The 56,384-nt window shown below is 71.4% G+C and carries 40 protein-coding genes (1 of these 40 only partly in view); 28 read left to right on the top strand and 12 right to left on the bottom strand.

The genetic code is table 11. The features are described 5' to 3' along the window. The 6 genes from ACFYOP_RS27605 to ACFYOP_RS27580 all read left to right on the top strand — a co-directional run. On the top strand, window positions 1–2,516 hold a 2,516-nt coding region (locus tag ACFYOP_RS27605), incomplete at its 5' end, for a condensation domain-containing protein (protein ID WP_356899622.1). Next, window positions 2,516–6,463, top strand: coding sequence for an amino acid adenylation domain-containing protein (locus ACFYOP_RS27600; protein ID WP_356899623.1), 3,948 nt, complete (start codon window positions 2,516–2,518; stop codon window positions 6,461–6,463). The genes ACFYOP_RS27605 and ACFYOP_RS27600, both read left to right, overlap by 1 nt. Window positions 6,464–6,520: 57 nt before the next feature. Beyond that, window positions 6,521–7,786 (top strand): cytochrome P450, encoded by a 1,266-nt coding sequence (locus tag ACFYOP_RS27595; RefSeq protein WP_356899624.1) that lies wholly within the window; start codon window positions 6,521–6,523, stop codon window positions 7,784–7,786. Window positions 7,787–7,837: 51 nt separating this feature from the next. After that, the gene (locus ACFYOP_RS27590; protein WP_356899625.1) at window positions 7,838–8,386 is read left to right on the top strand and encodes a DUF3995 domain-containing protein; all 549 of its coding nucleotides are present in this window, start codon (window positions 7,838–7,840) and stop codon (window positions 8,384–8,386) included. A gap of 49 nt (window positions 8,387–8,435) precedes the next feature. After that, window positions 8,436–9,398, top strand: coding sequence for an ATP-binding cassette domain-containing protein (locus tag ACFYOP_RS27585; protein WP_356899626.1), 963 nt, complete (start codon window positions 8,436–8,438; stop codon window positions 9,396–9,398). After that, entirely contained in the window at window positions 9,395–10,183 is a 789-nt protein-coding gene (locus ACFYOP_RS27580) for an ABC transporter permease (protein ID WP_356899627.1), read from the top strand. Before ACFYOP_RS27585 ends, ACFYOP_RS27580 begins: the two co-directional genes overlap by 4 nt. Before the next feature lie 60 nt (window positions 10,184–10,243). Here ACFYOP_RS27580 and ACFYOP_RS27575 read toward each other — a convergent pair whose 3' ends face one another. The 3 genes from ACFYOP_RS27575 to ACFYOP_RS27565 form a co-directional block, all read right to left on the bottom strand. Then, the gene (locus tag ACFYOP_RS27575) at window positions 10,244–12,364 is read right to left on the bottom strand and encodes an AarF/UbiB family protein (protein ID WP_356899628.1); all 2,121 of its coding nucleotides are present in this window, start codon (window positions 12,362–12,364) and stop codon (window positions 10,244–10,246) included. Window positions 12,365–12,497: 133 nt separating this feature from the next. Next, complete coding sequence (locus tag ACFYOP_RS27570; RefSeq protein WP_388453141.1) at window positions 12,498–14,657, bottom strand: MMPL family transporter; 2,160 nt, start codon at window positions 14,655–14,657, stop codon at window positions 12,498–12,500. 794 nt (window positions 14,658–15,451) lie between these two features. Then, window positions 15,452–16,171 carry a hypothetical protein gene (locus tag ACFYOP_RS27565; protein WP_356899671.1) on the bottom strand — a complete coding sequence of 240 codons (720 nt, stop codon included), beginning with the start codon at window positions 16,169–16,171 and terminating at the stop codon, window positions 15,452–15,454. A 263-nt stretch (window positions 16,172–16,434) separates the two neighbouring features. Between ACFYOP_RS27565 and ACFYOP_RS27560 the strand changes: the two genes are divergently transcribed. The 4 genes from ACFYOP_RS27560 to ACFYOP_RS27545 all read left to right on the top strand — a co-directional run bounded on the left by ACFYOP_RS27560 (window position 16,435) and on the right by ACFYOP_RS27545 (window position 22,381). Beyond that, window positions 16,435–17,463, top strand: coding sequence for a polyprenyl synthetase family protein (locus ACFYOP_RS27560; protein WP_356899670.1), 1,029 nt, complete (start codon window positions 16,435–16,437; stop codon window positions 17,461–17,463). Window positions 17,464–17,482: 19 nt separating this feature from the next. Next, a complete protein-coding gene (locus ACFYOP_RS27555; RefSeq protein ID WP_388453136.1) occupies window positions 17,483–19,030 on the top strand; it encodes an acyl-CoA carboxylase subunit beta in 1,548 nt (515 codons plus the stop codon). A 10-nt stretch (window positions 19,031–19,040) separates the two neighbouring features. After that, window positions 19,041–19,259, top strand: coding sequence for an acyl-CoA carboxylase subunit epsilon (locus tag ACFYOP_RS27550; protein WP_356899666.1), 219 nt, complete (start codon window positions 19,041–19,043; stop codon window positions 19,257–19,259). A gap of 134 nt (window positions 19,260–19,393) precedes the next feature. Then, complete coding sequence (locus ACFYOP_RS27545; RefSeq protein WP_356899665.1) at window positions 19,394–22,381, top strand: BTAD domain-containing putative transcriptional regulator; 2,988 nt, start codon at window positions 19,394–19,396, stop codon at window positions 22,379–22,381. Window positions 22,382–22,396: 15 nt separating this feature from the next. On the opposite strand, the gene ACFYOP_RS27540 is transcribed toward ACFYOP_RS27545, so the two are convergent. Further along, on the bottom strand, window positions 22,397–22,669 hold the full coding sequence (locus ACFYOP_RS27540; protein WP_356899664.1) for a hypothetical protein: 273 nt from the start codon (window positions 22,667–22,669) through the stop codon (window positions 22,397–22,399). A 241-nt stretch (window positions 22,670–22,910) separates the two neighbouring features. Here ACFYOP_RS27540 and ACFYOP_RS27535 point away from each other — a divergent pair, with 241 nt between their 5' ends. Further along, complete coding sequence (locus ACFYOP_RS27535) at window positions 22,911–24,752, top strand: BTAD domain-containing putative transcriptional regulator (protein WP_356899663.1); 1,842 nt, start codon at window positions 22,911–22,913, stop codon at window positions 24,750–24,752. Between the two features lie 104 nt (window positions 24,753–24,856). Here the strand turns inward: ACFYOP_RS27535 and ACFYOP_RS27530 are convergent, their stop codons facing one another. Then, window positions 24,857–25,096: a DUF6269 family protein gene (locus ACFYOP_RS27530; protein WP_356895795.1), complete on the bottom strand. Its 240-nt coding sequence runs from the start codon at window positions 25,094–25,096 to the stop codon at window positions 24,857–24,859. A gap of 168 nt (window positions 25,097–25,264) precedes the next feature. Between ACFYOP_RS27530 and ACFYOP_RS27525 the strand changes: the two genes are divergently transcribed. From ACFYOP_RS27525 to ACFYOP_RS27515, 3 genes are all read left to right on the top strand, one after another. After that, entirely contained in the window at window positions 25,265–26,842 is a 1,578-nt protein-coding gene (locus ACFYOP_RS27525; protein ID WP_356895797.1) for a tryptophan 7-halogenase, read from the top strand. Between the two features lie 91 nt (window positions 26,843–26,933). After that, window positions 26,934–28,436, top strand: coding sequence for a tRNA (N6-isopentenyl adenosine(37)-C2)-methylthiotransferase MiaB (miaB, locus tag ACFYOP_RS27520; RefSeq protein WP_356895799.1), 1,503 nt, complete (start codon window positions 26,934–26,936; stop codon window positions 28,434–28,436). A gap of 88 nt (window positions 28,437–28,524) precedes the next feature. Then, the gene (locus ACFYOP_RS27515; RefSeq protein ID WP_356895801.1) at window positions 28,525–29,232 is read left to right on the top strand and encodes a class III extradiol dioxygenase subunit B-like domain-containing protein; all 708 of its coding nucleotides are present in this window, start codon (window positions 28,525–28,527) and stop codon (window positions 29,230–29,232) included. Between the two features lie 78 nt (window positions 29,233–29,310). On the opposite strand, the gene ACFYOP_RS27510 is transcribed toward ACFYOP_RS27515, so the two are convergent. Together ACFYOP_RS27510 and ACFYOP_RS27505 are read right to left on the bottom strand one after the other, a co-directional pair. Then, window positions 29,311–29,562, bottom strand: a complete 252-nt coding sequence (locus ACFYOP_RS27510; protein WP_356895803.1) for an antitoxin — start codon at window positions 29,560–29,562, stop codon at window positions 29,311–29,313. A 73-nt stretch (window positions 29,563–29,635) separates the two neighbouring features. Beyond that, on the bottom strand, window positions 29,636–29,818 hold the full coding sequence (locus tag ACFYOP_RS27505) for a gliding motility protein (RefSeq protein WP_356895805.1): 183 nt from the start codon (window positions 29,816–29,818) through the stop codon (window positions 29,636–29,638). Window positions 29,819–30,052: 234 nt separating this feature from the next. Here ACFYOP_RS27505 and miaA point away from each other — a divergent pair, with 234 nt between their 5' ends. The 6 genes from miaA to hflX all read left to right on the top strand — a co-directional run bounded on the left by miaA (window position 30,053) and on the right by hflX (window position 37,992). Then, a complete protein-coding gene (gene miaA / locus ACFYOP_RS27500; RefSeq protein WP_356895807.1) occupies window positions 30,053–30,991 on the top strand; it encodes a tRNA (adenosine(37)-N6)-dimethylallyltransferase MiaA in 939 nt (312 codons plus the stop codon). A 106-nt stretch (window positions 30,992–31,097) separates the two neighbouring features. Continuing rightward, a complete protein-coding gene (locus tag ACFYOP_RS27495; protein ID WP_356896005.1) occupies window positions 31,098–31,541 on the top strand; it encodes a hypothetical protein in 444 nt (147 codons plus the stop codon). A gap of 62 nt (window positions 31,542–31,603) precedes the next feature. Next, window positions 31,604–32,518 carry a diaminopimelate epimerase gene (gene dapF, locus ACFYOP_RS27490; protein ID WP_356895809.1) on the top strand — a complete coding sequence of 305 codons (915 nt, stop codon included), beginning with the start codon at window positions 31,604–31,606 and terminating at the stop codon, window positions 32,516–32,518. A gap of 139 nt (window positions 32,519–32,657) precedes the next feature. Then, a complete protein-coding gene (locus ACFYOP_RS27485; protein WP_356895811.1) occupies window positions 32,658–34,757 on the top strand; it encodes an HD domain-containing protein in 2,100 nt (699 codons plus the stop codon). A 77-nt stretch (window positions 34,758–34,834) separates the two neighbouring features. Then, complete coding sequence (locus ACFYOP_RS27480) at window positions 34,835–36,319, top strand: M1 family metallopeptidase (RefSeq protein WP_356895813.1); 1,485 nt, start codon at window positions 34,835–34,837, stop codon at window positions 36,317–36,319. A gap of 182 nt (window positions 36,320–36,501) precedes the next feature. Beyond that, window positions 36,502–37,992 carry a GTPase HflX gene (gene hflX / locus ACFYOP_RS27475; protein WP_356895815.1) on the top strand — a complete coding sequence of 497 codons (1,491 nt, stop codon included), beginning with the start codon at window positions 36,502–36,504 and terminating at the stop codon, window positions 37,990–37,992. Between the two features lie 138 nt (window positions 37,993–38,130). Here hflX and ACFYOP_RS27470 read toward each other — a convergent pair whose 3' ends face one another. Next, a complete protein-coding gene (locus ACFYOP_RS27470; protein WP_356895817.1) occupies window positions 38,131–39,300 on the bottom strand; it encodes a hypothetical protein in 1,170 nt (389 codons plus the stop codon). A gap of 290 nt (window positions 39,301–39,590) precedes the next feature. Next, entirely contained in the window at window positions 39,591–40,766 is a 1,176-nt protein-coding gene (locus ACFYOP_RS27465; protein ID WP_356895819.1) for a hypothetical protein, read from the bottom strand. Window positions 40,767–41,219: 453 nt separating this feature from the next. On the opposite strand from ACFYOP_RS27465, the gene ACFYOP_RS27460 reads away from it, so the two are divergent. The 5 genes from ACFYOP_RS27460 to ACFYOP_RS27440 are packed head-to-tail and all read left to right on the top strand — an operon-like array spanning window position 41,220 to window position 49,721. Next, the gene (locus tag ACFYOP_RS27460; protein ID WP_356895821.1) at window positions 41,220–42,596 is read left to right on the top strand and encodes a diaminobutyrate--2-oxoglutarate transaminase family protein; all 1,377 of its coding nucleotides are present in this window, start codon (window positions 41,220–41,222) and stop codon (window positions 42,594–42,596) included. 29 nt (window positions 42,597–42,625) lie between these two features. Continuing rightward, on the top strand, window positions 42,626–44,827 hold the full coding sequence (locus tag ACFYOP_RS27455; protein WP_356895823.1) for an IucA/IucC family protein: 2,202 nt from the start codon (window positions 42,626–42,628) through the stop codon (window positions 44,825–44,827). 42 nt (window positions 44,828–44,869) lie between these two features. Continuing rightward, window positions 44,870–45,739 carry a GNAT family N-acetyltransferase gene (locus ACFYOP_RS27450; RefSeq protein ID WP_388453121.1) on the top strand — a complete coding sequence of 290 codons (870 nt, stop codon included), beginning with the start codon at window positions 44,870–44,872 and terminating at the stop codon, window positions 45,737–45,739. A 59-nt stretch (window positions 45,740–45,798) separates the two neighbouring features. Then, window positions 45,799–47,697 carry an IucA/IucC family siderophore biosynthesis protein gene (locus ACFYOP_RS27445; protein ID WP_356895825.1) on the top strand — a complete coding sequence of 633 codons (1,899 nt, stop codon included), beginning with the start codon at window positions 45,799–45,801 and terminating at the stop codon, window positions 47,695–47,697. A gap of 53 nt (window positions 47,698–47,750) precedes the next feature. Then, on the top strand, window positions 47,751–49,721 hold the full coding sequence (locus ACFYOP_RS27440; RefSeq protein ID WP_356895827.1) for an ATP-dependent DNA helicase: 1,971 nt from the start codon (window positions 47,751–47,753) through the stop codon (window positions 49,719–49,721). 168 nt (window positions 49,722–49,889) lie between these two features. Here the strand turns inward: ACFYOP_RS27440 and lexA are convergent, their stop codons facing one another. Then, window positions 49,890–50,675: a transcriptional repressor LexA gene (gene lexA, locus ACFYOP_RS27435; RefSeq protein WP_356895829.1), complete on the bottom strand. Its 786-nt coding sequence runs from the start codon at window positions 50,673–50,675 to the stop codon at window positions 49,890–49,892. A gap of 589 nt (window positions 50,676–51,264) precedes the next feature. Between lexA and nrdR the strand changes: the two genes are divergently transcribed. Then, window positions 51,265–51,777 (top strand): transcriptional regulator NrdR, encoded by a 513-nt coding sequence (gene nrdR / locus ACFYOP_RS27430; protein ID WP_356895831.1) that lies wholly within the window; start codon window positions 51,265–51,267, stop codon window positions 51,775–51,777. A gap of 168 nt (window positions 51,778–51,945) precedes the next feature. Then, window positions 51,946–54,828, top strand: a complete 2,883-nt coding sequence (locus tag ACFYOP_RS27425) for a vitamin B12-dependent ribonucleotide reductase (RefSeq protein ID WP_356895833.1) — start codon at window positions 51,946–51,948, stop codon at window positions 54,826–54,828. Between the two features lie 120 nt (window positions 54,829–54,948). Here ACFYOP_RS27425 and ACFYOP_RS27420 read toward each other — a convergent pair whose 3' ends face one another. Further along, window positions 54,949–55,479 (bottom strand): TerD family protein, encoded by a 531-nt coding sequence (locus tag ACFYOP_RS27420; protein ID WP_356895835.1) that lies wholly within the window; start codon window positions 55,477–55,479, stop codon window positions 54,949–54,951. Between the two features lie 255 nt (window positions 55,480–55,734). Here ACFYOP_RS27420 and ACFYOP_RS27415 point away from each other — a divergent pair, with 255 nt between their 5' ends. Beyond that, window positions 55,735–56,340, top strand: a complete 606-nt coding sequence (locus ACFYOP_RS27415) for a YdbC family protein (protein ID WP_356895838.1) — start codon at window positions 55,735–55,737, stop codon at window positions 56,338–56,340. Here ACFYOP_RS27415 and ACFYOP_RS27410 read toward each other — a convergent pair whose 3' ends face one another. Beyond that, window positions 56,341–56,384, bottom strand: the 3' end of a protein-coding gene (locus ACFYOP_RS27410) for a TetR/AcrR family transcriptional regulator (protein WP_356895840.1). It continues 577 nt past the right edge of the window; the window shows 44 of its 621 coding nt (coding positions 578–621); the start codon falls outside the window, past its right edge; the stop codon is at window positions 56,341–56,343.

Here is a 56,384-nt window from a genome sequence, read left to right as displayed (position 1 = left end):
ACGGGCTCGCTCTGCGGTATGTGGTGTTCGGCGGCGAGGCGCTGGATCTGTGGCGGCTCGAGGAGTGGTACGGGCGGCACGCGGACGACGCTCCGGTGCTGGTCAACATGTACGGCATCACCGAGACCACCGTCCACGTCACCCACACGGCGCTGGACCGCCCCACCGCCGCGTCGGCGGCCGGCAGCACCATCGGCCGCGAGATACCCGACCTGCGCGTCCGGGTCCTCGACGAGCGGCTGAAGCCGGTACCGACCGGAGCCGTCGGTGAGATGTACGTCGCCGGCGCCGGTCTGGCCCGCGGCTACCTCGGCCGGCCCGACCTGAGCGCCGACCGGTTCGTCGCCGACCCGTACGGCGCCCCGGGCAGCAGGCTCTACCGGTCGGGCGACCTCGCCCGCTGGAACGCGGACGGCGAGCTGGAGTACCTGGGCCGCGCCGACCAGCAGGTCAAGCTCCGCGGCTTCCGTATCGAGCTGGGCGAGATCGAGGCCGCCCTGCAGTCCCACCCGGACGTGGACCAGGTGGCCGCCGTGGTCCGCGAGGACCGGCCCGGCGACAAGAAGCTCGTCGGCTATCTGGTGCCGCGGGCCGGCGCCACCGCGCCGGGGACGGCCGAGCTGCGGGAGCATGTGGCCGCCGTGCTCCCCGCCTACATGGTGCCCTCTGCGTTCGTCGCGCTGGAGGTCCTGCCGCTGACCGCCAACGGCAAGCTCGACCGCAAGGCGCTGCCCGCCCCCGAGATCGCAGCGACCTCCGGGCGGGAGCCGCGCACCGCGACCGAGGAGCTGCTGTGCGGGCTCTTCGCCGAGGTGCTCGGCGTGCCCTCGGTCGGGGCCGACGACGGCTTCTTCGACCTCGGCGGCGACAGCATCGTCTCCATCCAGCTCGTCTCCCGCGCCCGTAAGGCGGGGCTGCTCTTCACCCCGCGCGACGTGTTCGAGCACAAGACGGTGGAGGCCCTCGCGGCCGTCGCCGGCACGGTCGAGGAGGCGGTGCGCGAGAGCGCGGACGCGGGGATCGGAGACCTCCCGGCGACGCCGATCATCCGCTGGCTCGCGGAGCGCGGCGGCCCCGTCGACCGGTTCAACCAGTCCATGCTGCTGCAGGTGCCGGCCGGCGCGGACGAGGCACGGCTGCACCGCGCGGTGCAGGCGGTGCTCGACCGGCACGACGCGCTGCGGATGCGGCTCGAGCGGGACGCGGACGGCTGGTCGCTGACCGTTCCCGAGCGGGGCTCCGTCCCGGCCGCGTCGGTGATCACCCGCGTGCCGCTGACCGCCACGGACCCGGAGTCGGTCGCCGCGGCCCTGGGCGAGCACGCGGAGGCGGCCTGGGACCGGCTGGCGCCCGAGGACGGCGTGATGGTCCAGGCCGTCTGGTTCGACGCGGGCACGCGAGGGTCCGGACGGCTGCTGCTGGTCGCCCACCACCTGGTGGTCGACGGAGTGTCCTGGCGGATCCTCGTGCCCGACCTCACCGAGGCCTGGCAGTCGGCCGCGGACGGCGCGCAGCCCGAACTGGAGCCGGTGCCCACCTCGTTCAGGACCTGGGCCCACCGCCTGGCGGACGAGGCACGGCGGCCCGAGCGGATCGAGGAGCTGTCCCTGTGGACCGGCGTCCTCGGCCGGCCCGAACCGCCTCTCGGCGCCCGGGCCCTGGACCCGGCCCGCGACACCCAGGGCAGCGCCCGCACGCTCACCCTCGCCCTCGAGCCCGAGCACACCGCGCCGCTGCTCACCAAGGTCGCCGCGGCCTTCCACGCCAACGCGAACGACGTGCTGCTCACCGGCTTCGCCCTCGCGGCCGCCGAATGGCAGCGGGGCCGCGGCCGGAACGCGGACAGCGTGCTGATCGACCTGGAGGGACACGGCCGCGAGGACATCGTCGAGGGTGTGGACCTGTCCCGTACCGTCGGATGGTTCACCAGCCTGTACCCGGTACGGCTGGACACCGGCCGGCAGGACTGGCGGAACATCTCCGGCGCGCGCCTCGGCGACGTCCTCAAGCAGGTCAAGGAGCGGCTGCGGGCGGTGCCCGACAACGGCATCGGCTACGGCCTGCTGCGCTACCTCAATCCGCGTACCGAGTCGGTGCTCGCGGCCCACGGACGGCCCCAGATCGGCTTCAACTATCTGGGCCGGATGGGCGGTCGGAGCGCCACGGAGCAGACGCCCGGACCGCAGGACTGGGGGCCGGCTCCCGAGTCCGGCGGCCTGGGTGGCGGGGCCGACGACGCGATGCCGCTGGCGCATCCGCTGGAGGTCAACTCCTTCACCCAGGACGGGCCCGACGGCCCCCGGCTCGTCGCCACCTGGACATGGGGCGACGGCCTGCTGCCCGAGGACGACGTCCGCGCCCTGGGCGAGGGCTGGTTCCGGATGCTGCGCACCCTCGCCGAACATGCCGGCAGCCCGGCTGCCGGCGGCTACACCCCGTCCGACCTGCCGCTGGTTTCGCTGAACCAGCACGAGATCGACGGCCTCGAGGACTTCGACGACGAGTGGGAGATGTGATGACGACCAAGCCGGGGCTCGAAGACGTCCTGCCGCTTTCCCCGCTGCAGGAGGGACTGCTGTTCCACGCCCTGCTCGACGAGCAGGGGCTGGACATCTACACCGTCCAGCTGGTCCTGGAACTGGGCGGCCGGGTCGACGGGGACGTGCTGCGCACCGCCGTCGAGAAACTCGTCGCACGGCACACCACCCTGCGCGCCGGGTTCCGGCACGAAGGGCTGGAACGCCCGGTGCAGATCGTCCGGCGCAAGGTGCCGGTGCCCTACCGCGAGGTGGACCTGACCGGACTGGCGGGGGCCGAACAGGCCCGTGAGCTGGACCGGGTGGTGGCGGAGGACCGCACCCGCAAGTTCGATCTGAACCGGCCGCCGCTCGTCCGCTTCACCCTGGTACGGCTGGGAGAGCACGAGCACCGGCTGCTGGTGAGCAACCACCACATCCTGCTGGACGGCTGGTCGACACCGCTGCTGGTGAGCGAACTGCTCACGCTCTACAAGGAGAAGGGCGACGACGCGGGGCTGCCGCGGGTCACGCCGTACCGCGACTATCTGGCATGGGTGGCCGCGCAGGACCGTACGGAGGGCGAACGGGCATGGCGTGACGTGCTCGCCGGCGCCACGGAGCCGACCCTGCTGGCGCCCGAGGACCCGAACCGCAAGCCGATCCGGCCCGAGCACCACACCATCGACCTGCCGGAGGAGTTCACCTCCGCGCTGATGGCCCAGGCCCGCCGGCACGGACTGACCGTCAACACCCTCCTGCAGGGCGCCTGGGGCATCCTCCTCGGCCGGCTCACCGGCCGCGACGACGTGGTCTTCGGCGGCACGGTCTCCGGCCGCCCGCCGGAGCTGCCCGGTGTCGAGCACATGATCGGTCTGTTCATCAACACCCTCCCGGTCCGGGTGACCCTCGACCCGGCGGAGTCGCTGATCGGACTGCTCGCGCGGCACCAGAAGCAGCAGGCCGGGCTGATGAACCACCAGCACCTCAGCCTCTCCGACGTGCAGCAGTTGGGCGGCTGGAAGGACGGCATCGGCGAGCTGTTCGACACGCTCACCGTGACGGAGAACTACCCGATCGACCCGACCGCGCTGGCCGCGGAGGAGAAGCCGGACCCGGACACCATGCGGGTGACCGGGCTGGAGGGCCAGGACGCCAACCACTACCCGTTCAGCCTGGCGGCCGTGCCCGGCCCCCGGCTGCACCTGCGGCTCAGCTACCGCCCCGACCTGTTCGCGGCGGAGACGATAGCCGCGCTCGGGACCCGGCTGGAGCAGCTCTTCCGGCTGGTCGTCGAGGAGCCGGAGACGCCCGTCGGCCGGCTGGACATCCTCACCGCGCGGGAACGCGCGTCCGTCCAGAGCTGGTCGGCCGGCGCCGTCGCCCCGGCGGCGCGGACCTTCGCCGAGCTGTTCGAGGCCCAGGCGGCCCGCACCCCCGCCGCGACCGCGGTCGCGGCGGAGAACGGCGAGCTGTCGTACGAGGAGCTGAACGACCGCGCCAACCGGCTGGCCCGCGAGCTGGTGGCCCGCGGCGTCGGCTCGGAGCGGGTGGTGGCGCTGCTGCTGCCCAAGTCCGTGGACATCGTGGTCGCCCGTCTCGCGGTGCTGAAGGCCGGCGGCGCTTATCTGCCGGTGGACCCGGCCTATCCGGCCGACCGGATCGCCTACATGATCGAGGACTCGGCCCCGGCCCTGGTCGTCGCCGAGTCGGGGGCGGCCGTCCCGGAGACGGCCGCCCCGGTGCTGCTGCTCGACGACCCGTCCCTGGCCGCGGCGGTCGCGGCCCGCTCCGCCGCGGATCTCGCCGACGCGGACCGGGCCGCGCCGCTCGATGTGCGCCACCCCGCGTACGTCATCTACACGTCGGGCTCGACGGGCCGGCCCAAGGGCGTCGTCGTCCCGCACACGGGGCTCGCGGCGTTCGCCGCGGCCTGCGTCGAGCGGTTCGGGGTCGACGGGGACAGCCGGGTGCTGCAGTTCTCGTCCCCGAGCTTCGACGCCTCCGTGCTGGAGCTGTGCATGAGCCTCACCTCCGGGGCGGCGCTCGTCGTGCCGCCGGCCGGACCGCTCGCCGACGAGGCGCTCGCGGAGGCGCTGGCCGAGTGGCAGGTGTCGCACGCGCTGATCCCGCCCGCCGCGCTGGCGACCGTGCCGGACGCCGAACTGGACGGTTTCCGCTCGCTGGTGGTCGGCGGCGACGCCACCGGACCCGAGCTGGTGGCGCGCTGGTCGCGCGGCCGGCGGATGGTCAACGCATACGGGCCGACGGAGGCCACGGTCGCCGCGACGATCAGCGACCCGCTGACCGCCGGGCCGGACGCGCCCCCGATCGGGCGGCCGCTGCCCGGCACCCGGCTGTACGTCCTCGGCACCACCCTGCGTCCGGTGCCGCCGCAGGTGGCGGGCGAGCTGTACGTCGCCGGGGCCGGCCTGGCCCGCGGCTACCTGGGGCGCGCCGGGCTCAGCGCCGAGCGGTTCGTGGCCGACCCGTTCGGCGGCCCCGGCGAGCGGATGTACCGCACCGGCGACCTGGTCCGGTGGGGTGCCGACGGCCAGCTCGAATACCTCGGGCGGGCCGACGACCAGATCAAGCTCAGGGGATTCCGCATCGAACTCGGCGAGATCGAGTCGGTGCTGGCCGCCCGCACCGGAGTCGGCCAGGCCGTGGTCGTGGTCCGCGACGCCCCGGACGGCACCCCGCGGCTGCTCGGCTACGCGGTCCCCGACGGGGCCGCCGGCCTCGACCCGGCGGTGCTCCGCGCCGAACTGGCCGAGCTGCTGCCCGACTACATGGTGCCGTCGGCGATCGTCGTCCTCGACGAGTTCCCGCTCACCCCGAACGGCAAGCTCGACCGCAAGAACCTGCCAGATCCGGAGGTCACCGGCGTCGCCGGCAGCGGGGCGCCGCGCACCCCGCAGGAAGAGGTCCTGTGCGGCCTGTTCGCCGAGGTGCTCTCCGTGCCGCGGGCCGGCATCGACGACAACTTCTTCGACCTGGGCGGCCATTCACTGCTCGCCACCCGGCTGATCAGCCGGGTCAGGGCCGCCTTCGGCGTCCGCCTGTCCGTGCGCAGCCTCCTGGAGAACCCCACCGTGGCGGGCCTCGCCGCGGAGCTGTCGGCCGGGGAGGAGGAGCACGACCCGTTCGACGTGCTGCTGCCGCTGCGGCGGCACGGCAGCAGGCCGCCGCTGTTCTGCATCCACCCCGGCGCCGGCATCAGCTGGGGCTACTCCGGGCTGATGCGCCACATCGGCCCCGACCGACCGCTGTACGGCCTCCAGGCGCGCGGCCTGGCACGGGACGAGGCGCTGCCGGACTCCATCGAGGAGATGGCCGACGACTATCTGGCGCAGATCCGCGCCGTACAGCCCGAAGGCCCGTACCACCTGGCCGGCTGGTCGCTCGGCGGCATCCTCGGACACCTCATCGGCACCCGGCTGGAGGCGGCGGGCGAACAGGTGGCGCTGCTGGCCATCCTCGACACCGACCCGCACATCCGCTCCGAGGAGCACGCCGATCTCAGCTACGACGCCCAGGACGTGCTGACCACCCTGCTGGACCTCGGCGGGCACGACCACTCGCGGTGGCCCAGGCCGCTGGCGTACGACGACGTCATGGAGGCGCTGCGCGGCGGCGACAGCGCGCTGGCCGGTCTGGAGGAGCGTCAGATCGAGGCGCTGGCCAGGGTTGGCACCAACATGTCACAGCGCATCATCCACCCGTACTCACCGGGCAAGCTGGGTGTACTGCGGGCCGATGTGCTCGTGACCGTAGCAGGCCGCGACCACGAGGACCCCGGGGCGATGGTGGACGCCTGGCGTCCCTACGTGACGGGCCGGCTCGACTCGCAGGTGATCGACTGCGGTCACAACGAGCTCACCCAGCCGGGACCGATCGCGGAGATCGGCCGGGCGCTGGCCGCCCGGTTCCGCGAGCTCAGGTAACTCCGCCGTACCGCAGCCTCCCGTTGCCGCAACCCGTACGACGCTGGAGAGAACGCAGTGACCACAGGAACGCAGACACCCGTACGCGATGTCGGGGACACGGCGCTGGACGCTTTCGACCTGACCGATCCCCGGACCTACCAGGAGACCGACATCCACGCCATGTGGCGGCGGTTCCGTGCCGAACGGCCGGTCCACCGCCACCCGGAGACCGAGGCGGGGCCCGCGTTCTGGGTGCTGTCCCGGTACGCGGACGTCATGGCGGTCTACAAGGACGACGACCGCTTCCACTCGGAGCGGGGCAACGTCCTGGCCACGCTGCTGCACGGCAGCGACTCGGCGTCGGGCAAGATGCTCGCCGTCACCGACGGCCCGCGCCACGCGGCCATCCGCAAGCTGCTGCTGAAGTCCTTCTCGCCGCGCGCCCTTTCGCACATCTCCGAGCAGGTCGTGCGGCGTACCCGCCGGCTGCTCGGGGAGGCGGTCGAGCGCGGTGAGGCGGACTTCGCCAAGGACGTCGCGGAGCACATCCCGATCAGCACCATCTGCGACCTGCTGGGCGTGCCCGAGTCGGACCGGTCGTTCCTGCTGAGTCTGAACAAGCAGGCCCTCAGCTCCGACAGCGCCGAGCACACCGCGCAGGACGCATGGCTCGCCCGCAACGAGATCCTCATGTACTTCTCCGAACTGGCCGAGGCCCGCCGCGCCGACCCGGTCGACGACGTGATCAGCGTCCTGGCCACCGGTGAGGTGGACGGAAAGCCGCTGAGCGAGGACGAGATCGTCCTCAACTGCTACAGCCTCATCCTGGGCGGCGACGAGACCAGCCGGCTGTCGATGATCGGCAGCGTCGTCGCGCTGATGGAGCACCCGGACCAGTGGCGGCGGCTCAAGGAGCGCGAGGTCACGGTGGAGAGCGCCGTGGAGGAGGTGCTGCGCTGGACGAGTCCGGCGATGCATTTCGGCCGCCGGGCGCTGACCGACGTGGAGATCGGCGACGAACTCATCGCGGAGGGCGACATCGTGACCCTCTGGAACACCTCCGCCAATCGCGACGAGGCCGTCTTCGAGAATCCCGAGGTGTTCGACCTCGGGCGCACTCCGAACAAGCACACGTCCTTCGGATACGGACCGCATTTCTGCCTCGGCGCCTATCTGGGACGGGTGGAGATCAACGCGATGCTGGACGCTTTGCGCACGGCTGTCATCTCAGTCGAGCCGGCCGGTCCGGTGCAGCCCGTCTTCTCCAACTTCCTGAATGGCCTGGGAAGCCTCCCGATCAGATTCGGACTCGACCGACAGGGCATGGACGAATGGCGATGAAATTCGTCAACTATGCTCAGCGCGCACTGAGTTCGAGCAACAGGAGGAAGCGTGGGATCCGACGCTCAGCAGGTTCTTCAGGAGTCCGGGAACCGGGGCGGGACAGCCGCCGCGGACCCGCCCGCGGTGTCACGGGGCGAGCGGGTGGCCGGCTGGTGCGCGGCGGCCGGCGCACTGGCCTACGGCCTGCCGCACGCCTGGTGGGGACTCGGAATCATGTACGGATATCCGGGGTCCGAGGACACGATTCCGGACGTCGCCTGGCAACGGGCGGTCGGATTCTGGGGCATGGGACTGGTGTCGCTCGGCGCGGCCGTCTACGCCCTCGCTCTTTTCCAGCCATGGGGACGCCGATTCCCGCGCTGGCTTCTTCTCCTCCCGGCCTGGCCGGCCGGTGCGGGACTGGCCCTGTGGGGCCTCGGATATGTCTATCTGAGGTTCTTCATCGCCACCGGCCGGGTCGAGCCGAGCGAGGAAGTGGCAAAGGCCACCAGCAACTGGAATTACTACTGGTACCCGGTCTTTCTGATCTGGGGGGTATCGCTCCTCATCGCGGCGTTCAACCTCCAGCGCCGGCCGCGGACGGCCAGAAAGAACTGACACGAATCTTTCCGAACACGGGGCATCCCCGGAGCATGAGGTGGGACAGGTGACGAACGCCATCGAGGCCGAAGGTCTCTGCAAGAGCTACAAGACGCACCAGGCGCTGAGCGGCGTGGACCTGGCGGTGCCCGAGGGCACCGTGCTCGGTCTGCTGGGCCCCAACGGTGCGGGCAAGACGACCACCGTCCGCATCCTCAGCACGCTGCTCCAGCCCGACGCGGGCAGCGCACGGGTCGCCGGTTTCGACGCCGTCCGCAAGCCGAAGGAGGTGCGCCGCCGGATCGGTCTCACCGGCCAGTACGCGGCCCTCGACGACCGTCTCACCGGCCGCGAGAACCTGCGCCTCATCGGCACGCTGCTGCACCTCGGCCGGCACAAGGTCCGGGCCAAGGCCGACGAACTGCTGGAGCGGTTCGACCTGACGGAGGCCGCGGACCGGGTCGTGCGCACGTACTCCGGCGGTATGCGGCGCCGGCTCGACCTGGCCGCCAGCCTGATGGTCGACCCGCCCGTGCTCTTCCTCGACGAGCCCACCACCGGTCTCGACCCCAACAGCCGCGTGATGCTGTGGGGGATGATCCGGGAGCAGGTCAACCGGGGTGTCACCGTCCTGCTGACCACCCAGTATCTGGAAGAGGCCGACATGCTGGCCGACCGGATCATGGTGATCGACGCCGGCAAGGTGATCGCGGAGGGCACGGCCGACGAGCTCAAGCAGAAGGTCGGCGGTGAACGGCTGGAGGTGTCCGCGGCCGACGCGGCCGACACCCAGCTGGTGGTCTCCGCGCTCGCCGCCGGCAGCGTGGCCGGTCCGCCCGCCGTCGGTGACAACGGCCGTACGGTCTCCGTCCCGCTGACCGGCGGCATGGGCGACGTCACCGCCGCCGCCGGCGCCGTGGAGGCGCTCGGCATCGAGATCGCGGAGTTCGCCGTACGGCGGCCTTCGCTCGACGACGTCTTCATGACGCTGACGGGCCAGACGGCCGGCAAGGAGAAGCAGAGCGCATGATCGAGGCACTGAGCGACACCAAGGCACTGGTGGGCCGGCACTTCCGGCACATCCTGCGGATACCCGAGCAACTGCTCAGCGTCACCCTCATGCCGATCGCCTTCGTGGTCATCTTCGGCATGCTCTTCGGCAGCGCCATGCAGGTGGAGGGGAGCAGCTACGAGGAGTACATCATGGCCGGCATCTTCATCCAGGTGATGATGTCGAACGTCTCCACCACCGCCCTCGGCGTGGTCGGCGACCTCAGCAACGGCCTGGTGGACCGGTTCCGTTCGCTGCCCATCTCGCGCTCCGCCGTGCTCATCGGGCGTACCACCGCCGACATGGCGCTGGCCGCCTGGTCCTGCGCCCTGATGGCGGGCGTCGGGTATCTCATCGGCTGGAAGATCAACAACGGCATCCTCTCCGCACTCGGCGGCTTCGCGCTGCTCCTTCTGCTCGGCTTCACCATGTCCTGGCTGGGCGCCCTGCTGGGGCTGGCGCTGCGCAGCCCGGAGGCGGTCAACGCGCTGGCGTTCATGGCGATGATGCCGATGATGTTCCTCTCCAACGCCTTCGTGCCGCTCGACGGTCTGCCCGTCTGGCTGCGCACGATCGCCGAGTGGAACCCGATCAGCGCGGTCGTCACCGCCTGCCGTGAACTCTTCGGCAACCCCACGGTGGGCACCGGCACCGCACTCACCTCCGAGCATCCCGTGGTGATGTCCCTGGTGCTGATCGGCGGTGTGCTGGCCATCGTCATCCCGATGTCCGGCCGGGTCTACCGCACGGCGGTCGCCCGCTGACCGCACGGACAACCGAGTGGGGCCCGGTCGCGTGGCGACCGGGCCCCACTCGTGCGCAGGTCAGCGCTCCGGTTTGGTGATGGTGAACAGCACGCGCAGCACCAGCACCGAGCTGACGAGCAGCAGGTTGTAGCCGAGGAACTCGTACAGCCGCATCGAGTCGGACAGCCGCGGCCCCGCCTCGGTCGACAGCAGCAGCACACCGAGCACGCCGGTCATGCCGCCGAGGAACGCCAGCAGGACGTCCCTGACGATGCCGCGGACGAAGCGGCGGTCCCGCTCGTCCGCGAGGAGGCGCACATTGACGCTGAGCCGGCCGTGCTCCAGGGCGTTGGTGATCCGCTCCACCCGGCGCGGCAGCCGGCGCAGCATCGGCAGCACGGCGAGCGCCTCACCGGCCAGCGAACGGGCGAGGTGGGGCGGGGAGAGGCGGCGGGTGACCTCGTCGGCGGCGAACGAGCGGGCCTCCGTGATGATGTCGAAGCCCGGCACCAGCCGGTCGAGCGAGCCCTCGAGGGTGGCCAGGGCGCGGAAGGCCGCGGCTATCTCCGGGGGCACGGTCAGACCGTACTTCGCCACCAGCAGGAAGAGGTCGGCGAACATCTCCCGGTCCGGTCGGGTCCCCGGGGTGAGGTGGCGGGCCATGAACCGGCCCAGCGCCCGCTTGAGGCGCTCCTCGTCGATCTCCTCCGGGCGGTCCACGAGCTCCAGCAGCGCGTCCGACAGCGCCACCGGATCGCTGCGGTCGATGGCCAGCAGCAGATTGCGCAGACTGGAGCGGAGCACCTGGTCGATGCGGCCGACGGAGCCGAAGTCGAGCAGACCGATCCGGTCGTCGTCGAGGATCAGGATGTTGCCCGGGTGCGGGTCGGCGTGGAAGACGCCGCCGGACATGATCTGGCCCAGCAGGCAGTTGAGCAGGGAGCGGGCGAGCGCCTCCCGGTCCAGGCCCCGTTCGTCGATGGCGGAGTCCGCCCGGTTCAGGGTGACGCCGTCGAGCCATTCGACCACCAGGACGCGGGCGCTGCTCAGTTCCTGGTGGATGGTGGGCATCTTGACGTCCGCCGCCGCCTCCTTGCGTCCCCCCTTGCGGAACCTCGCCGCGAAACCGGCGGTCCGTGACTGCTCCGCCTCGCCGGTCTCCTCGGTGCCCTGGGTGTCCTCGGTCTCTTCGTCGCCGTCGCTCTCGGCGGTGTCGTTCTCGGCGTGCTCGGCGTCGTCGTCCGCGTCCCGGCCGGCGGCGGCCGCGGTCGTCGCGGCGACCACCAGCGTGTTGCGGGCCTCGGTACGGAAGTCCAGCTCCTCCTCCAGCGAAGTGGCGAAGCCCTGCACCAGTTCGACGGCGCCCATCGTCCGGCCCCACTCGGTGTGCTGCTCGAGCTTGGCGCCGAGCCGGAAGAGGATGTCCAGATCGCGCTCGACGACCTGGCGGGCGCCCGGGCGCTGCACCTTCACGGCGACCACCTGGCCGTCGCGCAGCCGTGCGCGGTGCACCTGGGCCATGGAACCGGCGGCCAGCGGCTCCTGGTCGAACTCCGCGAAGACCTCCTCCGGCGGCGCTCCCAGCTCCTCCATGAGGACCAGCCGTACCTCGTCCCAGGGCTCCGCGGTCACCTCGTGCTGCAGCGAGCTGAGTTCGTCGATGAAGACGTCGGGCAGCAGGTCGTAGCGGGCGGAGAGCACCTGGCCCAGCTTGACGAAGGTCGCGCCCGCCTCCTCCAGCGCGAGCCGCAGCGAACGGGCCAGCGCCGCCTGGTCCTTGGCCTCCGCCGTGCCCCGCCTGACCCGGCCGCCGAGGAACCTGCCGAGCCCGTGGCGGACGACGATCCTGCTCAGCTGCGTGTAGCGGCGGCCCCTGGCCACCCGCCGCCGCAGTGAGCCCGGCAGCTGGAGGATGGCGCGCAGCGAGCCGCTGGGCACCATGGCCTCCGAGAGGGCCAGAAAGATCATGGCGGCGAGCAGGGCGCTGCCCAACTGGACGCTCACCAGCGGGGTGCGTCCCGCCTGGGGGCCCATCGCGGCGCTGACCACTCCGGCGGTCAGCAGTCCGACGCCTCCGGTGAGCAGGGCTCGCAGCTTCCCGATCCGCAGACCGAGCAGTCTTCGGGCCACCCAGGACATGACGACGAGTCCGAGCACGATGGTGCCGACGGCGGTCAGGATGATGAGGACTGGTTTCACCTGGCTGATCGTATGCATTGGCTTCCCGTCCACAACTGGTCTCGGACAAACAGTGGTTGGCGTGCCGCCGAAGGCGGCACGCCAACCAGGGGAGCCCGGGGGCCCGGGCCGGCGGCCCGGGCCCCCGCGGGGGCTACCGGCTGCCCACCGGCTCGCTCTCGGACTCGCGCGTCTCCTGCGCGGCGGCCGGCTCCGGCGCCGGCGCGGACAGCCGGCCGGGCAGCCAGGCCCGGTGGCCGAGCAGCGTGGTCAACGCCGGCACCAGCAGCACCGCCATCACGAACGCGGTGAGCAGGATGCCGAACGAGACGGCGAAGCCCATCTGCTGGAGCATGGAGTTCTGCGCCAGCAGCAGCACACCGAAGGTGCCGGCCAGGATGATCCCGGCCGTGGCGATGGTCGGCATGGAGTGGGCGACGGCGAGCCGGGTCGCCTCCTTCGGCGTCCTGCCCCGGGCCGCCTCCTCCCGCAGCCGGGCGACCATCAGGATGTTGTAGTCGGTGCCGATGGCCACCACGAACAGGTAGACCATCACGGGGAGCATGAACAGCAGCCCGTTCTCGCCCTGCACCTTCTGGAAGAGCACGACCGTGGCGCCCAGGGTGGCGCTGAAGCCGAGCCCCACGGCGGCCATCAGATACCAGGGCGCGACCACGCTGCGCAGCAGCAGACCCAGGATGATCATGATGGCGATGCCCGCGGCCGGGAACACCACCGAGTAGTCGCGGTTGACGGCGTCCCTGATGTCGGCGAGGAGCGCGGTAGAGCCGCCGACGAGACCCCTGGTGCCGTCGGGGGCGGCCTCGTGCACGGTGTCCCGCAGCGGCCCGTCGACGAGCGCGAGGGCCTTGTCCTCGGCCGGCTTGTACTCGAGCACCACGCTGAACTGCGCCACCGAGCCGTCCGGGCTCACCCGCGCGGGGGAGACCTGGCCGACGCCGCGCACACCGCCGACCTGCTTGCCGAACTCGCTCAGCACGGCCTCCGGGATGGCCTTGCCGTCCTCGTTCTCCACGTAGACGAGGGTCGGCTCGGTGGAACCGGCGGCGAAGCCGCGCGCCAGGTCCTCCTGGGCCTTCACCGACTCCAGGTGCTTGGGCAGCGAGTTGTTGGCGTCGTACTCCGCGGTGAAGCCGAAGAGACCGAGCGTCAGGGCCACCAGGACCCCGCCGGACGCAGCGGCGACCAGCCCCGGGCGGGCGGACACCAGCTTCGCCGTACGGTGCGACAGGGCGTTCTTGGGCTCCCGCCGCCATGCCTTGGACGGCCAGAACGCCTTGGTGCCGAGCAGCGCGAAGACCGCGGGCACCAGAGTGAGGGAGGCGATCAGCGTGACGCCGACCGAGATGGCGAGCGCCGGTCCCATCGTCCGCAGCATGCCCATGGAGGAGAGCAGCAGAGCCAGGAAGGCGACGATCACGGCCCCGGCGGCGGAGGCGATGGTCTCGCCGACCCGCTCGACCGCCTGCGCCATGGCCTGCCGCGGCGGCACCCCGGTGCGCAGCTGCTCCCGGTAGCGGAAGAGCAGGAACAGGATGTAGTCCGTGCCCACGCCGAACAGGACCACGATGAGGATCGAGGAGACGGAACTGTCCGCCTTGAGCCCGCCGATCTTGCTCGCCGTGGCGATCAGTCCGGTGGCCACGGCGAACACCAGGGTGATGATCAGGACCGGCAGCAGCGCGATCAGCGGGCTGCGGAAGATGATCAGCAGCAGCACGATGATCAGAGCCAGCGTGGCCATCATGATCATGGCATCGGTGTCACCCGCGGACTCCATGGAGTCGACCGCGGAAGCCGCCTGACCGGTCATCCCCATGGTGAGCGGGGTGTCGGCGAGCTGCGCCTTGGCGTCCACCCGCATTTCCTTGACGGACTCGAAGATGCCCTCGGTGAAGACGTTCTTCGTCGCCGCGGTGACGGAGGCCAGCATGATCTGGCCGTTCGGGGAGAGCATCTCGGGTCCGGTACGGATCCCTTGGATCTCCTTGTAACCCTTGTCGGCGAGGCCCGTTGCCACCTTCGTGACAGCGGCCTGGTCCTCGGCCGACAGTTTTCCGCCGTCCGTGCGCTTGAAGACGATGGTGGCCGCCGGCTGCTCCTCGCGCGGGAAGGCGCGCTCCTCCACCTGCATGACCTGCACCGTCTCGTAATGCGACGGAAGGAATTCGGCCTGATCAGTGGTGGACGGCAGTTTCGGAGCCAGCATCACCGTTGCCAGTGTGGCGACGATCCAGGCGGCGATGGTGAGCCATGGGCGGCGTGTGACCAGCCGCCCAATCCCTCGGAACATGGAGACTCCTTCAGCGGTCTCAGATGGGGGGAATCGCGGGAAGTCTAAGGAGCCGTCGACCCCTCTTCCCTTTCCGTGACAGCTTGTTGACACTGATCTCTCTTGACGCGGCGACCCGCGTCACACCACGGGACCGTGGTTGGCCGCAACCTGACAGGGGTCGTTTCCTGACGCGGCTGTCACAAGCCTGCAGCCGGGCGTCCACCCATTGGCACGATTGTGTCAACGCCGTTGCCCGCAACGGTTCTTCATTGCGACTTTGATTCCCGTCCGGCAGCCGTAAAGACGGGACAGGAGCAGAAACGCAATTATCGGAGAGGAAACCGTCATGGCCAACAGAAATGCCACGGCCGGCCTTTCCTTTGCGCGTTTCCCGACGGAGAGGCCGCGCCCTCTTTTCCACAGCCGTACCGGCGGGACCGTCGCCGACTGCCGCACCCCGTACCCGCCCCTCTCGACCAACGCGCCGTGCGGCACGGGGTCGAGGCGGTGCCACCCGGCGTTCGGCCGGCCGTCGCCGACGGCCGGCTCCCCCGCGAGCGCCGACGGCACCGGCCGCCCGAGCCCCACCTCGGGACGGCGGAGCGAACCGTCGCGGTGCGGTCCGCCCTGCGTCACGCAGCGGCGGCCCGCACCGCAGGCGGCGGACTGACCGCCGCCGGCCTCACCGGGCCGGCGCGAAGCCCGGCCCGCGCACCCCACGGAGCGCCGACGGCCCCGGGACCCGACACACACGGAGGCGGGGCCGGACGAACCATGGGTTCGGCCGGCCCCGCCTCCGCCACCGGGCGCGCCTACTCGCAGCCGCGCTGCCAGTTCCAGCCGATGAAGCTGTGCTTCAGCTCGACGTCGAATCGGCACGACGCGCTGCCGTCCGCGTTCAACTCCACATAGGAATGGTGCTTGTTCGCGTACCAGCCGCCCGACGGGTCGAAGACGCCCTGGTACGAGAACTCGGCATGGGCCTCGTGACGGGAGACGGCGCAGTTGGTGACGCAGTCCGCGCTCTTGGCGGACGACTCGAGCGACCAGCCCGCGTTCCACGGCTCCCGGTTCCACTCCTGGGTCGCGTCGGTGGCGGCGGTGGTCACCAGGCCGCCGTCGGTGTCCCACGTCGAGTTCGTGTAGAGGCCGGTCATCCGGATGTTGCAGCAGTCGTACATCTCGGACCACGTCCGGAGCTGCCGGATGGCGGTGGCGGTGCTCGTGGCCGCCATGGTGCCGGCCCGCTGCGCGCCCTGTGCGCCTCCGGCGTCCGCCGCGCCGGTCTTCGCCGGCACCAGCCGGGCCGGGCCCAGCCGCGGCGTGCAGTCCTCGCCGATGGTGACCTCCTGGCGCACGGTCATGCCGGGCGGCGGCGCGGGCAGCGTCCCGGACAGCCGGACGTCCCCGCAGGCGCGGCCGGAGCCGGCGTCCGCCGTGGCGCCCCCCAGCGGAGCGGCGGCGGCCGGCGCCACGGTGAGTGAGAGCAGCCCTGCCGCGAGCGCGATGGCGAGAGTGATTCGGTTCCGCAATTCCCCAGCCCTTCTCGGGTGTTTTCCGCGGAGCGTAACCGGGCCCGCACAAGCGTGAATCGGCGGCCGAAATGATTGGCAGGAAGCTGACGGGCGTCGACGTGTCCGTGTTCCGACCGGTCGATGGCACCTTCATGTCACGGCCGTTGGCGGCGGGCAGGGCCCGGCGGGACAGTGGCGGTCGGTATCCGTGAAATGCGTGACGCTCCACCGGTGCGTGCGACAGAGGGGTTCTCGTGACGGTTCAACAAATGTGCGAGGCCGTGGAATTCGCCCCTGGCACTTCCGCCGACCGCCCGATCCTGGAGCAGCTTGGCCTGAAAGAGCCGCTCTTCGAGGCCAGAATGCATGACGCGCTCGCCGAGGCGGAGAAGCGGCTCCAGGATTGCGCGACCAGCGCGCCGGACCCCCGGATCGCCGCTCTCACCGGTCATCTGGCCGCGGCCGGCGGAAAGCGGCTGCGGCCTCTGCTGGTGCTGCTGGGCGCGGAGTTCGGCGAGCCGTGGCGGGAGGGCGTCACCCAGGCCGCCGTCATATCGGAACTGGTCCACATCTCCTCGCTCCATCACGACGACGTGATGGACGGGGCGGACACCCGGCACGGCGTGCCGAGCGTCCACGCCCGCTGGGGACAGCGGGCCGCCGTGTTCAGCGGTGACTGGCTGCTCGCCCGGGCCGCTCAGCTCGCCGCCGATCTCGGCGCGGAGGCCGTGCACCTCAATGCGCAGACCGCGGGCCGGCTGGTGGCCGGACAGCTCCGTGAACTGGCGGGCCCCGCGCCCGGCGAGGACCGCGTCGCCCACTACTTCCAGGTGACGGCGGGCAAGACCGCCGCGCTGCTGTCCATGTGCCTGGGCATCGGCGCCGTCCAGGCGGCGGCGCCCGCCCCGTGCGTGGCGGCTCTCACCGAGTACGGCGAGCAGCTCGGGATCGCGTTCCAGATCGCCGACGACCTGCTCGACCTCGCCGCGCCCGCGGAGCGCACCGGCAAGGAGCAGGGCAAGGACCTGCTCGCCGGCGTCGCGAGCCTGCCCGTCCTGCTCGCGCTGGCCGGCGACGACCCGCGCGACCGGGAACTGCGCGGCCTCCTCGGGTCCGGGGCGAGCGGCGACCCCGCCGTGCACCGCCGCACCCTGGAGCTCTTCCGCGGCTCACCGGCGACCGCGGCGGCGGAGCGGCTGATGCACGAACGCCTCGACCTGGCCCGCGCCGCCCTGGAGGCGCTGCCGGAGCTGCCGGCCCGCCGCGCGCTCATGGAGCTCTGCGACTTCGTCGCCCACCGGACCGCCTGACCCGACGAAGGAGTTGGTCATGACGATGTATGAGCGGGTCGCTGAACTCGCACGTATCCGGGGTGATGTCCTTGAGGGCATGCCGCAGGCGACCGGGGCGCAGCATGCGAAGGGCAAGCTGACGGCCCGGGAGCGGATCGGGCTGCTGTTGGACGAGGGTTCGTTCCGTGAGGTGGAGCAGCTGCGGCGTCACCGTGCCACCGGGTTCGGTCTCGAGGCGAAGCGGCCGTACACCGACGGTGTCGTCACGGGGTGGGGCACGGTGGAGGGCCGGACGGTCTTCGTGTACGCGCACGACTTCCGGGTCTTCGGCGGTGCGCTGGGCGAGGCGCACGCGACCAAGATCCACAAGATCATGGACATGGCCATCGCGGCGGGTGCGCCGCTGGTGTCGTTGAACGACGGTGCGGGCGCCCGGATCCAGGAGGGTGTCAGCGCGCTCGCGGGCTACGGCGGGATCTTCCAGCGCAACACCCGTGCTTCGGGTGTGATTCCGCAGATCAGCGTGATGCTGGGGCCGTGTGCGGGCGGCGCGGCCTACAGTCCCGCGCTCACCGACTTCGTGTTCATGGTCCGTGAGACGTCGCAGATGTTCATCACCGGTCCGGATGTGGTCAAGGCGGTCACCGGCGAGGAGATCACCCAGAACGGCCTGGGCGGCGCCGACGTCCACGCCGAGACGAGCGGCGTGGCGCACTTCGCGTACGACGACGAGGAGACCTGCATCGCCGAGGTCCGCTTCCTCCTGTCGATGCTGCCCGCCAACAACCGCGAGAAGCCGCCCCGTTCGGCCACCGCCGATCCCGCAGACCGCCGCTGCGAGGCGCTGCTCGACCTCGTCCCGCTGGACGGCAGCCGCCCGTACGACGTGCGCGCCGTCATCGAGGAACTCGTCGACGACGGTGAACACATGGAGGTCCACGAACGCTGGGCCACCAGCGTCATCACCACCCTCGCCCGGCTCGACGGGGAGGTCGTCGGCATCGTCGCCAACCAGCCGTCGTCGTTCGCGGGAGTGCTGGACATCCACTCGTCCGAGAAGGCCGCCCGCTTCGTGCAGCTGTGCGACGCCTTCAACGTCCCGCTGGTCACCCTCGTCGACGTGCCCGGTTTCCTGCCCGGCGTCGACCAGGAGCACGGCGGCATCATCCGCCACGGCGCCAAGCTGCTGTACGCGTACTGCAACGCCACCGTCCCCCGGGTGCAGGTCATCCTGCGCAAGGCGTACGGCGGCGCCTACATCGTCATGGACTCCCGTTCCATCGGCACCGACGTCTCCCTCGCCTGGCCCGCCAACGAGATCGCCGTGATGGGCGCGGAGGGCGCGGCGAACGTCGTCTTCCGCCGCCGGATCAAGGCGGCGGAGGATCCGGACGCCATGCGGGACCAGCTGGTCAAGGAGTACAGGGCCGAGCTGATGCACCCCTACTACGCGGCGGAACGCGGGCTCGTCGACGACGTCATCGACCCCGCCGACACCCGTTCGGCGCTCATCGGCGCACTCGCGATGCTGCGCACCAAGCACGCGGACCTGCCGTCCCGCAAGCACGGCAATCCACCCATGTGAGGAGACCCCGATGTCCGCACCGGCGCTCGAAGGCCCGCTGGGCCCGTCCCTGTTCAAAGTGATCAGCGGCTGCCCCACCCCGGAGGAGCTCGCCGTCGTCACGGCGCTCCTCAGGTCCCTGACGACGTCCGCGGCCGCCACCGCCGCGCCGGAGCCGGACGGCCCCGCACCCGCCGCCTGGGGCCGGCCGGAAGCCTTTCCTCCGGTCTCCTGGATGGCGCGGCGGTGAACCGGCCAGGCCGGCCCCGGATGGCAGCTTCCTGACGTCGTCGTTGCGGGGCCGGACAATGCCCTGTTACTCAGTGTGAAAACGGCGAAAGCGGTCGTACAGGTACGGCTGCGGCCGCGATCAGGAGGCAGCTCGTGCTTCAGGTGGTGTTCCGGATCCTGGGGCCGTTGGACGTCAGCGCCGACGGGCGCCCGGTCGTGCTCCAGGGCGCCCGTCAGCGCACCATCATGTCGATGCTGCTGCTCGCGCCCAACCGCGTCGTGTCCGTCGACACCCTGGCCGACGCCGTGTGGCGCGGCAACCCGCCGGCCACCGCCCGCAACCAGATCGCCATCTGCGTGTCCGCGCTCCGCAAGACGATCAAGAACGCGGTCGGCGTCGAGGACCTGCTCGTCACCAGTCACCCCGGCTACATGCTCTACGCCGGCGAACACCGCATCGACGCGGTCGAGTTCGAGGACCGGGCGGCCAAGGGCCGGGAGGCCGCCCGCCGCGGCCGGCCGGAAGAGGCGTGCGCCTTCTTCGAGGAGGCCCTCGCCATGTGGCGCGGCCCCGCACTCGAAGGCGTCTCCGCCGAACGCGTCGAGGCCGAGGCCGCCCGGCTCACCGAGATGCGCCTCGACGTCTACGAGGAGCACGCGGGCCTGCGCCTCCAGCTCGGCCAGCACCGCGAGATGATCGGCGAGCTCAGCGCCTTCGTACGCGAACACCCGCTCCGCGAGCAGGCCAAGGCCCATCTGATGCTCGCCCACTACCGCTCGGGCCGCCGCGCGGAGGCCCTGGAGACCTACCGCGACGGACAGCGGCTCCTCGCCGACGAACTGGGCATCGACCCCGGCCCCGCGCTGCAGGAACTGCACGAGGAGATCCTCGCCGACTCCCCGAGACTCAGCCTCCCCGCCGAGCCCGCCGCACTCGTGCCGCAGACGACCGTGCCGGCCCATCTGCCGCCCAGCGTCGCCTCCTTCACCGGGCGCCGCTCCGAACTGGCCTCGTTGGACCGGCTGCTGGACAACCTGGACGGCAGCGCACTGCCGGTCGGCTCCATCACCGGCACCGGCGGCGTCGGCAAGACGGCCCTGGCCGTGCACTGGGCCCACCAGGTCGCCGCCCGCTTCCCCGACGGCCAGCTCTTCGCCGACATGCGCGGCTACGACGGGGAGGAGGCGCCCCGCAGGCCCGGCGCCGTACTCGACAGATTCCTGCGCGCCCTCGGCGTGCCGGGGCCGCAGATCCCCGCCGAGCAGGTCGAGCGCACCGCCCTGTTCCGCAGCGTTCTCGACGGCCGGCGCATGCTCATCGTGCTCGACAACGCCCGCTCCTTCCAGCAGATCAAGCCCCTGCTGCCCGGCAACGGACGCTCCTGCGTGCTGGTCACCAGCCGCGACAGCATGGGCGGCGCGCTCGCCGGCGACTACTTCTTCGTGCCCCTGCACCTCGGCTCGCTCGAACAGGACGAGTCCATCGCGCTGCTCTCCCGGGTCGCCGGCGACGACCGGTTCAGCGGCGACCCGGTGGGCGCCGCGCGCCTGAGCGCACTCTGCGACCGGCTGCCGCTCGCGCTGCGCATCGCCGCCGCCCGGCTCGCCGCCAAACCCCACTGGTCGGTGCGGACCCTGGTGGCCCGGCTGGAGGACCAGCACCGCAGGCTGGACGAACTCAGCCTGGACGAGCGCGGTGTGCGGGCCGGTCTGCGGCTCAGCTACCGCGATCTGCCGCCGGACACCGCCCGGATGTTCCGGCTGCTCGGCACCCTGGGAGTACCGGACTTCGCCGCCTGGGCCGGTGCGGCGCTCCTCGGCGTCGACCCGGTCGAGGCCGAGGACCTGATCGAGCAACTGGTCGACGCCCAGCTGCTGGAACCGCTCAGCGCCACCACCGGCCATGTCCGCTACCGGTTCCAGGAGCTGCTGCGGCTCTTCGCCCGCGAGTGCGCGGAGGCGGAGGACGGCGAGGAGGAGCGGCGGGCCGCCACCCGGCGCGCCTGCGGGGCGTGGCTCGGCCTGGCCGGCGAGGCGCACCGCCGGGTGTACGGCGGCGACTACACGGTCGTCCACGGTCCGGCGCCGCTGCACCCGCTGCCCGGCCATCTGGTGAGAAGTCTGCTGGACGACCCCATGGAGTGGTTCGAGAGCGAACGCTCCTCGATCACCGTTCTGGTGGAGCAGGCGGCGAAGGCCGACGAGTCCGCGTACGCCTGGGACCTGGCGATGACCAGCGTGACCCTCTTCCAGAACCGCAACTACCTGGAGGACTGGCGCCACTGCGGCGAACGCGCCCTCGAAGGGGCCGTCCGCGCCGGCGACACGCTGGGCGAAGCGGCGATGCTGCACTCGCTCGGCACCCTGGAGATCATCCAGTGGGCGTACGACTCGGCGCACGAACGCCTCAGCCTGGCCCTGCGTCTGTTCGAGACGGAGGGCCAGGATCAGGGACGGGCCCTGGTGCTCCGGAACCTGGCGCTGTGTGAACGCCATCGCGGAGACATGGATCGTGCCAGGCGGATGGCCCACCAATCGCTGGAGATCTTCCGGGCGGTCGGCGACCACTACGCAGAGGCCCATGTACTGGGGCTGCTGGCGCAGATCGAACTGGAGCGGGGTGATCCGCAGGCGAGTCTGGTGCTGTCCTCGGAAGCGGTCGCCAGAAGCCGGGGGCTCGGGACCGCGAGGGGAGAGGCGCAGAGCACCGTCAGGCTCGCGGAGGCCCTGCTGCACCAGGGGGACGGTGAGCGGGCCGAGGAGGCCTCCCGGCGTGCGCTGGAACTCGTCAGAGGCAGTGGTGACCGCCGGGGCGAGGCCCACGCGCTGCGCACGCTGGGTGAGGCGCTGTGGCGCCGTGGGAGGACGGAGGAGGCCGAAGCGGTCCTGCGGGATGCGCTGACCACTTCGGGGAAAGTGCCCGACCGCTATCTCGAGGCGCGTGCGGCGCTGGTGCTCGGATGTATCCAGGCACTGCACGCGGACACGGCGGGCGCGGCGGCCGGCTTCAAGGCGGCGGAGGATCTCTTCGCCGATGTAGGGGCGCCGGCCTGGCAGGAACGGTGTGCGCAGCTGCTGGCGGTGCTCGGCGACGGCGGGCCCCTCGACGCGCAGCGGCTCTTCGCGCTCGTCCGGCCCTGACGCGGCCGGGGCCCGTCAGGTCCACGGGTCGTCCCCGAGGGCCGTGGGCGAGCTCGTCCACGGGTCGTAGCCGGCGGGGGCGCTCGTCCAGGGGTCGTCGCCCTTCGGGGCGACCGTCCACGGGTCGTCGGCCGCCAGGACCGAGCCGGCCGGCTGGGTGACCGCCGCCGACGCCCCGGCGCCGCCGACCGTGCCCGCCACCGCCAGGAGGAGAGCCGCGCCGGCCGCCAACCGGCCCGCCCTCACGTTCGCCGCCGCGGACGGGGCCGAGGTGATGAAGCTCCTCATGGTGTTCCTCCTGTGGGCGAGACCCGTGCTTCCGGGCCTGGTTGCGACGTCCGGCTCACCGCTGTGGGCGGGTTGCCCTGCGGTACGCCACGAACGTTAGGGACGTCCCTTTTTGAGGCTCTTTCGGATCGATTTCGAAGCCACGAAATCCAGCCGATGCCGATGAAAAAGCCCTGCTCAGTAGCTTCTTCCGGTAGATGGCCCGGCGACCGGAGCGGGCCCGCGGAACGGGGAGGCCCTCATGGACTTCAAGATCCTCGGACCCGTGTCGGCCGAACTCGACGGCCACGCGGTCGCACTCGACGGCAGCAAGCAGCGCACCACCCTCGCGGCCCTCCTGCTCGCCGAAGGGAAGGTCATGCCCGACGAGCGGCTGACGGCCATCCTGTGGGGCTGGGAGCCGCCCGCCACCAGCACCAGGCAGCTCTACACCTATGTGTCCCGGCTGCGCACCCGCCTCGGGAACGGCCTCTGCCTGCAGCGCCAGGGTCCCGGCTACCGGATGGACATCGGCGACGCCACCCTCGACTGGTCCGGCTTCCGCCGGCTCGCCGGCGCCGGCCGCGCCGACCTGCTCGCCCACCGGTACGAAGAGGCGGAGCGCCGGCTGTCCCAGGCTCTCGCCCTGTGGCGCGGACCGGCTCTGACGGGCGTCACCGACCATCTGCGGGACGCCGAGGGCCCCTTGATGGAAGAGGCCAGGCTCACCGCCCTGGAGGACCATGCGGAGGCGGCGCTCGCCCTCGGACGGCACACGGACGTGATCCCCGCCCTCACCCGGCAGGTGACGCTGCAGCCCGTACGCGAACGGCTCCGCGGTCAGCTGATGACCGCACTGTGCCGCAGCGGCCGGCAGGCCGACGCGCTCGCCGTGTACGAGGAGGGGCGCCGGGCCCTCGCGGACGAACTCGGCATCGACCCCGGGCCGGCGCTCCGCGCGCTGCACCAGGAGGTGCTGACGGGGTCACTCGCGCCGCCCGCGGCACCGGAACGCCGCACGGTCGCGGTGTCGGCCGGTCCGCCCGCTCCGCCCGGTCGGCCTTTGGGCACGGCCGCGCACCGGGACGGCGCCGGCCGCCCCGTCCCGGCGACCCTGCCGGCCCCTCCCGCCGACTTCACCGGCCGGGCCGACGAGACCGCGGAGGTCGTCACCGCACTCCGCGGCCACCACGACGTGGTGATCACCGGGGCCTCCGGCACCGGGAAGTCCGCCCTCGCGCTGTGGGCGGCCGACCGCTGCCGTGACGACTTCCCCGAGGGCCGCCTCCACGCGGATCTGCGCACGGCCGACGGCGGCCCCCGTGCGCCCGCCGAAGTGCTCGGCTGGTTCCTGCGCGCCCTCGGTGCCGAACCGGACCGGACACCGGCCGGGCTCGACGAGCGGATCCAGCTCTACCGGACGCTGCTCGCGGGCCGCCGGATGCTCGTCGTCCTCGACAACGCCTTCGACGACGCACAGGTGCGTGCGCTGCTCCCTGGCGGCGGCGCGTGCCGCACCGTCGTCACCGGCGTCCGCTTCCACCTGGCCTCGCTCGAAGGGACCCGGCTGGTGCGGCTCGGCCCCCTGCCGCCCGCCGACGCGGGACGGCTGCTCGTCGCCGTCGCGGGCCCCGGACGCCTCACCGCGTCACCCGAGGCTGCCGCGCGCATCGCCGAGTCCTGCGACCGGCTGCCGCTCGCGCTGCGCATCGCGGCGGCCCGGCTGGCGGCGCACCCCCACTGGCCGGCCGAACTGCTCGCCGACCGTCTGGCGGTGCCGGAGCGCCGGCTGGCCGAGCTGCGGCTGGGCAGCCTGGACATACGAACCGGGCTGCGGAGCGTGGTGGACCAGCTGGGGCCGGCGACCGGGGCGGCGTTCGGCGTCCTGGCGGCGGCCGGTCTGTGGCGGCTCACCGCGGGGGACGCCGCCGCGCTGCTCGACACCGGGCCGGACGCCGCGGAGGAGGTGCTGGAACGGCTGGTGGACGCCCAGTTGCTGGAGGCGTGGAGCATCGACGGCGACGCGCGGCTCTGCTACCGGTTCATGCCGCTCGTCCAGCTCTTCGCCCGCGCCCGCCGTGCCCCCGAACTCGTCGCTCACTGACCCTTCTTCCCGCTCCCTCTGTCCTGCTCCTCTTTCCTGGCCCACACCTTCGGCCCGCCGGCCGGCCGCTCTCGCGGCCGGCCGGCGGGCCGTTTCAGGTCCGATCAGCCGCAGCCGCCGGCGTGCCCCTCGTCCAGCCCGTACCTCGGTATCGCCGCGTCGGCGTGGGGCTCGTGGGCGGCCAGTGCGTTCAGGGCGTCGACGTAGTCGGCCAGCACTTCGCCCCATTGCGTGGAGCCGTCCCGCAGCAGCAGTTCCTGGTCGACGGTTCCCTGTTGCTCGATTTCCGCCAGAACTTCCAACGGGTGCTGGACCCGGGACGGGCCGGTTTCGGCGTCGAACATTATTCCTCCTGTAGGTGAGTCCGGGTCCCGTTCAGGTCCCGCACCGACAGGTTCGGCCGCGTCGGCATATGAATTACCCGGCGGATCTGTAGACGCCGATACAGAGCGATACAGGCCGGTACAGCTTCGGTATACATGCCGTACAAGGAAGGGAGGCAGGCTTCTTCCATGGACAGTCACATCACGCGAATCGTCGTCGTGGGCGGTACGGCAGCCGGCTGGACGGCCGCCGCCCGCCTCGCGTCCGCGTTCCGCGAAACCGTCTCCGTCACCGTGCTGGAGACACCGTCACGCTCGGACTCCCCGGAAACAGGGCAGGTCACAGCCGTCGGACCGGAGATCCAGCGGAATCTCTTCGACCGTCTCGGGGTGCTCGAGGACGAATGGATGCGGGCCTGCTGCGCGTCGTTCAGAACGGCTGTCCGTTACGTCAACTGGCGCACGGAAGGGCCGGCGGAAATCGTGGCCCGCACCATGGAGAGCGGGGGAACGGATCATTTCTACACCCCGTGCTCGGAAATTCCGGAGTGCGATGATTCGCTCCTCTTGGAGCACTGGCAGTACCGCAGGACGAACGGCGAGACGATCGAGCCGTTCGACCACGCGTGTTTCCGCGAACCGCCGCTGATGGACGCCGGAAAATCACCCCGCTGGCTGGACGGCCGGGCCGCCCTTCCGTACGGCTGGCATGTCGACATCCGTATGTTCACGCAATTCCTGCGGAATCTCGCGACCGGCCGATTCGGCGTCCGGGCCGTCCGTGACGAACTGCTCCGCGCCGAGCGGGACGCGAACGGAATGCTCACCGTTCTGCACACCGCCGACGGCCGTGCCGTGCACGGGGACTTCTTCCTCGACTGCACGGGACCGGAGGGACTGCTGATCGCCGGGACACTGCGGGAGCCGTTCGTCCCCGCCGGCGACCGACTGCTGTGCGACAGCGCGGTCACCGTCACGGTCCCTGACGACCACGCGGCACACGGCATCGATCCCTTCACCACCGCCACCGCGCTGCCTTACGGCTGGGCCTGGAAGATGCCGCTGCCGGGCAGGTTCGGCGCCGGGCACGTCTACGCCCGCGACTGGACGGAGCCGGACGAAGCGGTCCGCACCCTGTGCCGCCTGTGGGGTCTGCGCCCCGAGCGCGCTGTCGTGCGCCACACCGGACTGCGCAGCGGGCACAGCCGCCGGGCCTGGGTGAAGAACTGCGTCGCCGTCGGCCCCGCCGCCGCCTCCCTCGAACCGCTGACGCCCGCGCCGCTGAGCGGCGGCGTCCTGACCGCCCTCGACCGGCTGGTACGCGACTTCCCCTCACGCCAGGACCGGGAGGGCCCGGCGGCGCGCTTCAACCGCGACGCCGCGGCCGGGTACGCCCGGACCCGCGACCTCGCCCAGCTGATCTACCGCGCCGCACCGCGTGCCGACACCCCCTTCTGGAAGGCCCAGCGGGAGCTGCCCCTCTCCGCGGAGCTGGCGGACTGCCTGGCCGCGTACCGGGCCGGCCTGACCCCGGCCGTCCACGAGCTGGGCCATGTCGGTGTACTCGCGGCGCTGGACCCGGCCCGTACCGCGCCCCGGGCGGCCCTCGCCCACCGGCAGGACGCGCGGGACGTGGCCGACGCGCACTTCCTGCGGATCAAGCGACAGCAGCAGATCCTGCTGGAGACACTGCCCACGGCGGAGCAGTACCTGCGACGGCTCCACAGCCGCCCCACACCGCAGCCAACCGGGGCGGGGCCGCTCTGACCCCCGCCGGGCCTCCGGGGCCGGGCGCCGGGGCGGGCTCCCGCACAGCTCCGCGTACGGGGGAGACCCGCGCACCGCCTACCCTTGTCGCATGACCGCGCAGGACACCCGCCACCGCAGCTACGAGATCCGCACCTACGGGTGCCAGATGAACGTCCACGACTCCGAGCGGCTCTCCGGCCTGCTCGAGGACGCCGGGTACGTACGCGCACCCGAAGGCGCCGACGGCGACGCCGACGTCGTCGTCTTCAACACCTGCGCGGTCCGCGAGAACGCCGACAACAAGCTCTACGGCAACCTCGGCCGGCTCGCCCCGATGAAGACGAAGCGCCCCGGGATGCAGATCGCCGTCGGCGGCTGCCTGGCCCAGAAGGACCGCGACACCATCGTCACCAAGGCGCCCTGGGTCGACGTCGTCTTCGGCACCCACAACATCGGGAAGCTGCCGGTGCTGCTGGAGCGGGCCCGGGTCCAGGAGGAGGCGCAGGTCGAGATCGCGGAATCGCTCGAGGCGTTTCCCTCCACCCTGCCGACCCGCCGCGAGTCGGCGTACGCCGCCTGGGTCTCGATCTCCGTGGGCTGCAACAACACCTGCACCTTCTGCATCGTGCCCGCGCTGCGTGGCAAGGAGAAGGACCGCAGACCCGGCGACATCCTCGCGGAGATCGAGGCGCTCGTCGCCGAGGGCGTCAGCGAGATCACCCTGCTCGGCCAGAACGTCAACGCCTACGGCTCCGACATCGGCGACCGCGAGGCCTTCAGCAAACTGCTGCGCGCCTGCGGGGCCGTCGACGGCCTCGAGCGGGTCCGCTTCACCTCGCCGCACCCCCGCGACTTCACCGACGACGTGATCGCCGCCATGGCCGAGACGCCGAACGTCATGCCGCAGCTCCACATGCCGCTCCAGTCCGGCTCCGACACCGTCCTGAAGGCGATGCGCCGCTCGTACCGGCAGGAGCGTTTCCTCGGGATCATCGAGAAGGTGCGCGCGGCCATCCCGCACGCCGCCATCTCCACCGACATCATCGTGGGCTTCCCGGGCGAGACCGAGGAGGACTTCGAGCAGACCCTGCACACGGTGCGCGAGGCCCGCTTCGCGAACGCCTTCACCTTCCAGTACTCGAAGCGCCCCGGCACGCCCGCGGCGACGATGGACGGGCAGATTCCCAAGGAGGTCGTCCAGGAGCGCTACATGCGCCTGGTCGCCCTGCAGGAGGAGATCTCCTGGGAGGAGAACAAGAAGCAGGTCGGACGCACCCTCGAGGTCATGGTCGCCGAGGGCGAGGGCCGCAAGGACGGAGCCACCCACCGCCTCTCCGGCCGCGCCCAGGACAACCGTCTCGTCCACTTCACGAAGCCCGACGCAGAGGTGCGCCCCGGCGACGTCGTCACCGTCGAGATCACCTACGCGGCCCCCCACCACCTGCTGGCGGAGGGCGCCGTGACGTCCGTGCGCCGGACCCGCGCGGGCGACGCGTGGGAGAAGCGCAACACCGCGGAGGCCGAGAAGCCGGCCGGCGTGATGCTGGGCCTGCCGGCGGTGGGCGTCCCCGCGCCCCTGCCGCCGGCCACGGGCGGCTGCGCGACGGCCTGAGCCCCGGCCCCTTGCCGCGGGCCCGGTCACGACGGCCGGCCCAGGCGGCTGTCCCGCGGGCGCGACGCCGCGGACTAGGCTGCGGATCATGCTCGTAGCCGCCGCCGTGTGTCCGTGCCCGCCGCTCCTCGTGCCGGAGGTCGCCTCCGGAGCCGCGCCAGAACTGGACGCGGTCCGCGCCGCGTGCGCCGACGCCGTGGCCGTGCTCGCGGCCTCCCGGCCGGACCTGCTCCTCGTGGTCGGACCCGCGGAGCAGGCTCACCGGGGGCCGCATGCCGCCGGTACGACCGGCTCCTTCCGGGGATTCGGCGTGGACCTCGAAGTACGGCTGGGGGAGGGGCCCGGGCAGGAGCGCGCGCTGGCCCCCTCCCTGGCCGTCGGCGCCTGGCTGCTCGACCGCAACCGCTGGTCGGCCGCTCCCGTCGAGGGGCTCGGCGTCGGTGAGCCGCTCGACACCGAGCGCTGCGTGGTGACGGGCCGGGAGCTCGCCGCCCGCGCCGAACGCGTCGCGCTGATGGTGATGGGCGACGGCAGCGCCTGCCGCACGCTGAAGGCGCCCGGCTACCTCGACGAGCGTGCGGTCGACTTCGACCGGCGGGCCGCCGACGCGCTCGGCGCGGCGGACCTGGAGGGGCTCAGGGCGCTGGACGAGCTGCAGGCACGCGAGCTCATGGTCTCGGGCCGCGCCCCCTGGCAGGTCCTCGCCGGGGCCGCGGAGGGCGCCGGCCTGGGGGGCCGGCTGCTTCATGAGGACGCCCCGTACGGCGTGGGCTACTTCGTCGCGGCCTGGTCGTAGCGATCACGGCACGAACGGCGGACGGCCGTGGAGCGCGTCGCTCCACGGCCGTCGTGCGCTGAACCGGTCCGGTCCAGGTCAGGTTGCCGGCGGCGGCGGTGGCGGTGTCGTCCCGTGCCCGTCCTTGTGCGCGATGCGCCCCAGGGCGTTCTTGGCCTTGCCGGTACCCGTCTCGATCTTGCTGCTGTACTTGCCCTTGGTCTTGGCGTCGACCGTCCGGGCAGCTTTCTCCAGGCCCTGACCGATCCGGCCCTCGTGCTGCTGGGCGAGGTCGGAGACCTTGTCCTTCGCGGGGCCGATCTTGGCCTTCAGGTTGTCCAGGAACCCCATGGAGCACCTTCCCTCGTCGCCGGAACCTCTGGTGCCGGAACCACTTCCGCCCGGCGACGCGCGTCGCCGGGAACTACGTGCGGGCGCCTTCGCCGGTCTCGCTGTCCGCCGCGTCCTCGGCCGACTGCTGCTTCGGAATCTCCACCGCCTCGGCCGGAGCGCTCCCGGCCACCGCTGCCGGGTCTCCGGCGGGCGCCGCGCCGTCGGTCACCTCCGACGCCTCGTCCGCCGAGGGCTGGGCAGCCAACGGGGACACCGGAGCCTCCTCCGTTGCTGCCGACTTACCGCGAAACCATGAGAAAACACCCATATCTACTCCATACCCTACTCGTGCGGGGAAGATCCGTGCCGCTCGGAGCGCCGTCCTGCGTCGCGCACCGGCACCGGTACGGAACCGGCATGCGGAACCTCGCAACAGGCAACGACGCCGCGGGACCGCCGTCACCTCGCTCGTTCGGGGACATGCGTTCACGTTTGGGAGACTGGGCCGGTGAGAAGTGCAGCTCCCGCAGCGCGGGTCATCGCCGTCGTCGGTCCCACCGCAGCCGGAAAGTCGGATCTGGGGGTATTCCTTGCCCGGCAGTTGAACGGCGAAGTCGTCAACGCCGATTCCATGCAGCTCTACCGGGGGATGGACATCGGCACCGCCAAACTGACGCCGCCGGAGCGCGGGGGAGTGCCGCACCGGCTCCTCGACATCTGGGACATCACCCAGGCCGCGAGCGTCGCCGAGTACCAGCGACTGGCCCGGGCGGAGATCGACCGGCTGCTCGCGCAGGGCCGCACCCCCGTCCTCGTCGGCGGCTCCGGCCTCTATGTACGCGCGGCGATCGACGCCCTCGAGTTCCCGGGCACCGACCCGCAGGTGCGGGCCCGCCTGGAGCAGGAGCTGGCCGAGCGCGGTCCCGGCGCCCTGCACACCCGGCTGGCCGCCGCCGACCCGGAGGCGGGCCGTGCCATCCTGCCGAGCAACGGCCGGCGGATCGTCAGGGCCCTGGAGGTCATCGAGATCACCGGCAAGCCGTTCACCGCCAATCTGCCCGGGCACGACGCCGTGTACGACACCGTCCAGATCGGCGTCGACGTCGCACGGCCCGAGCTCGACGAGCGCATCGCGGTCCGGGTCGACCGGATGTGGGAGGCGGGCCTCGTCGACGAGGTGCGCACGCTGGAGGCCCAGGGGCTCCGCGAAGGACTCACCGCCTCGCGCGCCCTCGGCTACCAGCAGGTGCTGACGGCGCTCGCCGGCGAGTGCACCGAGCAGGAGGCGCGCGACGAGACCGTGCGCGCCACCAAACGCTTCGCGCGCCGTCAGGACTCGTGGTTCCGGCGCGACCCGAGGGTGCACTGGCTGAGCGGCGCCGCCGACGACCGGGAGGAACTTCCGCGTCGTGCCCTGACGTTGATCGAACGAGCGGTCACAGCCTGATCACGTGATGGCATCGGGACGCTCCGCCCGTCATTCCGGCCCCCAAGAGCGTGCCATCATCGAGCATCGATCGACAGTTGAGTCCGAGTTGGGAGGGCGCGTGGCGATGGAGGCCGGCCCTCGCGACACGGAACAGCAGCAACGGCGGGACGTGGCGGACAGCCCGTCCGGTCTCAGTCCTGACGGTCCCGACGAGCAGGAGATGCTCGCGGACGAGGTCGAGGTCGAGCTGCGGCCGCCCCGGCGGCTCAGGATCTGGCAGCTCGCGCCCATCGTCGGCCTCGCGGCCACCGGCTCGCTGATGTTCGCCTTCCCGCTCGCCTTCGGTACGGGCGACGGGGGAGCGGTCGTCGCCATGCTGGGCCTGCTGATCAGCTGCTGCGCCGCCGGCTGGGGCGTCATGGCGGCGCGCCGCGTCGGCCACACCTGGCCCGGCCTGCCCTCCCGCGGCTCCGGTGAGCGCCCGGACTGGCGCGTCATCGCGCTGTATGTGAGCGTCGCCGCGGTGCTCGTGGCCCTCGCGGTGTGGCGGGTCGCCCGGCTGAGGTAGTCGGCGCCGGCCGGGGCGACCGGCCACGACCGGCTCCGCCGCTGTCGGACCGTCCTCGTAGGATGGAGGACGTGAGCACCTCGCAGACGTCGCCCCTCCCCTTCCTCAAGGGCCACGGGACCGAGAACGACTTCGTGATCGTCCCCGACCCGGACAACGCGGTGGACCTCCCCGCCGCGGTCGTCGCCCGGCTGTGCGACCGCCGGGCCGGTATCGGCGGCGACGGCCTGCTGCACGTGGTGCGGTCCGCGGCCCACCCCGAGGCCCGGCACCTGGCCGGCGAGGCCGAGTGGTTCATGGACTACCGCAATGCCGACGGTTCCGTCGCCGAGATGTGCGGCAACGGCGTCCGGGTCTTCGCGGGGTACCTCCAGCGCGCCGGCCACGTCGAGGCGGGCGAGCTGGCCGTCGCGACGCGCGGCGGGACCAAGAAGGTGCACCTCGCAAAGGCGGCCTCCGGCGGCGACTCCGCCACCGGCGACATCACCGTCTTCATGGGGCGGGCCGTGCTCCCCGAGGAGGGCGCCACCGTCTCGGTCGGCTCCCGCAGTTGGCCGGCGAGGAACGTGAACATGGGCAACCCGCACGCGGTCGCCTTCGTCGACGACCTCTCGCACGCCGGTGACCTGTTCACCGCGCCGCAGTGCGCTCCGGCGTCGGTCTATCCGGACGGGGTCAACGTGGAGTTCGTCGTCGACCGCGGCGAACGGCACGTCGCGATGCGCGTCCACGAGCGCGGCTCCGGCGAGACCCGCTCCTGCGGGACCGGCGCCTGCGCCGTCGCCGTGGCCGCCGCGCGCCGGGACGGCCTCGACCCGGCCGTCACGGGCGTCCCCGTCACGTACCGGGTCGACCTGCCCGGCGGCCGTCTGGTGATCACCGAGCGGCCCGACGGCGGAATCGAGATGACCGGCCCCGCCGTGATCGTCGCCGAAGGGCTGATCGACCCCGTTCTGCTCGAAACCGCGACCGCATAGCGCTTCGCTCGAATGGGTGATCCGTTTCACGCTGAGCGAGAGGTGGACTCCGCCGCGTGGTGGGCTCGGTAGCATCAAGCACCGGCCCGGAGGCACGCCAGTTCTCCGTACCGCCGGTCGAAGTCGGCGGAGGTGCCCCATGAGCGCAGAGGCGACCAATCCAGGTGCCCACAGCCGCAGGCGCGGCCGGCCGAGGATCGACCTCCGCAGGCTGGGCCGCGCCGCCGCACTGCTGGGCCCCACGGGGCGCGACCGGCTCCCCGACGCGATCGGCCACGTCGTGGAGGCGCACCGGGCGCACCACCCCGACGCGGACCTCGCCCCGCTGCACAAGGCGTACCTGCTGGCGGAGGCTTCCCACCGCGGTCAGTTCCGCAAGAGCGGCGAGCCCTACATCACCCACCCGCTCGCCGTGACGCTGATCCTGGCCGAACTGGGCGCGGAGACCACCACGCTCACCGCGTCGCTGCTCCACGACACCGTCGAGGACACCGAAGTGACCCTCGACCAGGTGAAGGACGAGTTCGGCGCCGAGGTCGGCTATCTGGTCGACGGCGTCACCAAACTGGAGAAGGTCGACTACGGCGCCGCCGCCGAACCGGAGACCTTCCGCAAGATGCTCGTCGCCACCGGCAACGACGTCCGCGTGATGTCGATCAAACTCGCCGACCGGCTGCACAACATGCGCACCCTGACGGTGATGCGCCCCGAGAAACAGGCACGTATCGCCAGGGTCACCCGAGACGTGCTGATCCCGCTCGCCGAACGGCTCGGCGTCCAGGCGCTCAAGAGCGAGCTGGAGGACCTGGTCTTCGCGATCCTGCACCCCGAGGAGTACGAGCGGACCCGGGCGGTCATCGCGGAGAACGCCACCTCGTGCACCGCGCTCGCCGGTTTCGCGGACGATTTCCGGGCCGCCCTGCGCGAGGCGGGCATCAACGCCGAAGTGCTCATCAGACCGCGGCACTTCGTATCCGTGCACCGGGTCTGCCTCCGGCGTACACAACTGCGCAGCACGGACTTCGGCCGGCTGCTGATCCTCGTCTCCGAGGACGCCGACTGCTACGCCGTCCTCGGTGAACTGCACACCTGCTTCACGCCGGTGATCTCCGAGTTCAAGGACTTCATCGCGGCGCCCAAGTTCAACCTGTACCAGTCCCTGCACACCGCCGTCGCCGGCCCGGACGGCGCCGTCGCCGAAGTCCTCGTCCGCACCCACCAGATGCACAAGGTGGCGGAGGCCGGGGTGATCGCGCTGGGCAACCCGTACGTCCCCGTGGACGGCGCGGAACCGTCCGGCGGGGCGGAGCCGGCGGACGGCGAGCGGGCCGACCCGACCAGGCCCGGCTGGCTGTCCCGGCTGCTGGAGTGGCAGGAGTCCACCCCCGACCCCGACACCTTCTGGTCGTCCCTGCGCGCGGACCTGGCGCAGGACAGGGAGATCACCGTCTTCCGCGCCGACGGCCGCGCACTCGGCCTGCCGGCCGGCGCGACCTGCGTGGACGCCGCCTACGCGCAGTACGGCGAAGCGGCGCACACCTGCATCGGCGCCCGCGTCAACGGCCGTCTCGCCACCCTGAGCACCGTCCTCGGCGACGGCGACACCGTGCACGTCCTCCTCGCCCAGGACAGCGTGTCGGGGCCGTCCCCGGAGTGGCTCGACCACGCCCGCACCCCGGCCGCGCGGATCGCGATCACCAGCTGGCTCGACACGCACCCGGGGGGCGCCGCGACCCCGTCCGCCGCCCCCCGCAGGCCCGCCCCGCTCCCGGCCGGCCGGCCGGTCTCTGCGAACGCCGTGGTGGACATCCCCGAGGCGACCGTACGGCTCGCCGGCTGCTGCACCCCCGTACCGCCGGACGCCGTCACCGGCTTCCCCGTACGCGGCGGAGCCGTGACCGTCCACCGGCAGGAGTGCCCGGCGGTGGCGCGGATGACCGGCGCGGGCCGCGAGCCGGTGTCCGTGCGCTGGGGCGACGCGGCCGAATGCCGGGTCACGCTGGTCGCCGAGTCGTTCGGCCGCCCCCGGCTGCTGGCCGACCTCACGGAAGTGATCGCCGGCCAGGGGGCCGCCGTCGTCTCGGCCACCGTGGAGCCGCCGACCCAGCAGCGGGTCCGGCACACGTACACCCTCCAACTTCCCGACGCGGCCGGGCTCCCGGCCCTGATGCGAGCCATGCGCGACGTGCCGGGGGTGTACGACGTGAGCCGGACCCAGCATCCGGCGGCCACCGGCTGACCTCGTTCGGGTGGGCGCGCCGCCGCCCGTCGCGTGCCGTCGGGGTCCGTACGCCGGGGCGCTGGTAGCGGTAGTCCATGCTGCACACATCCCGGCGCCGTATGCGTGCCGCCCTGCTGGCCGCCGCGTCGGCCACCCTCATCGCCGCGACCCTGCCCTCGCCCGAGCCACTCGGCATCGGCGACCGGCTCTTCCCCCAACTGGGCAACCCCGGCTACGACGTTCTCGAGTACGACATCGCCCTCGCCTACGAAGGCCGCAACGACCGGCCCCTCGAAGCGGTCACGAGGATCGACGCCTGGTCGACCCGGGGCCTCGACCGCATCAACCTCGACTTCACCCACGGCACGGTCCGCTCGGTCATGGTGAACGACACCCCGGCCGACTTCGCCACCGCCGGCGAGGACCTCGTCATCGACCCGCCCGCGAACATCCCCGCCGGCTCGCGGATGCGGATCACCGTCGCGCACACCAGCGACCCGCGCGGACCCAAGGACGCCGGCGGCTGGGTGCGCACCGGCGACGGCCTGGTGATGGCCAACCAGGCGGACGCCGCGCACCGGGTCTTCCCCTCCAACGACCACCCGTCCGACAAGGCGTACTTCACCTTCCGCGTCACCGCGCCGCCGGACATCACCGTGGTCGCCAACGGGCGGCGGGTCGCCCGTGCCCAGACCGACAAGCAGGCGTCCTGGGTCTACCGCACGGGCCACCCCATGGCCACCGAGCTGGCCCAGGTCTCCCTCGGCCGTTCTTCCGTCGTCGAGCGGCAGGGCCCGCACGGGCTGCCCCTGCGCGACGTCGTCCCCACCGCCGACCGTGAGGCGCTGGAGCCCTGGCTGAAGAAGACGCCCGCCCAGCTGACCTGGATGGAGGAGAAGGTCGGCCGCTACCCCTTCGAGACCTACGGCGTGCTGATCGCCGACGCGGAGACCGGCTTCGAGCTGGAGACGCAGACGCTGTCGCTCTTCGAGCGCTCCGTGTTCACTTCGGGCGCCTTCCCCGAGTGGTACGTCGACTCCGTCATGGTCCACGAGCTGGCCCACCAGTGGTTCGGCAACAGCGTCACCCCGCGCACCTGGTCCGACCTGTGGCTGAACGAGGGCCACGCCACCTGGTACGAGGCGCTGTACGCGGACGAGAAGTCGAAGCAGTCGCTCGAGACCCGGATGCGCCGGGCGTACGAGCACTCCGACGCATGGCGCGCGGCGGGCGGACCGCCGGCGGCGCCGGCCGCGGCCGCGCCCGGCAAGAAGCTCAGCATCTTCCGGCCGGTCGTCTACGACGGCAGCGCGCTGGTCCTGTACGCACTGCGCCAGGAGATCGGCAGGAGCGCCTTCGAGCGCCTGCAGCGCACCTGGGTCCAGGAGCACCAGGACGGCACGGCCGGCACGGAGGACTTCACGCAGCTCGCATCGAGCATCGCGGAGCGTGACCTCTCCGCGTTCTTCCAGCGCTGGCTGTACGGCAAGAAGACGCCCGCGATGCCCGGCCACCCCGACTGGCGCAGCCGGGCCGTCGAGGACGCCGGGAGTGGCGCCACGAAGGCCCGCCGCCGCTGAGAAGCCGCCGAAATCGGGGTGACGGTCCCGGCGGGCCCGTGCGACCATCGGCGGGTCGGCGGCGCTGCCGGGACCGGAACCCCCAGGGGGAATCTTCCGGGGCCCCCACGCGTTGTCACTGGCAACGGAGCGGTCCGGCACTCGGCCGGCACGTCCGCTCTCCATATCGACGTAAGGATCCAATGACCTCCTCTTCATCCCCTTCCCAGGAACAGCAGAGCTCCGCGGAGACGCGCACAGAGAGCCTTCGGGCCGATGCCCTGATGGAAGAGGACGTCGCCTGGAGCCACGAGATCGACACCGAGCGGGACGGCGACCAGTTCGACCGCTCCGAGCGTGCCGCGCTGCGGCGGGTGGTGGGCCTCTCCACCGAGCTCGAGGACGTCACCGAGGTCGAGTACCGGCAGCTGCGCCTCGAGCGCGTCGTGCTGGTCGGCGTCTGGACCTCGGGGACCGCGCAGGACGCGGAGAACTCCCTCGCGGAGCTGGCGGCCCTCGCCGAGACGGCGGGCGCTCTCGTCCTCGACGGCGTCATCCAGCGCCGCGACAAGCCGGACCCGGCCACGTACATCGGCTCGGGCAAGGCGCAGGAGCTGCGCGACATCGTGCTCGAGACCGGTGCCGACACCGTCGTCTGCGACGGTGAGCTCAGCCCCGGCCAGCTCATCCAGCTCGAGGACGTCGTCAAGGTCAAGGTGGTCGACCGGACCGCCCTGATCCTCGACATCTTCGCCCAGCACGCCAAGTCCCGAGAGGGCAAGGCGCAGGTGGCCCTGGCGCAGATGCAGTACATGCTGCCCAGGCTCCGTGGCTGGGGTCAGTCGCTGTCCCGACAGATGGGTGGCGGCGGCAGTGGCGGCATGGCCACACGCGGTCCCGGTGAGACCAAGATCGAGACGGACCGGCGCCGGATCCGCGAGAAGATGGCGAAGATGCGCCGTGAGATCGCGGAGATGAAGACCGGCCGCGACATCAAGCGCCAGGAGCGCCGCCGTAACAAGGTGCCCTCCGTCGCCATCGCCGGTTACACCAACGCGGGCAAGTCCTCCCTGCTCAACCGCCTCACGGGCGCCGGCGTCCTGGTGGAGAACGCACTGTTCGCCACCCTGGACCCGACCGTCCGGCGGGCCGAGACCCCGAGCGGCCGCGGGTACACCCTGGCCGACACCGTCGGGTTCGTACGGCACCTGCCGCACCACCTGGTCGAGGCGTTCCGTTCCACCATGGAGGAGGTCGGGGACTCCGACCTGATCCTGCACGTGGTCGACGGGGCGCACCCGGCGCCGGAGGAGCAGCTGGCAGCCGTGCGCGAGGTGATCCGCGACGTGGGCGCGACGGACGTGCCCGAGATCGTCGTGATCAACAAGGCGGACGCGGCCGACCCGCTCGTACTGCAGCGCCTGCTGCGCATCGAGCGGCACGCGATCGCGGTGTCGGCCCGGACCGGCGCGGGCATCGGCGAGCTGATGCGGCTGATCGACGACGAGCTGCCCAGGCCGAAGATCGAGATCGAGGCGCTCGTGCCCTACACCGAGGGCCGGCTGGTCTCGCGGGTCCACGCCGACGGCGAGGTGATCTCCGAGGAGCACACCACGGAGGGCACTGCGCTGAAGGCCCGGGTGCACGAGGAACTGGCCGCAGCCCTGTCCCCGTACGTGCCGGCGGCACACTGACGGTGTCCCCGTCAGGCGCCGGTGGCACCGCGGTGGCTTCCGTCTGCTGAACAGGGCGAAGGGCCCGCCCCCTGGGGGGCGGGCCCTTCGGCTGTTCGCGTGCGGTCGCCCGGCCGGCCTACGGCCCGGCGAACCTGCTTACCGTCCGGCGAACTTGTCGCTCATCATCGTGTAGATCTGCTGGGCGTCCGCGTCCAGTCGCGGACCCGCCAGCCAGCCCGAAGTGACCGGGCCGATGGACGTGTTGGAGACCAGCGCCAGTTTTCCGTTGGGCTGTTCGGCGAACCAGCCGCCGCCGGAGGAACCGCCGGTCATGGTGCAGCCGATGCGCCACATCGTCGGAGTGCCGGGAGCGATCGACAGCCGCCCGGGCCGGTCGACGCACTTGTGCATGAGCGCGCCGTCGTACGGCGGCGCGGCCGGGTAGCCCCAGGCGCCCATGGCGCGGATGTCCTTGGCCTCGGGGGCGTCGAAGTCGATGTCGAGGGCGACGCCGACCGTCTCCTCGAGGGACTTGGTGCCCCGCTCGGGCTTCACATGCATCACGGCGTAGTCGTACGGGGCGCCGTTGCCGCCCGTCGGGCCGCCCTCGTTGATCCAGGCGCCCGAGGTCGCGACCCAGTCGGCCCAGTAGACGCCGTACGGCGCGACCTCCTGCGGCCGCGCGTTCTCCAGCGCGGCGGGGGACTTGCCCTGGTCGTTGTAGGCCGGGACGAAGGCGATGTTGCGGTACCAGCCGCCCGCCTGACCCGCGTGGACGCAGTGGCCCGCCGTCCACACGAGGTTGGACTTGCCGGGGTTCTCCGGGTCCTTGACGACGGTCGCGGAACAGACCATCGAGCCTTCGGGGGCGTCGAAGAACACCTTGCCGACGGGGGCGGCGTTCTTGTGGTACGGCTTCTTCTCCGGCTCGGCACGGACCGGGCGGGGCTCCGGGTCGGTGACGCCCTGGTCGCCGGAGAGGTCACCGGTCGCCATCGTCTTCGCGGGCGCCTTGGCCGTCGTCATCCGCTCGGGCTTCCACAGGCCCTCGATCACCGGGTTGACGAAGTCCTTGGCCTCACGCAGCCACTTGTCCTTGTCCCAGTTCTTCCACTCGCCGTTCTTCCACTTGTCCAGGTCGACGCCCTGCTCCTTGAGCTTGTCGGCCAGGTCCGCGGGAAGTGCGGCGGCTTCCTTGTCCGCGGCCGGGCCGGACGCGGCAGGCTTGTCCGCCGCCTCCGTCCCGCTCGGGCCACAGGCCGTCGCCGTCAGGGCGAGAGCCGAAACGAGGCCGGCCGCTGCCAGCAGTGGTCGTATGGATCGCATGGAACGATTCCCCCTGGAAAGCTCTGTACTGGCCATGGAAAGGCACATTGCGCTTGCCATGGACGTGTCATAGGAAGAGGCGGCCGTCGGGGCCGCCTCGTGCTGCGGCACCACTCTAGGCTCTGCGGACGGACGATCATCGTCACGGGCCCTCAACTGCACGGACTCTCCACGAGGATGGAGAACGAGGGCGAGGCGCAGGTGTGGGCGAGGAGCGGCGAGGGTCCCGGCCACCCGGCCGGGACCCTCGCCGGATCAGTTCACACGGGCGCCCTCGCGCCCGGACGTCCTTATTGGCCCGCGAACTTCTTGCTGACCGCCTCGTAGATGCCCTCGGCCTCCTTGCCGAGACGCGGACCGGCCAGCCAGCCGGCCGTCACCGGGCCGATGGAGGTGTTGGACACCAGGGCCGGCTTGCCGTCCTGGCCCTGTGCGACCCAGCCGCCGCCGGACGAACCGCCGGTCATGGTGCAGCCGATGCGGTACATCGTCGGCTCGCTCGCCTTCAGCGACAGCCGGCCCGGCTTGTCCGCGCACTGGAAGAGCTTCTGGCCGTCGTACGGCGGGGCCGCCGGGTATCCGGTGGCGGTCATGCTCTGGATCTTCGGCACCGCGGGGGCGTTGAAGTCGACCGGCAGGGCCGAACCGACCGTCTCCTCGAGGGACTTGCCGGTGCTGCCCTTCTCCGGGGTCACGTGGATGACGGCGTAGTCGTACGCCGCGCCCTGTCCGCCGGTCGCGGCGCCCTGGGAGATCCACTGGTCGGAGGTCTGGGCCCAGTCGCCCCACCAGACACCGTAGGGAGCGATCTCCTCCTTGGGCGCCTTCTCCAGCTCCGCGGTCTCCTTGGCACCGTCGTTGTAGGACGGGACGAACGCGATGTTGCGGTACCAGCCGCCGCTCTTGCCGGCGTGCACACAGTGGCCGGCGGTCCACACCATGTTGGACTTGCCGGGGTGGGCCGGGTCCTTCACCACGGTCGCGGAACAGACCATCGACCCCTGCGGGCCGTCGAAGAAGACCTTGCCGGCCTCCGCGGCGTCCGCGTGGTACGGAGCCTTCACGGCCTGGGCGTCGACCGGGGCCGGCGCGGGGTCGGTGACGCCTTCGTCGCCCGAGATGTCGTTGTCGACCGGCTTCTCCGGGGGCTTCTCGGCGTCCCGCATCCGGTCCGGGTCCCAGAGGTCCTCGATGATCGGGTTGACGAAGTCCTGCGCCTCACGCAGCCACTTGTCCTTGTCCCAGTTCTTCCACTCGCCGTCCTTCCACTTGTCCAGGTCGATCCCGCGCTCCTTGAGGCGGTCCTTGAGATCGTCCGGAATAGTGATCTTGCCGTCGGCGGGCTGACTGGCCGAAGCGGTCGGCTCGCCGCCGGCGTTGTCCTCGCCGGGGCCGCACCCGGTGGCGGCAAGTGCCAGCACCGCGGCCATCGAGGCCGCTGCCAGCGTCGGACGAATGGGTCGCATCTCTTGATCCCCCTGGGACTTCGGTGCTGCTGATCGATTGAACTCAGCGGTTGGACAGAACTGTTGGACTGCTCGGCCGGATCCGTCGGCTCAACCCATCGGCTGAATCGGTCGGCTGAACCGGTTGATCGGCCGACCGCTTGGGCCGGGTGGCCGGGCCGAGCTGTTGAATTGTCGGTATTACCCAGGAACTTCCGGAAGGAGTGCGTTCCTGACCCCCTGCACGGCTCGTGGCCGCCGGAGTGCGGCCCCCACTATGCCGGTGCCGATGGGGACGGCGTGCGGCAGGTCCATGGTTCCGGACCGTAAGGATCTTCCGATCGGCCGTGATCCCCGGCCCCTCGCGTCGTTGGTACGTGCGGGGACGCGAGGACAGCCTTCAACGCCGGTGCGCCCCGCGGGGGTGCCGTACCGATGTGCAACGCAACTGTGACAGCCGGAGGACGAACAGCCGTGGCCGTGACCGAACCTGCTCCGGTGGCGCCGACCGCAGCTCACGAGGGGATCCTGCGAAGACAGTCGCTCCGCGAGTCGGCTGCCCGGACCTACGCGCGCTCACTGCCCATCGTGCCGGTGCGGGCCAGGGGACTGACGATCGAGGGCGCCGACGGCCGCCGGTACCTCGACTGCCTCTCGGGCGCGGGCACCCTGGCGCTCGGGCACAACCACCCCGTGGTCCTGGAAGCGATCAAGAACGTGCTCGACTCGGGCGCCCCGCTGCACGTTCTCGACCTCGCCACCCCGGTCAAGGACGCCTTCGTCACCGAGCTGTTCGCCACGCTCCCGCGCCCGCTGGCCGAGGACGGGCGCATCCAGTTCTGCGGCCCCGCGGGCACGGACGCCGTGGAGGCCGCGCTCAAACTCGTCAGGACGGCCACCGGCCGCAGCGGCCTGTTCGCCTTCACGGGCGCCTATCACGGCATGACGGCAGGCGCGCTCGAAGCCTCCAGCGGCGCCGGCGACGTACGGGTCACCCGCCTGCCGTTCCCGCACGACTACCGGTGCCCCTTCGGGATCGGCGGCGAGCGCGGCGCGGAGGTCGCCGCCCGCTGGACCGAGAGCCTCCTCGACGACAGCAAGAGCGGTGTCCCCAAGCCGGCCGGCATGATCCTCGAACCCGTGCAGGGGGAGGGTGGGGTGATCCCCGCCCCCGACGCCTGGCTGCGCCGGATGCGTGAGGTCACCGCCTCCCGCTCCATCCCGCTGATCGCCGACGAAGTGCAGACCGGGGTCGGACGCACCGGGACTTTCTGGGGCGTCGAGCACAGCGGAGTCGTACCGGACGTCATGGTGCTGTCCAAGGCCATCGGCGGGTCCCTTCCGCTCGCCGTCATCGTCTATCGCTCAGCGCTCGACGCCTGGGAGCCCGGAGCGCACGCGGGCACCTTCAGGGGGAACCAGCTCGCCATGGCGGCGGGCGCCGCCACCCTCGCCCATGTCCGGGAGAACCGCCTCGCCGAGCGCGCCGCGACGCTCGGCGCCCGCATGCTGGCCCGCCTCCAGGGGCTCGCCGCCGCCCATCCCTGCATCGGAGACGTACGCGGCCGGGGCCTGATGATCGGCGTCGAACTCGTCGACCCCGACTCCATGGCACCGGACGCAGTCGTCCCGCCGCCGGCACCCCGGCTCGCGGCCCTCGTCCAGCAGGAGTGTCTGCGCCGCGGACTCATCGTCGAACTGGGCGGACGCCGGGCCGCCGTCGTGCGCCTGCTCCCGCCGCTCACCCTGACCGACGAACAAGCGGCCGCCGTCCTCGAACGGTTCGCCGATGCCCTGGCCGCCGCTGAGCGCTCCACGCAGGGCCGCAGCGACCACAGGCAGTCGCACTGACCCCGGACCACGTCACAAGGAAGCCCTCCGTGAACCCCACTCCCGCACCCGATGCGCCCGAGTCCCCCGACGGTCCCGCCGGCCACCACCGCGAGCAGGGCGGCGTGAGCGGCCCCCTCACGCTGGAGCCCGCGACGGTGCCACGCCAGGCCGGTCGCCTCGACGAAGCCCGCGACGCGGCCGCGGCCACGCCGACGCCTCCCGGTGCCCCCGGCGACCTGGACCGGCCCGGCCGCCCCGGCAGTCTCGCCCACCTCGACGGGTCCGATCGTCCCGGCGACCTGGACCGGCCCGATCGCCCCGGCAGTCTCGACCACCTGGACCGCCTCGACCGGCCCGACCGCGCCGGCCGTTCGGACCGGTCCGGCCTTCCCGATCGCGCTGACCGTCCCGTCGCCGAGCCGGACGCGCTCGGCGACCTGGACCGGTTGAAGCACTCGGGCCCGCTGGACGACCCCGGCCCGGGGGCGCGTCCCGACCACCTAGACAGCCCCGACCAGGCGGAGCACCCGGATCCCCTCGACGACCCCGACGCGCGCCGCGCCGCGGACACGGCCACCGTGGAGAACCTGCTGCGCTGCTGGGTGCGGGAGAACGACCTGGCGCGCCCCGACGGACCCACCCTGCGCATCCTCCTCGCCGCCAGTGGCACCGCACTACTGGTCCCCGTCCACTACTGGTCGGCCACCGGATGGCACCGCTTCGGATCTCCCGCCCTGGAGGGCAGCCCGGACGAGGCCGCCCGGGCCGACGCCGTGACCGTGGCCGCGCTGCTCGGCCGCGAGAGCGGTCACGGTGAGGGATCCGACCTCGTGGCGCGGGTCGCCGACTCCGCCCGGCGCACTGCCGACTTCATCACCGATCGGCGCCGGCGCCCCACCGCCCCTCCCGAGGCGGACCTGTTCCTCACCGCCGAGCAGTCGCTGTTGCTCGGCCACCCCCTCCATCCGACGCCCAAGAGCCGTGAAGGACTCTCCGAGTCCGAAGCACGGAGCTACTCGCCCGAGTTGTACGGCTCCTTCCCGTTGCACTGGATGGCTGTCGACAAGTCGGTACTGGCCGCAGAGTCGGCCTGGACCGAACAGGGCCGCGCCATCACGGCCGGACAGCTCACCTCCCGTCTCGCGGGAGACCTCCCGCGTCCCGACAACAGTGTCGCCCTCCCCCTGCACCCCTGGCAGGCACGCGACATCAGGCAGCGCGCGGCCGTTTCCACGCTGCTGGACGCCGGCCTCCTGCACGACCTCGGCCCCCATGGCGACCTCTGGTACCCCACCTCCTCCGTCCGTACGGTGCACCGGCCCGGCGCCCCGGCCATGCTGAAGCTCTCCCTCGGCCTGCGGATCACCAACTCCTGCCGGGAGAACCTCCGCAAGGAACTGCACCGTGGGGTCGAGGTCCACCGACTGCTCCGCGCCGGCCTCGCCGAGCAGTGGCGGGCCGCCCACCCCCGCTTCGACATCGTGCGCGATCCGGCCTGGCTCGCCGTCGACACGCCTGACGCCGGACCCGTGCACGGACTCGACGTCATGATTCGTCACAACCCCTTCGGTCCCGGCGACGACGCGGTCTGCATCGCGGCCCTGACCACCCCCCGCCCATGGCCCGGACGGGCGGGCATGCGCTCACGCCTCGCGGTCACCGTCGAACGCCTCGCCGCCCGTACCGGCCGACCCCTCACCGCGGTGGCGGCCGAGTGGTTCCTGCGCTACCTCGACCAGGTCGTACGCCCCGTGCTGTGGCTGGATGCCACAGCGGGCATCGCCCTCGAGGCCCACCAGCAGAACACGATCGTGCTGCTGGACCCCGACGGCTGGCCGACCGGTGGCCGCTACCGGGACAACCAGGGCTACTACTTCCGCGAGTCCCACCGCGAGCGGCTCGAAGCCCGCCTCCCGGGCATCGGCGCGGACAGCGACACCTTCGTCTCCGACGACGTCACCGACGAGCGCTTCGCCTACTACCTCGCCATCAACAACGTGCTGGGTCTGATCGGAGCCTTCGGGGCGCAGCGCCTCGCCGACGAGCGGGTGCTGCTCGCCGCCTTCCGGCAGTTCCTCGCCTCCGCTGCCGGCATGGGCTCACCGCTGCCCGGTCAGCTGCTCGAGACACCCACGCTCCGCTGCAAGGCCAACCTGCTCACCCGGCTCCACGGACTCGACGAACTCGTCGGCCCTGTCGACACCCAGTCCGTCTACGTCACCATCGCCAATCCCCTCCGATCGTCCTGAGGCACGACACCCGACACCGAACCGCGAGAGGAGCACGCCGCATTGCCTCCCACCGATGCGTACACCGCCGGCTGGCCCGGGCCCGCTCCCCGGCCACGGGGAGGCATCGAGGACACACTCCCTCCCCGGCTGGGAGGAGATGCCGAGGGCGTGCTTCCTCCCCAGCCGAGACGGAGAGTCGCGGACACGCTTCCTCCCCGGCTGGGAGGAGACGGCGCCGAGGACACCCTCGACCTGCGGCTCCCGGACGAGTTCCTCGCGCTGTTCCACGACCATGCCCCCGCCCCTTGCACGCCGGCGGAGCGTGCCCGCCCCCGGTCGCGCGCCGGGGGCGCCGTCGGCGAACTGCTCGGCGACCCCGGTGACTGGGCGCCGGCCGCCACGCCCGCCGGCGTCTTCCTGCTCGTCCCCGTGGTCCTGAGACGTGATCTCGCGCTCATCGCCCGGTGGATGAACGACCCCGCCGTCGCCGCCTTCTGGGAACTGGCGGGACCCGACGCCGTCACCGCCACGCACGTGTCCGCACAACTCGAGGGCGACGGCCGCAGCGTCCCCTGCCTCGGTGTCCTCGACGGCACACCCATGAGCTACTTCGAGCTCTACCGCGCCGACCTCGATCCGCTCGCCCGCCACTACCCCGCACGTCCGCACGACACCGGCGTCCATCTGCTCATCGGTGGCGTCGCCGACCGCGGCCGCGGCGTCGGCTCCACCCTCCTTCGAGCCCTGTCCGATCTCGTGCTCGACAACCTGCCCCTGTGTACGCGCGTCATCGCTGAACCCGACCTGCGCAACACCCCCTCCCTGTCCGCCTTTCTCAGCTCCGGCTTTCGTCTTTCCGCGGAAATCGACCTTCCCGACAAGCGAGCCGCCCTCATGGTCCGCGACCGGGCGCTGCGGAACCTGCTGTGAACAACCCGCTGACTTACATACACCGCCCGATCCGCATCGGTTCCATCTGAGGAGTCCCCGTGCCGAAGTCCCCTGCCAGCCACGGCTCCGTCCCCTTCGTCCCGCCCGGCCTGACCCGCGGGAACTGGGAGCGGGCAGCCGCCCGCCTGCTCGCCAAGATGCTCGGCGAATTCGCCTACGAAGAGATCATCGAGCCGGTCATGGTCCAGCCGGACGACTCGGCCCCGGTCCCGTCCGCCGCTCCCACCCCGGTTCCCACCCCGGCTCCGAGCCGGGCTTCGATCCAGCCGGACGCCGTCGGCCCGGCGGCAGGCGGCGACCTCTACGCCCTCCCTGTCGAAGGGATGGGCGTGCTGACGTTCCGGGCCCGGCGGGGAGCCTATGGAAGCTGGCGCATCGCTCCCGGCTCCGTGGCATGCGACGGCCTTCCCTTCTCCGACCCGCTGGCCTTCCTCGCCCGGGCGAGGGCCCTGCTCGGCCTCGACGGAGCCACCCTCGGCCATCTGATCCGTGAAATGTCCGTCACCCTGACCGGGGACACCCGGCTCGACGGCACCGCTCTGAGCGCCGCCGAACTCGCGGACCTCGGCTACGCGGAGCTCGAAGGACACCAGACCGGCCACCCGTGGCTGGTGCTCAACAAGGGGCGCATCGGCTTCTCCGCCACCGACACCGCCCACTGGGCGCCTGAAGCCCGCTGCGCCGCGCGCCTTCCCTGGATAGCGGTCAAAGCCGGTCTCGCGGCCTACCGCGGGGTCCCCGGGCTCGATCGCGCGGAGGTCCTGTACGCCCGCGAGCTCGACGAAGGGACCCGTGAGTCCTTCGCGGCCTCGCTGCGCGACAAGGGCCTCGATCCCGCCGCATACCTGTTCCTCCCGGTGCACCCCTGGCAGTGGGACGAAGTGCTGCTCCCCCTCTACGCGCCCGCGGTGGCGCGCGGCGAGATCGTTCCGCTGCCCAGCGACGGGGACCGAAGGCTGCCCCAGCAGTCGATCAGGACCTTCACGAACATCGACCGGCCCGACCGCCACACCGTGAAACTGCCGCTGTCCATCCTGAACACACTGGTGTGGCGGGGGCTGCCCACCGAGCGGACCCTCGCGGCGCCCGCCGTCACCTCGTGGGTACAGGGCCTGCGCGAGGCGGACCCGTTCCTGCGCGACGAGTGCCGGGTCGTCCTGCTCGGCGAGGTCGCTTCAGTGACGGTCGAGCATCCGCTGTACGACCACCTTCCCGAGGTGCCCTACCAGTACAAGGAACTGCTCGGCGCGATCTGGCGCGAGCCGCTTCAGCCGCGGCTGGACGCGGGGGAGCGGGCCCGCACTCTCGCCTCGCTCCTCCACACCGATCCACAGGGCCGGGCGTTCACCGCCGAACTCGTCAGCCGGTCAGGTCTCGCCCCGGCCGTCTGGCTCCAGCGGCTCTTCGCGGCCCTGCTGCCCCCTCTGCTGCATTTCCTCTACCGCTACGGCGTCGTCTTCTCCCCGCACGGCGAGAACGCCATCGTGGTCCACGACGACCACGACATCCCGGTCCGCCTCGCGATCAAGGACTTCGTCGACGATGTGAACGTCAGCGCGCAGCCACTGCCCGAGCACGCGTCGATGCCGGACGAGGTGCGGCGGATCCTTCTCACCGAGGATTCCGGATTCCTCACCCAGTTCATCCACTCCGGTCTCTTCGTGGGAGTGTTCCGCTATCTCGCGCCGCTCTGCGAGGAGCAACTCGACGTTCCCGAGGAGCAGTTCTACTCGCTGGTACGGGCGGAGATCCTGCGCCACCAGGCCCACTTCCCCGAGCTCAAGGAGCGTTACGAGACGTTCGACCTGCTCACTCCGCGTATCGAGCGCCTGTGCCTCAACCGGAACCGGCTTCACCTCGACGGCTACCGAGACCGTCCGGAGCGCCCTCACGCGGCCGTCCACGGCACTGTCCCCAACCCGCTGGCCCCGGCCTGATGGCCCGGCTGCGTGATCCCGTTGTCGGTGGCGCCCCGTAGGCTGGTCGGGCTATGACGAAGCCATCCCTTCCCGAGCTCCTCCACTCCGCCGTGACCGCCGTCGGCGGTGTGGAGCGGCCAGGCCAGGTCACCATGGCCGAGGCCGTTGCCGAGGCCATCGACGACGATTCCCACCTGCTGGTCCAGGCCGGCACCGGCACCGGAAAGTCGCTCGGCTATCTCGTCCCGGCCCTCGCCCACGGCGAACGGGTGGTGGTGGCCACGGCGACCCTGGCGCTGCAGCGCCAGCTCGTCGAGCGCGATCTGCCGCGTACGGTCGAAGCGCTGCATCCGCTGCTGCGACGCCGGCCGGATTTCGCGATGCTCAAGGGCCGGTCGAACTACCTGTGCCTCCACCGCCTGCACGAGGGCGTGCCGCAGGACGACGAGGAGGGGCTCTTCGACCAGTTCGAGGCAGCGGCGCCCACGAGCAAGCTCGGCAAGGACCTGCTGCGCATGCGGGACTGGGCCGACGAGACCGAGACCGGTGACAGGGACGACCTGACACCGGGCGTCTCCGACCGGGCCTGGCACCAGGTCTCCGTCTCCTCCCGCGAATGCCTGGGCGCCTCCAAGTGCGCCTACGGGGCGGAGTGCTTCGCCGAGATGGCGCGCGAGCGGGCGAAGCTCGCGGACGTCGTCGTCACCAACCACGCCCTGCTGGCGATCGACGCCATCGAAGGCGCCCCGGTGCTCCCGCAGCACGAGGTGCTGATCGTCGACGAGGCGCATGAGCTGGTCTCCCGTGTGACGGGCGTGGCCACGGGCGAGCTCACTCCCGGGCAGGTCAACCGGGCCGTCCGCCGTGCCGCCAAGCTCGTCAACGAGAAGGCGGCCGACGCTCTCCAGACGGCCGCCGAGTCCTTCGAGCAGCTCATGGAACTGGCCCTCCCCGGCCGTCTCGAGGAGATCCCCGAGGACCTCGGCTACGCCCTGATGGCGCTGCGCGACGCGGCCCGTACGGTGATCAGCGCCATCGGCTCCACCAGGGACAAGTCCGTCCAGGACGAGGACGCCGTGCGCAAGCAGGCGCTGGCCGCCGTCGAGAATGTGCACTCCGTCGCCGAGCGCATCACCCAGGGCTCCGAGTACGACGTGGTCTGGTTCGAGCGGCATGACCGGTTCGGGGCGTCGCTGCGGGTGGCGCCGCTCTCCGTCTCCGGGCTGTTGCGCGAGAAGCTGTTCGCGGAGCGGTCGGTGGTGCTCACCTCGGCCACGCTCAAGCTCGGCGGCGACTTCAACGGAGTGGGGGCCTCGCTGGGTCTCGCGCCGGAAGGCAGCGGGGGCGAGGACGTGCCGCAGTGGAAGGGCCTCGACGTCGGCTCGCCCTTCGACTACCCCAAGCAGGGCATCCTCTACGTCGCCCGGCATCTGGCCACCCCCGGGCGCGAGGGTTCCCGCGGCGACATGATGGACGAGCTGGCCGAACTGGTGGAAGCCGCCGGCGGGCGTACGCTCGGGCTCTTCTCCTCGATGCGGGCCGCGAAGGCGGCGGCGGAGGAACTACGCGGCCGCATCGGCAATCCGATTCTGCTGCAGGGCGAGGAGACTCTGGGCGAATTGATCAAGGCGTTCGCCGCGGACCCGGAGACATGTCTGTTCGGCACTCTCTCGCTCTGGCAGGGCGTCGATGTGCCCGGTCCCGGCTGCCAGCTCGTCGTGATGGACCGCATTCCGTTCCCGCGCCCCGACGACCCGCTGATGAGTGCCCGGCAGAAGGCCGTCGAGGAGGCGGGCGGCAATGGGTTCATGGCCGTGGCGGCGACGCACGCGGCGCTGTTGATGGCACAGGGAGCGGGCCGGCTGGTGCGCGCGACCGGAGACCGCGGTGTGGTGGCGGTGCTCGATCCGCGGCTCGCCAATGCGCGCTACGGCACCTATCTGCGCGCCTCGCTGCCCGACTTCTGGTACACGACGGACCGCAACCAGGTCCGCCGTTCCCTGGCGGCGATCGACGCGGTGGCCAAGGCGGAGGGCAAGTAGGTCACGGCCCCAGCGGTCCGCCGTGTCGGAAAGCGCGCCTGCCGGAGGGCAGCGCGAGTGGCCGGACGCTGCTCGCCCGGCTTCGCCGGCTCACAAGCGTGCGGGCAGCGCAGGACCCCGGGACCGGCGCAGTGGATCCCGGGGTCCGGTCTGGGCCGGCGGGTGGTTTCACACCCGTCGCAGCACCGCCACCACCTTGCCGAGGATGGTCGCCTCGTCACCGGGGATGGGCTGGTACGCGGCGTTGTGCGGGAGCAGCCAGACATGGCCGTTCTCCCGCTTGAAGCGCTTGACCGTGGCCTCGCCGTCGAGCATGGCCGCCACGATGTCCCCGTTCTCCGCGACGGGCTGGCGGCGCACGGTCACCCAGTCGCCGTCGCAGATCGCGGCCTCGATCATCGAGTCTCCGACGACCTTCAGCACGAAGAGCTCACCGTCGCCGACCAGCTGGCGGGGGAGGGGGAAGACGTCCTCGACGGACTCCTCGGCCAGGATGGGGCCACCGGCCGCGATCCGGCCGACGAGGGGCACGTACGACGCCGCGGGCTTGCCGGTGGTGTCCGTGGGCTGAGTGCTCGGCTGGTCGGAGCCGCGGACCTCGTACGCCCGGGGGCGGTGCGGGTCCCTGCGCAGGAACCCCTTGCGCTCCAGCGCCATGAGCTGGTGGGCCACGGACGAGGTGCTCGACAGGCCGACCGCCTGGCCGATCTCGCGCATCGACGGCGGGTATCCCCTTCGCTGCACGGAGTCGCGGATGACCTCGATGACGCGCCGCTGCCGGTCCGTGAGGCCGGAGCTGTCGGCCCGGATGCCGGGAGGTCGGCCGGGCAACGAGCGGCCGGGCTTCGGCCCCTCGGGGGTCGTGGCTGCGTCATTCATGGCATGCACCGGCTCGAATCGGCTCTGTGAGCGGTCCTGGGCAGTGATGGTGGCACTGTCTGCGGTGGTGGTCACGTCGGCCCCTCTCGAATGGTCTCCCTAAATGGACAACGGTAGTTGGTTTCGAAAGGTTGCGCCAAACACACGTTCGAGTGAAAAATTGCAGATTGCCTGACGTGGGCATTCTGCTGGGTGTATGTGCGAACGATCGAGCCGGGCCGCGTAGCCGCTACGGTAGCCTTCGCCGGCGACGCCGACGGAGTCGGGTCGTTCCGGAGCCTTCCGGCGCCGTCCCTCCGGGCCGTCGCTGAGTCTTGCATCCGGGCCCTTCCGGGGCGGGGACGCCGGGCCCCGTGTCGCCCGCGAGGAGCCCGTTCGCCGCGTCTCGGGCGCGGGCCCGAGCGCGGAAGACAGCCGCCCGGCACGCGGCGTGTCCGAGCACCCCTCGGCGCCCCTCCGGTACCCGCCCCACAGGGCGACACGCGTGGCGAGCCCAAGTACGCCAAACCCCAGATCTAGTGGTTGGATTGGGTTCGCCACCCAGAAGTTGTGTCCCTGGTGCTTCACGGCCGAAGGGATCGCCTATGCTTGTGGCTGCTTCGCGGGGCCCGATCCGGCCCGCAGAGGCTCATCGGTCGTGCTCACGAAGGAGGGGTTGGGAGCCATGCACTGTCCCTTCTGCAGGCATCCCGACAGTCGTGTCGTCGACAGTCGCACCACCGACGACGGGACGGCGATCCGCCGCCGCCGGCAGTGCCCTGACTGCGCCCGACGCTTCACGACGGTCGAGACCGCCTCTCTGATGGTGATCAAGCGCAGCGGCGTGACGGAGCCCTTCAGTCGTACCAAGGTCATTTCCGGGGTACGGAAGGCGTGTCAGGGGCGGCCGGTCACCGAGGACGCCCTCGCCCAGCTCGGCCAGCGGGTCGAGGAGGCGGTGCGCGCCACCGGCAGCGCCGAGCTGACCACTCATGACGTGGGCCTGGCCATACTCGGCCCACTGCAGGAACTCGACCTCGTCGCGTACCTGCGCTTCGCGTCCGTGTACCGGGCGTTCGACTCGCTCGAAGACTTCGAGGCCGCCATCGCGGAGCTCCGCGCCGGCCGGCCTCCTGCCGAGGAAGACGGGGGCGGCGGGACGGTCGAGGTCCCCGTACCCGCCACCGCCGCCGACTGAGCGGAGCGGCCGGACGGCCGAGGCCCGCATGAAGGGCCCGCCGGCCGGTCAGGGCGGCAATGAACCTGCTCGCGTACGCCGTGCGTGGCGTCCGCAGCGACAGACAGAAACCGTGCCCGGGAAGATCTGGGCACTTCAGGGCGTTTTTGCCCGTATATGGGAGGCGGCATGACCGAGACGACGAGCGGCCCGGCACGAGGGTCCCGAGCCAAGGGATCCAAGGCGAGCAAGGGCCTGCGTATCGAGCGCGTCCACACCACCCCCGGCGTGCACCCGTACGACGAGGTGGTCTGGGAGCGCCGTGACGTCGTCATGACCAACTGGCGTGACGGCTCGGTCAACTTCGAGCAGCGTGGCGTCGAGTTCCCCGACTTCTGGTCGGTGAACGCGGTCAACATCGTCACCAGCAAGTACTTCCGCGGGGCCGTCGGCACCCCGCAGCGCGAGACCGGTCTCAAGCAGCTCATCGACCGGATCGTGAAGACGTACCGCAAGGCCGGCGAGGACAACGGCTACTTCGCCTCGCCCGCCGACGCGGAGATCTTCGAGCACGAGCTCGCGTACGCCCTGCTGCACCAGATCTTCAGCTTCAACTCGCCGGTCTGGTTCAACGTCGGCACGCCCCAGCCGCAGCAGGTCTCGGCCTGCTTCATCCTGGCCGTCGACGACTCCATGGAGTCGATCCTCGACTGGTACAAGGAAGAGGGCATGATCTTCAAGGGCGGTTCCGGCGCCGGCCTGAACCTCTCCCGTATCCGCTCCTCCAAGGAGCTGCTGTCCTCGGGCGGCAACGCCTCCGGCCCGGTCTCCTTCATGCGCGGCGCCGACGCCTCCGCAGGAACGATCAAGTCCGGCGGTGCCACCCGCCGCGCGGCCAAGATGGTCATCCTCGACGTCGACCACCCCGACATCGAGAACTTCATCGAGACCAAGGTGAAGGAAGAGGAGAAGATCCGCGCCCTGCGTGACGCGGGCTTCGACATGGATCTGGGCGGCGACGACATCACGTCCGTCCAGTACCAGAACGCCAACAACTCGGTGCGCGTCAACGACGAGTTCATGAAGGCGGTCGAGGCGGGCGGCAAGTTCGGCCTGCGTGCCCGGATGACCGGGGACGTCATCGAGGAGGTCGACGCCAAGAGCCTCTTCCGCAAGATGGCCGAGGCGGCCTGGGCCTGCGCCGACCCGGGCATCCAGTACGACGACACGATCAACCACTGGCACACCTGCCCGGAGTCCGGCCGGATCAACGGCTCGAACCCCTGCAGCGAGTACATGCACCTGGACAACACCTCGTGCAACCTCGCCTCGCTGAACCTGATGAAGTTCCTCAAGGACGACAGCAAGGGCAACCAGTCGTTCGACGTCGAGCGCTTCTCGAAGATCGTCGAGCTGGTCATCACGGCGATGGACATCTCCATCTGCTTCGCGGACTTCCCGACCCAGAAGATCGGCGAGAACACCCGCGCCTACCGCCAGCTCGGCATCGGCTACGCCAACCTCGGCGCGCTCCTGATGGCGACCGGCCACGCGTACGACTCCGACGGCGGCCGCGCGCTCGCCGGCGCCATCACCTCCCTGATGACCGGAACGTCGTACAAGCGCTCCGCCGAGCTCGCCGCTGTCGTCGGCCCCTACGAGGGCTACGCCCGGAACGCCGAGCCGCACAAGCGCGTCATGAAGCAGCACGCCGACGCCAACACCGTGGCCGTCCGGATGGACGACCTGGACAGCCCGATCTGGGCCGCCGCCACGGAGGCCTGGCAGGACGTGATCCGCCTTGGGGAGAAGAACGGTTTCCGCAACGCCCAGGCGTCGGTCATCGCCCCGACCGGCACCATCGGTCTCGCGATGTCCTGCGACACCACCGGCCTCGAGCCCGACCTCGCCCTGGTCAAGTTCAAGAAGCTGGTCGGCGGCGGCTCGATGCAGATCGTCAACGGCACGGTCCCGCAGGCCCTGCGCCGGCTCGGCTACCAGCCGGAGCAGATCGAGGCGATCGTCGCCCACATCGCCGACCACGGCAACGTGATCGACGCGCCCGGCCTGAAGACCGAGCACTACGAGGTCTTCGACTGCGCCATGGGCGAGCGCTCCATCTCCGCGATGGGCCACGTCCGCATGATGGCCGCGATCCAGCCGTGGATCTCCGGCGCGCTCTCCAAGACGGTCAACCTGCCGGAGACGGCGACGGTCGAGGACGTCGAAGAGGTCTACTTCAAGGCGTGGAAGATGGGTGTCAAGGCGCTCGCGATCTACCGCGACAACTGCAAGGTCGGCCAGCCCCTCTCCGCGAAGAAGAAGGAGCAGGAGAAGGCCGAGGTCACCGAGAAGGCCGAGGAGACGATCCGGGCCGCGGTCGAGAAGGTCGTCGAGTACCGCCCGGTCCGCAAGCGCCTCCCGAAGGGCCGTCCGGGGATCACCACCTCCTTCACGGTCGGCGGCGCCGAGGGCTACATGACCGCCAACTCCTACCCGGACGACGGTCTCGGCGAGGTCTTCCTGAAGATGTCGAAGCAGGGCTCCACGCTCGCGGGCATGATGGACGCCTTCTCGATCGCCGTCTCGGTCGGCCTGCAGTACGGCGTTCCGCTGGAGACGTACGTCTCGAAGTTCACCAACATGCGCTTCGAGCCGGCCGGTATGACCGACGACCCCGACGTGCGGATGGCCCAGTCGATCGTCGACTACATCTTCCGCCGCCTGGCGCTGGACTTCCTGCCCTTCGAGACCCGGTCCGCGCTCGGCATCCACTCCGCGGAGGAGCGTCAGCGCCACCTGGAGACCGGCTCGTACGAGCCGTCGGACGACGAGCTGGACGTCGAGGGCCTGGCCCAGTCGGCTCCGCTGCGGCAGGAACCGCAGGCCGTCGCCGCGCCGCAGGCGGAGATCCCGGCGCCGAAGCAGGCGCACACCTCCGCCGAACTGGTGGAGATGCAGCTGGGGATCAGCGCCGACGCCCCGCTGTGCTTCTCCTGCGGGACCAAGATGCAGCGTGCCGGTTCCTGCTACATCTGCGAGGGCTGCGGCTCGACCAGCGGTTGCAGCTGACGACCGACGCCACCGGGTGAACCGGTGAGGGCGGGGGAGCCGGTGAGGCTCTCCCGCCCTTCGGTCTTTCTCTGCGGTCCTTCTCCGCGGTGCCGGCATTTCTCCGCGGTCACCGGGTGTTCAGTCCGTCGGGCGTCCCATCACCGTGAGATACGTCTGCGGGTCCGCGTCGAAACCGGTGAGCGAGCCGCTGAACGTCCATTCCCCGGTCTCACCGCGGACGAACTCCCCGACCGTCGCCGCCGTGGCGTCCGGGACGGTGGCGAAGTCGTTCCCCCCGATCTCCGTGTGTCCTTCGAGGATCCGCACCGAGGCGTTCGCGACATCGCCGAACACCGTGCGGCCGTTGCTCTGCTGGATGACGACTCCGACGACGACACGGCCGTAGGCCGAGGCCAGCCGGTCGAATTCCAGGGTCATGACCTCGTCCGCCCCGAAACCCTGTCCCGTCCCGCTCTCCCTGGCCAGGATGATCGTGCCGTCGGGCGAGCGGCTGTCGAAGTGGACGACGTATGCCGGATCGCCGAAGAGAGCCTCCTTCGGATACGTGGCGGCCACCAGGTCGAGGTCGTGAGGCGACTCGCCGAGGGGGCTGGGATCCCACTTGAGGGCCACCTCTGCCTTCCGGACGCCCTTGTTGAGGCTGCTCACAGCACATCCTTCCCCGTAACTGCCGGAAACGCTTCGTGTGTTGACCGTATCCGTTCTGTGCGGGCTGCGGCGAGGAGGCCACCGGCGCATCACCTCGTCGCGGAACGCGTCGGTCCCGCCGCTGACCTGGCAGCTCGGCGGGGCGTGCGCGAGGGCGCCTGCGACATCCGTCCCGCTCACGAGTTGCCGTGCGGCGGGCGGGCGTTGTGGTGCCGAGAGTGACCCGGGCCACGTTCCGGGCCGTACGATGGCGCGGTGCTGGTCAAGTGGATTCGCTGCACGGTCGTGGACCGCCGAGGGTTCGAGCGCGGGCAGCGGAAATGGGCGGGGCTGCTGGGTGAGCCGGGATTCAGGGGGCAGGGCGGAGGATGGAGCAGGATACGGCCGAACGTGGCCAACGTCTTCGCCTTCTGGGAGACCCGGGCCTTCTACGACTCGTTCATGGCGCGCTCCCACGACCGGCTCGCGTCCGGACAGACGGGCACGTACAAGGACATGCAGGCGAAGCTGTTCGACCACCGCTTCGACGTCAAGACCGGTTTCCAGCCGCGGTTCACGGAATCCGACGTGGTCAGGGTGGCGCACTGCCGGGTCCGCGAGGACAGGGCCGAGCACTTCTCCCTGATGCAGGAGAAGGTGTGGAACCCGGCCATGGCCGGCTCGCCCGGGATGGTGCGGGGGGTGTTCGGGGAGGCGCCCGGCAACGAGTTCCTCGTGATGTCCATGTGGCTGTCGGCGGCTGAGCACGGGAAGTACCGCGCCGAGCGCGTCGAGCGGCTGCTGCTGCGCGCGCAGACCCAGGCGGACGTCGTGGCCATGGCCGGTGACGTCGTGGTCCTGGAGCCGTCCTGGACGGTGTGATCAGCCCTTCTGCGCGGTGAAGACGCCGGCCCGCACTCCCGCGA

The organism is Streptomyces sp. NPDC006294, from assembly GCF_042870895.1.
In the GTDB taxonomy this organism is placed as follows: Bacteria; Actinomycetota; Actinomycetes; order Streptomycetales; family Streptomycetaceae; genus Streptomyces.
Note: the sequence above shows the minus strand (reverse complement) of the source record. Positions and strands in the feature narration are given on the sequence as shown.

Bases quoted from the DNA above. Each gene is read 5' to 3' on its own strand.
- ACFYOP_RS27600 (WP_356899623.1), top strand. From the start codon at position 2,516: ATGACGACCAAGCCGGGGCTCGAAGACGTCCTGCCGCTTTCCCCGCTG.
- ACFYOP_RS27580 (WP_356899627.1), top strand. From the start codon at position 9,395: ATGATCGAGGCACTGAGCGACACCAAGGCACTGGTGGGCCGGCACTTC.
- ACFYOP_RS27570 (WP_388453141.1), bottom strand. From the start codon at position 14,657: ATGTTCCGAGGGATTGGGCGGCTGGTCACACGCCGCCCATGGCTCACC.
- ACFYOP_RS27555 (WP_388453136.1), top strand. From the start codon at position 17,483: ATGACGATGTATGAGCGGGTCGCTGAACTCGCACGTATCCGGGGTGAT.
- ACFYOP_RS27550 (WP_356899666.1), top strand. From the start codon at position 19,041: ATGTCCGCACCGGCGCTCGAAGGCCCGCTGGGCCCGTCCCTGTTCAAA.
- ACFYOP_RS27540 (WP_356899664.1), bottom strand. From the start codon at position 22,669: ATGAGGAGCTTCATCACCTCGGCCCCGTCCGCGGCGGCGAACGTGAGG.
- ACFYOP_RS27535 (WP_356899663.1), top strand. From the start codon at position 22,911: ATGGACTTCAAGATCCTCGGACCCGTGTCGGCCGAACTCGACGGCCAC.
- ACFYOP_RS27530 (WP_356895795.1), bottom strand. From the start codon at position 25,096: ATGTTCGACGCCGAAACCGGCCCGTCCCGGGTCCAGCACCCGTTGGAA.
- ACFYOP_RS27525 (WP_356895797.1), top strand. From the start codon at position 25,265: ATGGACAGTCACATCACGCGAATCGTCGTCGTGGGCGGTACGGCAGCC.
- miaB (WP_356895799.1), top strand. From the start codon at position 26,934: ATGACCGCGCAGGACACCCGCCACCGCAGCTACGAGATCCGCACCTAC.
- ACFYOP_RS27515 (WP_356895801.1), top strand. From the start codon at position 28,525: ATGCTCGTAGCCGCCGCCGTGTGTCCGTGCCCGCCGCTCCTCGTGCCG.
- ACFYOP_RS27510 (WP_356895803.1), bottom strand. From the start codon at position 29,562: ATGGGGTTCCTGGACAACCTGAAGGCCAAGATCGGCCCCGCGAAGGAC.
- ACFYOP_RS27495 (WP_356896005.1), top strand. From the start codon at position 31,098: ATGGAGGCCGGCCCTCGCGACACGGAACAGCAGCAACGGCGGGACGTG.
- dapF (WP_356895809.1), top strand. From the start codon at position 31,604: ATGGAGGACGTGAGCACCTCGCAGACGTCGCCCCTCCCCTTCCTCAAG.
- ACFYOP_RS27485 (WP_356895811.1), top strand. From the start codon at position 32,658: ATGAGCGCAGAGGCGACCAATCCAGGTGCCCACAGCCGCAGGCGCGGC.
- ACFYOP_RS27480 (WP_356895813.1), top strand. From the start codon at position 34,835: ATGCTGCACACATCCCGGCGCCGTATGCGTGCCGCCCTGCTGGCCGCC.
- hflX (WP_356895815.1), top strand. From the start codon at position 36,502: ATGACCTCCTCTTCATCCCCTTCCCAGGAACAGCAGAGCTCCGCGGAG.
- ACFYOP_RS27470 (WP_356895817.1), bottom strand. From the start codon at position 39,300: ATGCGATCCATACGACCACTGCTGGCAGCGGCCGGCCTCGTTTCGGCT.
- ACFYOP_RS27465 (WP_356895819.1), bottom strand. From the start codon at position 40,766: ATGCGACCCATTCGTCCGACGCTGGCAGCGGCCTCGATGGCCGCGGTG.
- ACFYOP_RS27440 (WP_356895827.1), top strand. From the start codon at position 47,751: ATGACGAAGCCATCCCTTCCCGAGCTCCTCCACTCCGCCGTGACCGCC.
- nrdR (WP_356895831.1), top strand. From the start codon at position 51,265: ATGCACTGTCCCTTCTGCAGGCATCCCGACAGTCGTGTCGTCGACAGT.
- ACFYOP_RS27425 (WP_356895833.1), top strand. From the start codon at position 51,946: ATGACCGAGACGACGAGCGGCCCGGCACGAGGGTCCCGAGCCAAGGGA.